General features: G+C 35.7%; 51 protein-coding genes, 1 tRNA gene and 1 pseudogene. 13 read left to right on the top strand and 40 right to left on the bottom strand.

Annotated elements, in window-relative coordinates:
• Positions 1-248: 248 nt before the first annotated feature.
• From EKL97_RS16060 to rplM, 5 genes and pseudogenes are all read right to left on the bottom strand, one after another.
• Positions 249-687: pseudogene (locus EKL97_RS16060) on the bottom strand (queuosine precursor transporter); the annotation flags it as partial.
• Positions 688-842: 155 nt separating this feature from the next.
• Positions 843-1667, bottom strand: coding sequence for a translation elongation factor Ts (gene tsf, locus EKL97_RS02235; RefSeq protein WP_126458271.1), 825 nt, complete (start codon positions 1665-1667; stop codon positions 843-845).
• A 107-nt stretch (positions 1668-1774) separates the two neighbouring features.
• Positions 1775-2578, bottom strand: a complete 804-nt coding sequence (gene rpsB, locus EKL97_RS02230) for a 30S ribosomal protein S2 (RefSeq protein ID WP_126567970.1) — start codon at positions 2576-2578, stop codon at positions 1775-1777.
• A gap of 180 nt (positions 2579-2758) precedes the next feature.
• Positions 2759-3145 carry a 30S ribosomal protein S9 gene (gene rpsI / locus EKL97_RS02225; RefSeq protein ID WP_126453913.1) on the bottom strand — a complete coding sequence of 129 codons (387 nt, stop codon included), beginning with the start codon at positions 3143-3145 and terminating at the stop codon, positions 2759-2761.
• Positions 3145-3600: a 50S ribosomal protein L13 gene (gene rplM / locus EKL97_RS02220; RefSeq protein WP_066080505.1), complete on the bottom strand. Its 456-nt coding sequence runs from the start codon at positions 3598-3600 to the stop codon at positions 3145-3147. Before rplM ends, rpsI begins: the two co-directional genes overlap by 1 nt.
• A gap of 340 nt (positions 3601-3940) precedes the next feature.
• On the opposite strand from rplM, the gene EKL97_RS02215 reads away from it, so the two are divergent.
• Entirely contained in the window at positions 3941-4966 is a 1026-nt protein-coding gene (locus EKL97_RS02215) for a LacI family DNA-binding transcriptional regulator (RefSeq protein WP_126563441.1), read from the top strand.
• 245 nt (positions 4967-5211) lie between these two features.
• Here the strand turns inward: EKL97_RS02215 and EKL97_RS02210 are convergent, their stop codons facing one another.
• The 4 genes from EKL97_RS02210 to EKL97_RS02195 all read right to left on the bottom strand — a co-directional run bounded on the left by EKL97_RS02210 (position 5212) and on the right by EKL97_RS02195 (position 8598).
• A complete protein-coding gene (locus tag EKL97_RS02210) occupies positions 5212-6168 on the bottom strand; it encodes a geranylgeranylglycerol-phosphate geranylgeranyltransferase (RefSeq protein WP_126567968.1) in 957 nt (318 codons plus the stop codon).
• Between the two features lie 92 nt (positions 6169-6260).
• Positions 6261-7199, bottom strand: coding sequence for a mevalonate kinase (locus tag EKL97_RS02205; RefSeq protein ID WP_126458259.1), 939 nt, complete (start codon positions 7197-7199; stop codon positions 6261-6263).
• Between the two features lie 59 nt (positions 7200-7258).
• Positions 7259-7453 (bottom strand): hypothetical protein, encoded by a 195-nt coding sequence (locus EKL97_RS02200; RefSeq protein WP_126458256.1) that lies wholly within the window; start codon positions 7451-7453, stop codon positions 7259-7261.
• A gap of 44 nt (positions 7454-7497) precedes the next feature.
• The gene (locus EKL97_RS02195; RefSeq protein ID WP_126561262.1) at positions 7498-8598 is read right to left on the bottom strand and encodes a diphosphomevalonate/mevalonate 3,5-bisphosphate decarboxylase family protein; all 1101 of its coding nucleotides are present in this window, start codon (positions 8596-8598) and stop codon (positions 7498-7500) included.
• Between the two features lie 113 nt (positions 8599-8711).
• On the opposite strand from EKL97_RS02195, the gene EKL97_RS02190 reads away from it, so the two are divergent.
• Positions 8712-9188 carry a TspO/MBR family protein gene (locus tag EKL97_RS02190; protein WP_126561263.1) on the top strand — a complete coding sequence of 159 codons (477 nt, stop codon included), beginning with the start codon at positions 8712-8714 and terminating at the stop codon, positions 9186-9188.
• 43 nt (positions 9189-9231) lie between these two features.
• Here the strand turns inward: EKL97_RS02190 and EKL97_RS02185 are convergent, their stop codons facing one another.
• From EKL97_RS02185 to aspS, 18 genes are all read right to left on the bottom strand, one after another.
• Positions 9232-10440, bottom strand: a complete 1209-nt coding sequence (locus EKL97_RS02185) for an NAD(P)/FAD-dependent oxidoreductase (RefSeq protein WP_126458247.1) — start codon at positions 10438-10440, stop codon at positions 9232-9234.
• Positions 10437-11114 carry a glycerophosphodiester phosphodiesterase gene (locus EKL97_RS02180; protein ID WP_126567967.1) on the bottom strand — a complete coding sequence of 226 codons (678 nt, stop codon included), beginning with the start codon at positions 11112-11114 and terminating at the stop codon, positions 10437-10439. The genes EKL97_RS02185 and EKL97_RS02180 overlap by 4 nt, the downstream gene beginning before the upstream one ends.
• 537 nt (positions 11115-11651) lie before the next feature.
• Positions 11652-13022, bottom strand: a complete 1371-nt coding sequence (locus EKL97_RS02175) for an NADH-quinone oxidoreductase subunit N (protein WP_126567965.1) — start codon at positions 13020-13022, stop codon at positions 11652-11654.
• Between the two features lie 13 nt (positions 13023-13035).
• Positions 13036-14478 carry a NuoM family protein gene (locus EKL97_RS02170; protein ID WP_126458238.1) on the bottom strand — a complete coding sequence of 481 codons (1443 nt, stop codon included), beginning with the start codon at positions 14476-14478 and terminating at the stop codon, positions 13036-13038.
• 107 nt (positions 14479-14585) lie between these two features.
• Entirely contained in the window at positions 14586-16469 is a 1884-nt protein-coding gene (nuoL, locus tag EKL97_RS02165) for an NADH-quinone oxidoreductase subunit L (protein WP_126564497.1), read from the bottom strand.
• Positions 16470-16475: 6 nt separating this feature from the next.
• Entirely contained in the window at positions 16476-16796 is a 321-nt protein-coding gene (gene nuoK / locus EKL97_RS02160) for an NADH-quinone oxidoreductase subunit NuoK (protein ID WP_066079401.1), read from the bottom strand.
• Position 16797: 1 nt separating this feature from the next.
• A complete protein-coding gene (locus EKL97_RS02155; protein ID WP_126453958.1) occupies positions 16798-17310 on the bottom strand; it encodes an NADH-quinone oxidoreductase subunit J in 513 nt (170 codons plus the stop codon).
• Complete coding sequence (locus EKL97_RS02150) at positions 17311-17856, bottom strand: NuoI/complex I 23 kDa subunit family protein (RefSeq protein WP_126458232.1); 546 nt, start codon at positions 17854-17856, stop codon at positions 17311-17313.
• Positions 17857-18061: 205 nt separating this feature from the next.
• The gene (gene nuoH, locus EKL97_RS02145; RefSeq protein WP_126453962.1) at positions 18062-19114 is read right to left on the bottom strand and encodes an NADH-quinone oxidoreductase subunit NuoH; all 1053 of its coding nucleotides are present in this window, start codon (positions 19112-19114) and stop codon (positions 18062-18064) included.
• Positions 19107-20156: a 2Fe-2S iron-sulfur cluster-binding protein gene (locus EKL97_RS02140; RefSeq protein WP_126453964.1), complete on the bottom strand. Its 1050-nt coding sequence runs from the start codon at positions 20154-20156 to the stop codon at positions 19107-19109. Before EKL97_RS02140 ends, nuoH begins: the two co-directional genes overlap by 8 nt.
• Positions 20157-20223: 67 nt before the next feature.
• Positions 20224-21591 (bottom strand): NADH-quinone oxidoreductase subunit NuoF, encoded by a 1368-nt coding sequence (gene nuoF, locus EKL97_RS02135; RefSeq protein ID WP_126553081.1) that lies wholly within the window; start codon positions 21589-21591, stop codon positions 20224-20226.
• A gap of 1 nt (position 21592) precedes the next feature.
• Positions 21593-22123 (bottom strand): complex I 24 kDa subunit family protein, encoded by a 531-nt coding sequence (locus EKL97_RS02130; protein WP_126515160.1) that lies wholly within the window; start codon positions 22121-22123, stop codon positions 21593-21595.
• Between the two features lie 86 nt (positions 22124-22209).
• Positions 22210-23448 (bottom strand): NADH-quinone oxidoreductase subunit D, encoded by a 1239-nt coding sequence (locus tag EKL97_RS02125; RefSeq protein ID WP_126453972.1) that lies wholly within the window; start codon positions 23446-23448, stop codon positions 22210-22212.
• Positions 23449-23482: 34 nt separating this feature from the next.
• On the bottom strand, positions 23483-24004 hold the full coding sequence (locus EKL97_RS02120) for an NADH-quinone oxidoreductase subunit C (protein WP_126458220.1): 522 nt from the start codon (positions 24002-24004) through the stop codon (positions 23483-23485).
• Between the two features lie 4 nt (positions 24005-24008).
• Positions 24009-24557 carry an NADH-quinone oxidoreductase subunit B gene (locus EKL97_RS02115; protein WP_113664545.1) on the bottom strand — a complete coding sequence of 183 codons (549 nt, stop codon included), beginning with the start codon at positions 24555-24557 and terminating at the stop codon, positions 24009-24011.
• A gap of 87 nt (positions 24558-24644) precedes the next feature.
• Positions 24645-25010 carry an NADH-quinone oxidoreductase subunit A gene (locus EKL97_RS02110; RefSeq protein WP_126458217.1) on the bottom strand — a complete coding sequence of 122 codons (366 nt, stop codon included), beginning with the start codon at positions 25008-25010 and terminating at the stop codon, positions 24645-24647.
• Between the two features lie 288 nt (positions 25011-25298).
• Positions 25299-25493 carry a cold-shock protein gene (locus tag EKL97_RS02105; RefSeq protein WP_007137066.1) on the bottom strand — a complete coding sequence of 65 codons (195 nt, stop codon included), beginning with the start codon at positions 25491-25493 and terminating at the stop codon, positions 25299-25301.
• A 132-nt stretch (positions 25494-25625) separates the two neighbouring features.
• Positions 25626-27371: an aspartate--tRNA ligase gene (aspS, locus tag EKL97_RS02100; protein ID WP_126567963.1), complete on the bottom strand. Its 1746-nt coding sequence runs from the start codon at positions 27369-27371 to the stop codon at positions 25626-25628.
• A gap of 225 nt (positions 27372-27596) precedes the next feature.
• On the opposite strand from aspS, the gene EKL97_RS02095 reads away from it, so the two are divergent.
• On the top strand, positions 27597-27941 hold the full coding sequence (locus tag EKL97_RS02095) for a toxin-antitoxin system YwqK family antitoxin (RefSeq protein WP_126515162.1): 345 nt from the start codon (positions 27597-27599) through the stop codon (positions 27939-27941).
• 536 nt (positions 27942-28477) lie between these two features.
• Here the strand turns inward: EKL97_RS02095 and EKL97_RS02090 are convergent.
• The 11 genes from EKL97_RS02090 to EKL97_RS02040 form a co-directional block, all read right to left on the bottom strand.
• Entirely contained in the window at positions 28478-30148 is a 1671-nt protein-coding gene (locus tag EKL97_RS02090) for a sodium/sugar symporter (RefSeq protein WP_126458206.1), read from the bottom strand.
• A gap of 31 nt (positions 30149-30179) precedes the next feature.
• Entirely contained in the window at positions 30180-31229 is a 1050-nt protein-coding gene (gene galT, locus EKL97_RS02085) for a galactose-1-phosphate uridylyltransferase (protein WP_126567962.1), read from the bottom strand.
• Positions 31230-31232: 3 nt separating this feature from the next.
• Positions 31233-32399 (bottom strand): galactokinase, encoded by a 1167-nt coding sequence (gene galK, locus EKL97_RS02080; protein ID WP_126567960.1) that lies wholly within the window; start codon positions 32397-32399, stop codon positions 31233-31235.
• A 74-nt stretch (positions 32400-32473) separates the two neighbouring features.
• On the bottom strand, positions 32474-33667 hold the full coding sequence (locus tag EKL97_RS02075; RefSeq protein WP_126567958.1) for an aldose epimerase family protein: 1194 nt from the start codon (positions 33665-33667) through the stop codon (positions 32474-32476).
• A gap of 31 nt (positions 33668-33698) precedes the next feature.
• Positions 33699-34739 (bottom strand): family 43 glycosylhydrolase, encoded by a 1041-nt coding sequence (locus EKL97_RS02070; protein ID WP_126567957.1) that lies wholly within the window; start codon positions 34737-34739, stop codon positions 33699-33701.
• 11 nt (positions 34740-34750) lie between these two features.
• Positions 34751-36568 (bottom strand): glycoside hydrolase family 2 protein, encoded by a 1818-nt coding sequence (locus EKL97_RS02065; RefSeq protein ID WP_126567955.1) that lies wholly within the window; start codon positions 36566-36568, stop codon positions 34751-34753.
• A gap of 182 nt (positions 36569-36750) precedes the next feature.
• Positions 36751-38499, bottom strand: coding sequence for a sugar-binding protein (locus EKL97_RS02060; protein WP_126567953.1), 1749 nt, complete (start codon positions 38497-38499; stop codon positions 36751-36753).
• Positions 38500-38502: 3 nt separating this feature from the next.
• Positions 38503-39558 carry a glycoside hydrolase family 43 protein gene (locus EKL97_RS02055; protein WP_126567952.1) on the bottom strand — a complete coding sequence of 352 codons (1056 nt, stop codon included), beginning with the start codon at positions 39556-39558 and terminating at the stop codon, positions 38503-38505.
• A gap of 60 nt (positions 39559-39618) precedes the next feature.
• Positions 39619-40791 (bottom strand): cellulase family glycosylhydrolase, encoded by a 1173-nt coding sequence (locus tag EKL97_RS02050; protein WP_126567950.1) that lies wholly within the window; start codon positions 40789-40791, stop codon positions 39619-39621.
• Positions 40792-40868: 77 nt separating this feature from the next.
• The gene (locus EKL97_RS02045) at positions 40869-42395 is read right to left on the bottom strand and encodes a RagB/SusD family nutrient uptake outer membrane protein (protein WP_126567949.1); all 1527 of its coding nucleotides are present in this window, start codon (positions 42393-42395) and stop codon (positions 40869-40871) included.
• Positions 42396-42413: 18 nt separating this feature from the next.
• A complete protein-coding gene (locus tag EKL97_RS02040; RefSeq protein WP_233588538.1) occupies positions 42414-45461 on the bottom strand; it encodes a SusC/RagA family TonB-linked outer membrane protein in 3048 nt (1015 codons plus the stop codon).
• A gap of 789 nt (positions 45462-46250) precedes the next feature.
• Here EKL97_RS02040 and EKL97_RS02035 point away from each other — a divergent pair.
• From EKL97_RS02035 to EKL97_RS02025, 3 genes are all read left to right on the top strand, one after another.
• Positions 46251-47249 (top strand): GntR family transcriptional regulator, encoded by a 999-nt coding sequence (locus EKL97_RS02035; RefSeq protein WP_126567947.1) that lies wholly within the window; start codon positions 46251-46253, stop codon positions 47247-47249.
• Positions 47250-47331: 82 nt separating this feature from the next.
• Positions 47332-47511 (top strand): hypothetical protein, encoded by a 180-nt coding sequence (locus EKL97_RS02030; RefSeq protein WP_126515168.1) that lies wholly within the window; start codon positions 47332-47334, stop codon positions 47509-47511.
• Between the two features lie 261 nt (positions 47512-47772).
• Entirely contained in the window at positions 47773-48231 is a 459-nt protein-coding gene (locus EKL97_RS02025; RefSeq protein ID WP_126553069.1) for a PEGA domain-containing protein, read from the top strand.
• A 481-nt stretch (positions 48232-48712) separates the two neighbouring features.
• Here EKL97_RS02025 and EKL97_RS02020 read toward each other — a convergent pair.
• Positions 48713-48792: transfer RNA gene (locus tag EKL97_RS02020), tRNA-Leu, on the bottom strand.
• A 290-nt stretch (positions 48793-49082) separates the two neighbouring features.
• Here EKL97_RS02020 and EKL97_RS02015 point away from each other — a divergent pair.
• From EKL97_RS02015 to bioB, 7 genes are all read left to right on the top strand, one after another.
• Entirely contained in the window at positions 49083-50024 is a 942-nt protein-coding gene (locus EKL97_RS02015) for a ribose-phosphate pyrophosphokinase (RefSeq protein ID WP_126458151.1), read from the top strand.
• 105 nt (positions 50025-50129) lie between these two features.
• Positions 50130-50741 (top strand): 50S ribosomal protein L25/general stress protein Ctc, encoded by a 612-nt coding sequence (locus tag EKL97_RS02010; RefSeq protein ID WP_126452005.1) that lies wholly within the window; start codon positions 50130-50132, stop codon positions 50739-50741.
• A 283-nt stretch (positions 50742-51024) separates the two neighbouring features.
• Positions 51025-51699 (top strand): aminoacyl-tRNA hydrolase, encoded by a 675-nt coding sequence (gene pth / locus EKL97_RS02005; RefSeq protein WP_126458148.1) that lies wholly within the window; start codon positions 51025-51027, stop codon positions 51697-51699.
• 141 nt (positions 51700-51840) lie between these two features.
• Positions 51841-53880, top strand: coding sequence for a M43 family zinc metalloprotease (locus tag EKL97_RS02000; protein ID WP_158614909.1), 2040 nt, complete (start codon positions 51841-51843; stop codon positions 53878-53880).
• 101 nt (positions 53881-53981) lie between these two features.
• Positions 53982-54911 carry a bifunctional riboflavin kinase/FAD synthetase gene (locus EKL97_RS01995; RefSeq protein WP_126553049.1) on the top strand — a complete coding sequence of 310 codons (930 nt, stop codon included), beginning with the start codon at positions 53982-53984 and terminating at the stop codon, positions 54909-54911.
• 94 nt (positions 54912-55005) lie between these two features.
• A complete protein-coding gene (locus EKL97_RS01990) occupies positions 55006-55461 on the top strand; it encodes a hypothetical protein (RefSeq protein ID WP_126458139.1) in 456 nt (151 codons plus the stop codon).
• 268 nt (positions 55462-55729) lie between these two features.
• Positions 55730-56815, top strand: a complete 1086-nt coding sequence (bioB, locus tag EKL97_RS01985) for a biotin synthase BioB (RefSeq protein WP_126458136.1) — start codon at positions 55730-55732, stop codon at positions 56813-56815.
• A 67-nt stretch (positions 56816-56882) separates the two neighbouring features.
• Here the strand turns inward: bioB and EKL97_RS01980 are convergent, their stop codons facing one another.
• Positions 56883-57533 carry a T9SS sorting signal type C domain-containing protein gene (locus EKL97_RS01980; RefSeq protein ID WP_158614908.1) on the bottom strand — a complete coding sequence of 217 codons (651 nt, stop codon included), beginning with the start codon at positions 57531-57533 and terminating at the stop codon, positions 56883-56885.
• Positions 57534-57671 lie beyond the last annotated feature (138 nt).

Raw genomic sequence — 57671 nt, 5'->3', positions numbered from 1 at the left:
GCGTTTTTAGGTAGGAATTTTCGTTTTGTATTTATAAGCTATTTTAATTTAAATTGTTAGTGGTTAATGGACACTGCATGAAGTTCAGCTTTTTATAATCTAATATGTTTAAGAGTTCTTTTTGAATGAATGAATCCGATAAAAAAACCCATTTCAAATCTCTTTGAAATAGGTTGTATATAAATCTGAGTTCAAATATTATAATCTGAAATCAAAAAATCAATTTATCCTAACTCAGCTCTTTTGAAACCTGTTTCTCTGAGCCAGATTTTTTTATTTCCTGTACGGTTTTTGAAAAACCAAAAAACAGTTACGTCTATCAATTGAGAAACTAGGAACGCAATAATACTACCCACAATAACCCACATGCTTTGTTCAAAAACTGTTCGTCATTTACCGGGATTATCCCTTTTGCCACGGGAGTATTTATGGATAAAAACAAGAGGTTGAACGCATAAGTAATTAAAAAAGCGGTAATTAAAGATAATTTTTTACTCCTTTTTCTCCAAAGTATTCATTGATTAAATCAGTAGTCAGGAAAACAATAGGCCAAGGTAAAATGCCGATACTCATTACAAACGGATCTATTTGTATCAGTTTTCCACCGATGAGTTCTGCGGTAACAGCGTTAGTAATGAAGATTCCGGCAAGAATAACAAAGACAAGTTCTTTTTTGGTTTTGAACATAAAAAACAATTAATATTCAAATTTAGTGTTTTAATTTATTTTTTGGAAGTGGTTTTTAGGGAATAAAAAAATCCCATTCGAGTGAACGAATGGGATTTATAATTTTTAAACAGAATATAAATAAATTTAAGATTCTGTCGTAAATTTTGAAAAAATTATCCTAACGCAGCTCTTTTGAAACCGGTAACGATAAGATCTTTATCTAAAGATTTAACATAAGCAGCAACGCTCATTTTGTTGTCTTTGATATAATCTTGGTTTACTAAAGTATTATCTTTAAAGAAACGAGCCAATTTACCTTTAGCAATATTGTCTAGCATTGCTTCTGGTTTACCTTCTTGACGTAGGATATCTTTAGCAATTTCTATTTCTTTAGCGATGGTGTCAGCATCAACACCCGTTTCGTCTAAAGCTATTGGAGCCATTGCAGCTGCTTGCATCGATACGTTTCTTGAAACTTCTTCAGCACCCTCTACATTTGCAGATAGCGCCACTAAAGTAGCAATTTTGTTTCCGGAGTGAATGTAAGATCCGATAAAGGCACCTTCTAATTTCTCGAAAGTTCTGATTTCTAATTTTTCACCGATAACACCAGTTTGTTCGATTAATTTATCAGCAACAGTGATTCCGTTGAAATCAGCTGCTAAAAATTCTTCTTTTGTATTGAAGTTCAATGCTAGATTAGCCATTTCAGTAGCCATTTTCACGAAGCTTTCATTCATTCCTACAAAGTCAGTCTCACAGTTTAAGGTGATTACAACTCCAGCAGTTTTATCAGCATTTACAACAGCAATTGCAGCACCTTCTGTAGATTCTCTATCAGAACGGTTTGCAGCTACTTTTTGTCCTTTTTTACGTAAGTTTTCGATCGCTAAATCAAAATCTCCTTCTGCTTCAACCAAGGCTTTTTTGCAGTCCATCATTCCTGCACCAGTGATTGTTCTTAATTTATTTACGTCTGCAGCAGTAATTGTTGCCATAATTTTTTTATTTTAAAGATTAAAAGATTGAGAAATTTAAAGACTTCATCATTAATTTTACAATCAATAATTTTTATCTTTAAATTCTTCAATCTTTAAATTTATTTTTATTCTTCAGTTGCAGGAGTTGGAGCTACTGTTTCGGTAACAGGAACAACTACTTCAGCAGCAACAGGCGGTACTACTTCAGCAGCAACAGGAAGATCAGTTTCTTTGTCAGATCCTCTATCAGAAAGTCCTTCGATAATTGCACCAGTTACTAAAGTTAAGATTTTGTCAATTGATTTAGAAGCATCATCGTTAGATGGAATTACGAATTCAACCTCTCTTGGGTCAGAATTGGTATCCACCATAGCGAAAACTGGAATGTTTAATTTTTGAGCTTCTTTTATTGCGATATGTTCTGCTTTGATATCAACTACGAACAATGCAGCTGGTAGTCTTGACATGTCAGCGATTGAACCTAAGTTTTTCTCTAATTTGGCACGAAGACGATCTACTTGCAAACGCTCTTTTTTAGAAAGTGTCATGAAAGTACCATCTTTCTTCATTTTATCAATAGTTGCCATTTTTTTAACAGCTTTACGGATAGTTACGAAGTTAGTTAGCATTCCACCAGGCCATCTTTCAGTGATGTAAGGCATGTTTGCAGCTTTAGCTTTTTCAGCTACGATGTCTTTAGCTTGTTTTTTGGTAGCTACGAATAATATTTTTCTACCTGATGCAGCGATTTTTTTCAAAGCTTCATTCGCTTCTTCAATTTTTGCTGCTGTTTTATAAAGATTGATAATGTGTATACCATTACGCTCCATATAAATGTAAGGAGCCATGTTTGGATCCCATTTTCTAGTCATGTGTCCGAAGTGTACACCTGCTTCTAGTAATTCTTTTACTTCTACTTTGTTTGACATTTTTTGTTTAGTTTACGTTCTGTTGATTAGCAATGTTCCTTTTTAATTTAAAGATTCAATCTTTTAATTGGGTTTCATTTAGATGCTAAACTAATTTCCCGTCTCAACGGGACAACAACAACATTGTTTTTAAATTTAATAATCAATACGTCTTGTATAAATAATACAAGACAGGTACTATTAACGTTTAGAGAATTGGAATCTCTTACGAGCTTTCTTCTGACCGAATTTCTTACGTTCAACCATTCTTGGATCTCTTGTCAATAAACCTTCTGGTTTCAGTATCGCTCTGTTTTCAGCATTTACTTCACACATAACACGTGCCAATGCCATTCTTACTGCTTCTGCTTGTCCAGTTGAACCACCTCCGTAAACGTTCACTTTTACATCAAAATTTGTTACATTTTCTGTCATAGACATAGGTTGTAATACTTTGTACTGTAACGTTGCAGTTGGGAAGTATGTTTCGAATGCTTTTTTGTTTACAGTGATTACTCCTGTTCCTTCCGAAACATAAACACGTGCAACAGCGGTTTTTCTTCTACCGATTTTGTGAATAACTCCCATTACTTAAGATCGTTAAGGTTAACTGTTCTAGGTTTTTGAGCGCCTTGTTTGTGCTCTGATCCTACAACAACATTTAAATTTCTAAAAAGCTCAGCACCTAATTTGTTTTTAGGTAGCATTCCTTTTATTGCTTTTTCAACTAGTAATGCAGGGTTTTTTGATTGCAATACTTCAGCAGTTAAAGTTCTTTGTCCTCCAGGATAACCAGTGTGACGGATGTAAGTTTTTTCTTTCATCTTGTTCCCTGTAAGGTTGATTTTTTCTGAGTTGATAACAATTACGTTATCTCCACAGTCAACGTGTGGCGTATAACTTGCTTTGTACTTACCTCTAAGGATCATTGCGATCTTCGAAGCCATACGACCTAAGTTATGCCCATCAGCATCTACAACAATCCACTCTTTTGTAACGGTGGCTTTGCTTGCTGATTGTGTCTTGTAGCTTAATGCGTCCATAATATTATTTTAATTAAACATTCCATCCCCAATAAAGGGGTTGCAAAAGTACAATTAATTATTTTAAATACAAATACCTTAAAAGATTATTTTTTTCTTGTTTTAGTGCTGATTATCAAATGTATATTTGAAATATTTTTCCGGCAATGAATTTAGAATTAATCGAAACCGTCGATAGATTGTTTTGTTGTGAATTTTTATGTAAATTTATTGAATATTCCTCATTTTTCAGAGCCAATTTTTATATTATAATCGCTATTTTTGTCGATCTAATTGTTAATATTCTATTTATTTACATCTTGTCCCTTTTTTCTTTATTAATTACAATAAACATTTTTTTATGAAAGCCAGAGCTACACTAAAACAAATCGCAAAAGAACTGAATGTTTCTGTTTCTACAGTTTCAAAAGCACTTAATGATAGTCCGGAAATTAGTGAGTTAACTAAAATAAAAATAAAAGAATACGCAAAGCTAAAAAATTACAAACCTAACGTAATTGGTTTGAACCTAAAAAACAGGAAAACAAGAACCATTGGGGTGATTATTCCTAATATTTTGAATTCTTTCTTTGCCAAAGTATTTAGTGGTATCGAGAAAGTGGCTGATGAAAAAGGATACAATGTGATTATGTGTATTTCAAATGAATCTTTGGATAAAGAAGCGCATACTTTGGAGATGCTCAGCAATGGTACTATCGACGGATTTATTGTTTCGGTTTCTGAAGAGGCTCAAAAAAATCAGGAATACAGTCATTTTTCGGCAATCATTAATGATGGAACTCCTATTGTGATGTTTGATCGAATTGCGGATGGCGTTGATTGTGACAAAGTTATTGTAGATGATTTTGATTCGGCCCTAGATTCTACCCAACATTTAATTGATTTAGGGTGCAAAAACATAGCGCTGTTTTCTTCAGTTGATAATTTGAGTGTCGGGAAATTGCGCGCTGACGGCTATATGAAAGCCCTAGAAATCAACAATATACCCATTAATAAGGCTATAATTTTGAGAACTGATTGTGATGAAAATCTAAATAATCTCATAGAAAATATTTTTGATACCAATACAATTGACGGGATTTTTGCTTTGGACGAAAATGACTCCGTAGCTGCTTTGAGAATTGGACTCAAAAAAGGATATAAAATTCCCGAAGCACTTTCTATCATAGGTTTTGCAGATGGTATACTCGCCTCCCGTAGGTTGTCTCCCAGTTTGACCACGGTCAGTCAGCATGGCATAGAAATAGGCGAAGTTGCTGCTAAACTGCTTATTGATCGACTGGAATCTAAAGAAGAACACATTCCCTATGAAACGGTTGTCATTAAGACAAAATTGAAAGAAAGGGAGTCAACAAGAAAACTGTAGAACGTATTATAGCAATCCTGCGGAATCACGTTTAGCAATGAAATGAACCCGAAAAAGGGTTTGTACAATGCCCCATAGCATAAAAACTGCTCTTTTTTTGTTTTTATTGAATACATAAAATTAAAAATCAAATTAATAAATGGTTGTGATTTTCTAATTTTATAGTAGGAACCCTTTTTCTATTTCAAGAGAATGCCTAGCCTGATGATAGAGGTTTTTTTTAGTAATTCTTAAAAAGGGATTGTCTAAAGCATCATCAGCAATCTTTTGCCGTGCCATAAAACACTCGGATCAATCAGTACAATACAAAATACTCCAGAGACAATTAAAAATTTCAGGACATTATGAAGCAATAGGAATTGTGGTTTAGCATTTGATTTCCACAAGTAAAGCAAGGATAAAATAAGGATTATGAGCGAGGAATAAAAATAAATATCCATATATCCCACATCGTAAATTTCGATTAAAACATAAACGGGGAAAACGGTAAGGAGTGTCAAAAAGGTTATGATTTTTTTTGAAATTTCTTCTCCATAAACAATGGGAATCGTTTTATAATCAGTAATTAAATCGCCTTTCAGATTTTCTAGGTCTTTAATCATTTCCCGAATCAGCAGCAATAAGAACAAAAAAGAGGCATGCACAAATATTACTCCAAGCTGTCTTTTGTAATTTTCAATTTCTTCAAACGGGATCTGATTGTAGTAATACAATAGTATGGCAAAAAAAGGGGTCACGGCAAGTAAAGCCGCTGTCAAATTTCCTATTATAGGGTGTTTTTTTATTTTATGGGAATAAAACCAAATAACGAAAATGTATAGGGAAAAGAATAAAAAAGCACGCCAAGAAACAAACAGAGCCATTAAGGCAACTATGAAATTCAATGTAAAATAGACGTTTAGTTTTGTTTTTTGACTCACTAATCGATCTAACATGGACTTGTTAGGGCGATTGATTAAATCTTTTTGGCTGTCATAAAAATTATTGATAATATATCCCGAAGCAATTGTTAGTGATGAAGCAAAAACCAAGATAAATAAATTGAAATCGAGTAAAATAGCCAAAGCTCTTGTGTCAGGAGCCAAAATAAATATGGCTGAGAGGTATTGTGCCAGGATAATGACCGGAATGTTATAGCCTCTAACCACAGAGAACAAACTTGCAATTTTCATTAGGAGAAGTTTGTGGTGCCTGCTTAACATTTAGATTTATTTAAGAATGTGCTCCCAATAATAAGGGTGCTATTTTAGGTTTTCTTCTCCCTCTCCTTTGAAGAGGGTTGGGGAGAGGATGTTTAAAACTGGTACACGACTTCTAGTTTATACTCTTTCAGGGAAATTTTGGCTTTTTCTAAATCTTCTGTGAATCCTAAGATGTAACCACCGCCACCAGAACCACATAATTTCAAATAATAATCATTACTGTCAATTCCTTGTTGCCAGATGCTGTGAAATTGTTCCGGAATCATTGGTTTAAAGTTATTCAAGACCACTTTAGATAGTTTCTTGGTATTCATGAACAATGATTTCATGTCTCCGCCCAGGAAATTTTCAACGCAGGCATCTGTATATTTTACAAATTGATTTTTCAACATGGCGCGGAATCCTTTGTCTTTCAGGTTTTCCATGAAAATATTCACCATGGGAGCGGTTTCGCCCACAATTCCAGAATCTAACAAAAATACGGCTCCTTTGCCGTCAAAGCTTTGATTTGGAATTCCGGTTGCTTGAATGTTATCTTTAGAATTGATTAAAATAGGGATACTCAAATAACTGTTCAAAGGATCTAATCCAGAACTTTTTCCGTGGAAAAAACTCTCCATTTGAGAAAATATATTTTTTAGCTGCAATAATTTTTCACGAGTCAAATTTTCCAGAACCGTAATTTTATTTTGAGCATATTTATCATAAATAGCGGCTACAAGTGCACCACTGCTACCTACGCCATAACCCTGAGGAATACTGGAATCAAAATACATTCCGGCTTCCACATCATTTTTCAAGAGGTCTAAATCAAAAGTAACCAGATTGGGGTGTTCGTCTTGTAAAGTGTCTAGATAGATAACAAAACGCCTTAAATTCCCATTTGATTTTACCGCTTCTTCAGACGAATTTCCGTCTCTTTTGAGCGCACCATTATAAAAATTATATGGAATTGAAAGCCCTTTTGAGTCACGAATTATTCCGTATTCTCCAAAGAGTAGTATTTTTGAGTAAAATAAAGGTCCTTTCATATGGTGTTGTAAATTAACAATTTGGGGGTTGGCAATTAGGCATTTTTTAATGTGCTGTTTTATAAATCAACTTGATCGCCACGATTCGCTTCCTGAATTTCAAGGTCAATTTCTTCTTGTTGTTCAGGTGATAAATTTTTCCAAACCTCTTTTTTTTGTGATTTGAAAATGTTTTTCACAGCTTCAATTATGGCTGTGTCGTCAGTTTCTAACAACATTTTTATCAATTCTAATTTCTCGGATTGAATGTCCATGTTTTCAGGTCTTTAAAAATTAAAGATAGTGAAAAATAAATAAATTAAAGCAATACCGCTCCATTTCCAATTTCGTCACAAATGTACTGACCATTTTGACAATAGCCAACTAATTCGTGCTGAATAAATTGTAAAACTTTTTCGGCAACATTCTCAGGATATAAAACATGCACATTTGCTCCGGCATCCAGCGTAAAACAAACCGGAATTGTAGTCTCATTTCTAAATTTCCAAATCGCATTTATAATCTCCAACGTATTTGGTTTCATCAATATAAAATAAGGCATCGAAGTCATCATCATGGCATGTAACGTCAAGGCTTCGCGCTCTACAATTTTGATGAATTCGTCCAGATTTCCACTTTCGAAAATTGAAATTAATTGGTCTAAATTTTCGTGCGCCTGTGCAAACCGCCTTTCGGCAAAAGGATGGTTGTGCATTAAATCATGTCCAATGGTACTTGAAACTTGCTTTTCTCCTTTGTCAACCAGCAAAATAGTGTCTTGAAAATTCTTGAAATTAGCATGAATTGCATTTGGAAATTCCACGCCAAATAAATCCGAACTTCCGGAGATATTTGCATGATTTCCCCACACTACAACTTGTCCTTTTACACTTCTGCAAGCGCTTCCAGAACCCAAACGTGCCAGCAAAGACGCTTTTTGATAGAAATACTCCTTAGTCATTCCTGGATTTAGCGCTTTTTCTAAACTCATTAAGTTCATCGCCAAAGCTGCCATTCCAGATGCTGATGAAGCAATTCCGGAACTATGTGGGAAGGTATTTTCCGTGTCAATCGTAAAATGGTAGTCTTTCAAAAAAGGTAAATAAATTTCTATTCGCTCCAGAAATTTTTGGATTTTTGGTTTGAAATCTTCTTTTGGTTGTCCTTCAAAAAGTAAGTCAAAAGAAAAATCATCTTTTATGTTTAGCGCAGTTGAAGTATTTTTTTTGGTGAAAGCCAATTTCGTAATTGTTTTACAATTGTTCAACGTAAAACTCACCGAAGGATTTGCAGGAATTTGATTGTCTTTTTTTCCCCAATATTTTACAAGGGCAATATTGCTTGGTGCGCTCCATTGAAAATTGCCTTCTTCAATCGAATGTGTATATTGTGATGGGATAAAATCGTTTGCTGAAATCATGAATGTATAAATTTATGCAAAGATACTTTTTTTGGGTTATTTGTTTATTCGTTTAGTTGGTTAATCGTTACAAAGATTTGAGTAAATTTGGCTCACATTAGAAAAATATAAAAATGAATAAAATCACCCGAATATTAGCTGTTGTTGTTACGTGTCTTGCGATTGGTTATTTCTCTGGTACGGTTACTCGTTCTGCCATTACCACTTGGTATCCAACCTTAATAAAACCAAGTTTTAATCCGCCCAATTGGATCTTTGCACCAGTCTGGAGTATGCTATATGTGATGATGGGTGTTGCGGCTGGATTAGTTTGGGATAGAATAGAAGTAGAAAAAGAAGCCGTAAAAAAAGCGTTGATTTTCTTTGCGATTCAATTAGCACTGAATGCTTTGTGGTCGTATTTATTCTTTGGATTACACAACCCGATGTTAGCCGGATTAGAAATTATTGTATTGTGGTTGATGATCTTTGAAACGTACCTTCAGTTTTCAAAAATCAATAAAATTGCGGGCTATTTATTCATTCCGTATTTGGCTTGGGTAAGTTTTGCAGCGGTTTTGAATGGAAGTATCTGGTGGTTGAATAGATAGTTTTTTACCCTTTTAGGCTTCCACACTGTTAAAGCGTTGATTATTATATAGCACTCGCCACAATAAACCCACTAGTCCACGCATTCTGAAAGTTGAATCCTCCAGTAATGGCATCAATATTAACAATTTCACCAGCAAAATATAGGTTTTCGTGTAGTTTGCTTTCCATAGTTTTGAAGTTGATTTCCTTTAAATCAATTCCGCCTGCCGTCACAAATTCTTCTTTAAAGGTGCTTTTTCCATTCACTTGAAAAGTGCCATTCGTTAATTGATTCGCAAGATTCGTCAATTGAATTTTAGACAAATCGGCCCATTTCGTCTCCGCTTCAATTCCGGAAGCGAACACCAAACTTTCCCATAATCTATTGGTTAATTCGAAAGGAGATTTCTTGGAAACTGATTTTTTCGCGTGTTCCTGTTTTAAGTCTTTTAGCTTTTTCTCGACATCTTCTTTGTCAGCATCGTTCAACCAATTCACGAAAATATTGAACTGATAATTTTTATCATGCAAGATGCGGGCTCCCCAAGCGGAGAGTTTCAATATCGCCGGTCCGCTCATTCCCCAATGGGTAATTAACAACGGTCCTGTTGAGCTGAGTTTGGTGTCTTTTACTTTTACGGTTACTTGCGCCGCAACTCCGGGTAATTCTTTTATTCTGGAATCTTTGATATTAAAAGTGAATAAGGAAGGAACCGGGCTGACAACTGCATGACCAAAATTCTGTAACATTTCCCATACTTTAGGATTACTCCCAGTAGCTAGAATCAGTTTTTCGGCAAGATAATTTTCAGTTTGGGTTTCGATTTTCCATTCATTCTCTTTCTTGAAAATTGATTGTACACTTTGTCCTGTAAGTACTGCAATACCCAGTTTTTGTGTGGCAGTTAGAAAACAATCAATAATAGTTTGTGAAGAATTCGAAACCGGGAACATGCGTCCGTCTCCTTCTATTTTTAATTCTACACCATGTTTCTCAAACCATTCAATCGTATCGCCAGAACAGAACTGATGAAAAGGGCCTCGTAATTCTTTTTCGCCACGCGGATAAAACTTCACTAATTCATTTGGCTCAAAACAAGCGTGCGTCACGTTGCATCTTCCGCCGCCGGAAATGCGAACTTTTTGCAATACCTCTGCACCGCGCTCCAGAATGGCAACTTTCAGTTTTGGATTTTTTTCTACAATATTTATCGCTGTAAAAAAACCTGCTGCGCCACCGCCTACTATTATTATATCAAAATTCTGATTCATATTCTATTTGGGAAATCGGTGATGATTCCGTTTACGTTGAATGTTTTTATTTTTTGAATATCTTCTAATTCATTGATAGTCCATGGGAAAACCTGCAATCCTTTTTCTTGCATTTGCGCCGTGTTTTCTTTTGTCAATAAATGAAAATGCGGATGAATGGATTTTGCCTGAATGAATTTGGCGAAAGCCAAAGCCAAGTCTAAATCAGTTTCCGTTAAAACGCCAATTGAAATTTTATCATTTAAAAACGCCACTTGCTGCAACGCATTCCAATCAAAACTGGAAATTAAAAAACGATCGTATTTCCAACCTTTTTTAGCAACATATTTTTCAATGAGTGAGACTACTTTGTCTGTTGCTTCGTAGCTTTTGAGTTCAATATTGATCAGGCAGCCTTGGTTTACCAAATCAAAAACCTCTTGTAGCGTAGGGATTTGGTACTTTCCATTTATTCGAAATGCCTTTAATTCTTGCAAAGATAAAACTTTTACAAAACCTTTTCCATTGGTCGTACGGTCAATGGTTTCATCGTGAATAACAATTAATTCTTCATCAGCACTCAAATGCACGTCGAGTTCAATACCGTCCACATGTAGGTCTAATGCTTTTTGGAACGAAACAAGAGTGTTTTCCGGTTCGTATCCTTTAGCACCACGATGTCCAATTTTGAGCATTGCCTTTTAATTTCGAGTAAAGATAAACATAAAAAAACGCCTTCATTTCTAAAAGCGTTTGGATTTAAAAAGTAAACTCATAGTCAGTTTAGACTCTTCGGTATCGTCTCCAGCTTTTGGAGAGTCCCAGATTTTATTATTTCAATTCTAATGCGAAACAAGTGTTAAGAATCAGTATTACAAATCGATTAAAAAAAACAGAAACATCTTCTATATATCTTATTAAAGTATAAAAATAAGCGACTTACGGAATTCTCGAAGTACTTTTAAACATACGATTATTCAGACTAAAGCATTAAAATTAGTGCAAATTTATTCGACAATTTGTGAAAAATTAGAAAAAATTTAAAATATACTTGTGAGCGATTCAGTAACAACGATAAGCCAGATTTAACAGATCCAGAAATTATGACCATCTATTTTGAAAAAAGACAATACCGTTCCATTAGATTGAGCACACAATTCATTGCAAAAACACATGACAAAAAAATTCTGATAGCTAAGTCATCAAGATTTTTTTTAATATACAGATTTAATTTATGCCAACAAATCCAACACTAAGGATGGAAACAACCCTAATGCGATATTCAACACAATTGCTACAATGGCAACCGCATAAATAACAACCGGCGTTCCTTTTCGTTCCTCGTTTGGTTCTTTAGTGTACATCGCCAAAATCAATTTGAAGTAGTACCCAACGCTTATAATCGAATTGATCACTGCTACGATCACTAAAGTCAAATAACCCGCTTGAATCGTTTGATTGAACAAAACCAACTTAGCAAAGAAACCCGCAAAAATAGGAATACCTGCCATAGAAAGTAAAGCTGCCGTAAGAATGGCCGCTAATAAAGGGTTGGTTTTTCCTAATCCGTGGAAATTTACAACATCTTCGTTGTCTCTATTTTTACAAACGTATAAAATCACACAAAAAGCAGCGATTCCAGATAAAGAATACGCTGAGGCATAATACAACAAACTTCCAGCTGATGTAGACAAACTCAACAAAGTCATCAACATAAAACCGGCATGAGAAACGCCAGAAAAAGCCAACATACGCTTCACGTTTGTTTGTCTCAATGCCATAATATTACCAACGGTCATCGAAGCCATCGAAATCACAACGACTACCATTTTGAATGACTCAGAAACATCCGCATTCATTACTGATAGTAATTTGTACAAACTAGCCATAGCAACTACTTTTGCCAAAGTACTCATTAATGCAGTGGTCAACGCTGGAGAACCTTCGTAAACATCAGGTGCCCAGAAATGAAATGGAACTGCCGCCACTTTAAACAACATCCCTATGGTAACCAACACAATTCCTATTGGAAACCAAACTGGCAATTCCGCTGATTGCGACAATTCACTGATTTCAGTAACGTCAAAACTTCCCATGGCACCATAAATTAAACAGATCCCAAAAAGAATGATTCCAGAGGCAAAAGATCCCATTAAAAAATATTTCATTCCCGCTTCGTTACTTTTCAAACTCAAACGGTCACTTGCAGCAAGAATGTAAAGTGCAATGGACAACACTTCGATTCCTAAAAAGAACATCGCTAAGTTTCCAAAAGAAACCATTGCCACTGCCCCTGCTAATAAAAATGTTTTTATGGCAATATAATCCGAGATTTTAGATTGGTGATTTTCGTAAAAATTATGTCCTAAAGCTACCAAGAAAATGGTTAGCACAATAAACAAAGATGAAAAAGTAGTTGAAAATTTACTCACAACAATCATGTTGCTATAGTAACTTTCTGTTGAATTATATTCAGATATAGTTAAACCCAGCACTCCCAATAATCCAATAATCATTATTGGAACAATGGCTCTTCTTAAATTAAAGATTTCAAATAAAAGGCATAAAACACCTAATCCTATTATAGCTATTAATGTATTCATTTTTTTATTTGACTTAGTTAATTCGGTTTATTTGAGTTAAAATTTCTTCCAGACTTGGGGTAATCAAATCAGTAATTGGCTTTGGATACATCCCAAAAAAGAATAAAACACCAATTATTAGTACCAAAGTTATTCCTTCATTGAACGTTACATCCGCAAAAGGTTTTGAATTAGTTTCGCCCAACATGGCATGTTGAAACATTTTCAACATATAATACGCTCCTAATATTATGGTTGTTCCTCCTAAAATAGCAAACCAAATGTTGATTTGTGAAAGACTGTATAAAACGGTGAATTCTCCAATGAAATTAAAAGTAGTTGGCAAAGCAACAGAGGCTAAAACCAAGATTAAAAACATTGATGTAAATTTTGGTGTCTGTGAACGAATGCCTCCCATTTCAGCAATTGCTCTAGTTTCATATCTTCTAAAAATAATTTCAGCTACATAAAACAACCCAACAACTACAAATCCGTGTGCAATCATTTGTAAAACAGCACCACGCAATCCGTCTAATGTCAACGTGTACGTTCCGGCTGCTATTAATCCAACGTGAGCCAAAGAAGAATACGCTAATAATTTCTTCAAATCTTTTTGTTTCAATGCAACGATAGACCCGTAAATCACCCCTGCAAGTCCAAGTCCGATGAAAATATACATGTATTCCTTAGCTGCCAGAGGTGTCAAAGGCAATTGCCAACGAATAACGCTATACAATCCCATTTTTAGCATGATCCCTGACAAAAGCATCGTACCAACGGTTGGTGCTTTCTGATACACATTTGCCTGCCAAGTATGAAAAGGAATTAATGGAATCTTAATGGCATACGCCAAGAAGAAAGCTAAGAATATCCACAATTGTTCAGTTGCTGTTAGGTTCAATTTGTATAAATCTTCTAATAAAAGACTTCCCGCTTTTTGATACATATAAACAAAAGCCACTAACATAAATAAAGAACCTGCTAAGGTGTAGATAAAGAATTTAACTACTGCTTTTTTGCGTTCTTCTACGTCTCCGTTACCCCAAATTAAAGCGATGAAGTAAATTGGAATCAATGATAATTCCCAAAAAACATAATACAACAAACCGTCTGATGCTAAGAATGTTCCTGCCATTGCAAATGACATGAACAAGATTAACGCATAAAAAGATTTTGAATTTTCGTATTGATTTCCAAAAGAAGAGAATATAATTATTGGAATCAAAACCGTAGTCAATAAAAGCATCGCCATTGACAATCCATCTGCTTTTAGAGCGAAAGAAATATTAGGTTGCGTAATCCACTGGTTGATGAAACTGATGTTTTCACCTAAATTATAGTGATTTAATAATACAATTGAAGCGCCTGCAGCAGCTAACCCAAAGAACAAAGCTACTTTTGAAGCTAGCTTATCGCCTGCAAGATACGTTGCAAACGTGCCGACCAAAAGTATAATTAATATTAGAGATACATTCATTTGTAATTATTTATTGTTTTTTAAACATCCTTCGAACCAGATTTTTAAAAGAAAATTTATTTTAAAATTATAATTTTAGTATTATGAAAACTTGTGTATAAATTCGGTTATTCTGCTAAAAACAAATACGAAACAATAGCACAAAGTCCTAAAACAAAGGCAAAGAGATAAAGACCGATACTTCCGTTTTGGACTTTCTTTCCTTGAAAACTTATTTCGTTTGCTACTTTTCCAATACCAAAAACAAAAGCTGTTACACCCGTTTCTATTGTGTCTCTGAAAAAACGAGACAAAAAGTTAATTGGTTTAACAAAAATAGCATCATAAAATTCGTCCACATAATATTTATTGTAAAGAACTTTAGAAAATCCTGTAATGGCTGCATCCTCTGTAGGAACCTCGTTTTGTTTGATGTATTTAGCGTAAGCAATACCAATTCCAACCAATCCACCCACAACAGCAATAACCATCAAGATGTATTCAGTAGTTCCTAAATGGTGTTCTGCCGTGGCTAATTTAGGTACAATAGGAGTCAAATATTCATTCAACCAACTATTTCCAGGCAAACTGATCATACCACCTATAGTAGCCAATATTGCCAAAACAATCAAAGGAATGGTAATCAAAGCTGGACTTTCGTGCAAATGGTGCTTTTGTTCTGCTGTTCCTCTGAATTCTTGGAAGAACGTTAAAAACATTAAACGGAACATATAAAAAGCAGTCATTATAGAGGCAACCGAAGCCACAATCCATAACGGAATGTTATTATGGAAAGCCACTAATAATATTTCGTCTTTAGAGAAAAAACCGGAGAATAATGGAACTCCTGAAATCGCTAATGAAGCAATAAGCATTGTTGCAAAAGTAATTGGCATTGCTTTTTTCAATCCACCCATCTTGCGCATGTCTTGTTCACCGTGCAAAGCATGAATTACAGAACCGGAACCCAAGAACAAACAAGCTTTAAAGAAAGCGTGCGTGATTACATGGAAAACAGCCACTTCATAGGCGCCCAATCCCAAAGCCAAAAACATTAATCCCAGTTGAGAAACAGTAGAATACGCCAAGACTTTCTTAATATCATTTTGCAGCAGTCCAATGGTTGCAGCAACCAGAGCAGTAACCGCTCCAACAATAGCAATAATCGATTGTACATCCGGAGTCAAATCAAATAAGAAATTCAATCTGGTAATCATAAAAATCCCTGCTGTTACCATCGTCGCCGCGTGTATCAGTGCCGAAACCGGTGTTGGTCCCGCCATCGCGTCCGGTAACCACGTATACAATGGAATTTGTGCTGATTTACCACAAGCACCAATGAATAACGCGAAAGCAGCAACAGAAAGCCAATACATATCAAGATCCGTTGCACCGGCAATAGCAGTTTTTAAAGTAGCGTAATCTAAAGTCGAGAATAAATTACCCAGAATGAAAATTCCAACTAACAACCCTAAATCCCCAATACGGTTCATGATGAATGCTTTCTTTGCAGCGTCATTAAATTCTTGGTTTTTATGCCAAAAACCAATTAACAAATACGAACAAAGACCTACGCCTTCCCAACCGATGAACATCACTAATAAGTTACTTCCTATTACTAAAAGAATCATGAAAAATATAAACAGATTCAAATACGCAAAAAAGGTATGCATATTTTCATCCTCATGCATGTAACTGATAGAATACAAATGAATCAAAGATCCAATTCCGGTCACAAAAAGCAACCATAAAATGGACAGTTGGTCCAATTGAAATCCAAAATCGACTTTGAAAGTACTGATTTGGATCCAGTCAAAAAGAGCAATTCGAATGCCTTCTGGTTGCGCTGCAATTCCACCGAAGAAATAAGCAGTCGCAATAAAAGAGACAACAACAGAAAGTGTTCCGATTATTCCAGAAAGTGATTTTCCAAGGCTTTTGCCAAAGAAAACATTAATTAAAAATCCTAAAAAAGGAGCAAGAACTAAAACTAAAGCTATATTGGTATTCATTTCCATTTATCCTTTTAAGTTTTTTAAATTATCGATGGTAATTGAACCTAAATTTCTAAAAATAGAAACCAGAATTGCCAATCCTACCGCAACTTCTGCCGCAGCAACAGCCATCGAGAAGAACACAAAAACTTGTCCTTGCGCATCTTGATGATACGTCGAAAATGCTACAAACAATAAGTTTACTGCATTCAGCATAATTTCAATTGACATAAATACGATTATGGCATTTCGTCTGTACAACACCCCAAAAACGCCAATACAAAAAAGTATCACGCTTAGGAATATATAATTTTCAATACCAATGTGGTTTAAAATATTGTTCATTTTATTTTTGCAATTTTTCTTTTTTAGACAATAAAACAGTACCAATCATAGCGACCAAAAGCAATATAGAGGCAAATTCAAAAGGCACCATATATTCGTTGAGCAACACTTTACCCAGTACTTTTATAGATTGATAATCTTCGCCAGTGGTTACATATTCGCCAACAATAGGTTTTGAGTTGATAAAAATAGCAATCAAAATCAAACATATCAAACAAAAAGAAACAATTGCTCCTAATCTTGTTATTCTTGGTTTGTGGACTTCTTTTTCTTCGTTCAGATTCATCAACATGATCGTGAACAAAAACAAAATCATAATCGCTCCAGAATACACGATGACATGTACTATGGCTAAAAATTGAGAATTCAATAATAGATAATGACCCGCAATCGAAAAGAAACACACCACTAGATAAATAGCACTGTGAATCGGATTTTTGCTGAAAATTGTCAAAAAGGCGGTTGCTAATGTGATAGCAGCCAATACACAAAAAATTATAAGTATTGTAGACATTTAGTTCGCGTTTTTAAGTTGAGCATTTTTCATTGCGATATCTAATGGCATGACCAATCTGTCTTTTCCAAAAATGAAATCTTCTCGTTCATAACTTGAAGGAACCAATACTTTAGAAGTCGTCAGGTAAATGGCGTCTTTAGGACAAGCCTCTTCACACAAGCCACAAAATATACAACGCAACATATTGATTTCATATATCGATGCATATTTTTCTTCTCGATACAAATGTTTTTCATCCTCTCTGCGTTCTTCAGCCTTCATCGTGATGGCCTCTGCAGGACAAGACAACGCACACAAACCACATGCTGTACAGTTTTCACGACCTTCTTCATCTCGCTTCAACATGTGCTGCCCCCGATACACAGGACTCATTTCACGCACTTGCTCCGGATACTGAATCGTTACTTTTCTGGTGAACAAATGCTGAATCGTAATTATCAAGCCTTTGACAATCGCAACCAGGTACATTCTTTCCCAAAAAGTCATCTCTTTATTAGAGACTACTTTTTTCCTTCCCGATAAGGATATGTTTTCTATACTCATTTTTTAGTCATTTCGAGGAACGAAGCAATCGAACACTCAATTTTAATCCTTTCTACTTATTTTATTTGAAGCTTAATCCTGCTATTCGCTGTATCTTTTATTTTTTAAAGAAAAAAATAAAAGGATGCCGCTACTATCAGGGCTAGTGATTTTGAGATCTATGTATTAAATTTAATGCTAATTAATTTTATTTTAAGAGTAGACATTAAAATCCTAAATAAGCCGCAATATCGCTTCTCAAAATTACAATACCCGTAATCACTATATTGATGATAGACAGTGGAATTAATATTCTCCAACCCAAATGCATCAATTGATCGTATCTAAATCTTGGAATAGTCCATCGTACCCACATATAAAAGAAAATGAATCCACATATTTTTATAAAAAGAACTCCAATACCTATAACATTGGCAATATTGATTCCCCAATTTTCAACCACCCAACTCATCCCAGGATAATTATAGCCGCCAAAGAATAAAACCGCCAAAATAGTAGATGAAATAAACATATTTGCATATTCAGAGAACAAATAGAAACCCATTTTCATCGACGAATATTCCGTATGATACCCCCCAATTAATTCGGTTTCACATTCTGGCAAATCAAATGGCGTTCTGTTGGTCTCCGCAAAAGCACACACCAAGAAAATCAAAAAAGATAAAGGTTGGTAAAAAACATTCCAACTCATTCCAGACTGCTGTGCTGAAATTTCTCTCAAACTCAACGTCCCGGTCATCATCAATAGAGCGATAATTGAAAGCCCCATTGCCACTTCATAAGAAACCATTTGAGAGGCAGCACGAACCGCACCAATCAATGAAAATTTATTGTTTGAGGCCCAACCTCCAATCATAATTCCATAAACACCTACAGAAACAACTCCAAAAAAGTATAATAATGCTATGTCAATATCAGCTGCTTGCAGCAAAATATCCCTGCCAAACAAATGAAAACGATCGCCCCAAGGAATAACAGCACTAGTCATTAAGGCCGTACTCATTGCAATGGCCGGACCTGCAAAAAACAACACCCGGTTTGGCGTATTGGGTTCAAATTCTTCTTTCGAAAACAATTTCAAACCATCAGCGAGTGGTTGAAACAATCCCATAGGTCCCGCTCGGTTTGGGCCAACTCGATCTTGAAGCCATGCGGCAACTTTACGTTCTGCCCAAGTAGAATACATCGCCATAAGCATTGTTATAGCAAAAACTACTACAATAATGACGCTTTTATCAATGATAAGTGTACTATCCATTATTACCTAAGCTTTTTTGATTCGTAATATCTTCTTCAGTCAATGGAAACTCTACCATGCTTATTTTCTTGCGGTCTTTCTCTCTTCCTAAAAGAATATTCTCTTCGGTAGCGATTTCCACTTTTTGTAATTTTCTATTGTATTTATTTTGATTGATCACAGAATCTTTTTCGAAGGCTCTCGGTCCTTCAATAATCCAATCCGCAACATCTTTGTGATCAAAACGACACCCATTACAAATAAATTCATCTACTTCATGGTACTCATCTTTTCTTCCTGTAACGCGTTGAATTTCGTCACCAAACATCCAAACGGTAGTTTTTCCAGAACAAGTTGGGCAATCTCTGTGTGCATTATAAGGTTTGCTGAACCAGACTCTCGATTTAAATCTAAATGTTTTATCTGTTAAAGCGCCTACCGGACAAACATCAATCATATTTCCAGAGAATTCATTGTCAACCGCTTTTGAGATACACGTTGATATATTAGAATGATCTCCTCTATCCATTACTCCGTGCACACGATCGTCTGTCAATTGATCAGCCACCATCACACAGCGGTAACAAAGAATACAACGGTTCATGTGTAATTGAATATTTGGTCCTATATTTTCGGGCTCAAATGTTCTTTTTTCTTCGATAAAACGCGTTTCTGACTTTCCGTGCTCAAAGCTTAAATTTTGCAAATCACATTCTCCTGCCTGGTCACAAACCGGACAATCTAATGGGTGATTGATCAATAAAAACTCCGTTACTGATTTTCTGGCTTCGGTTACTCTTGGCGAAGATTTACTGTTCACTTCCATTCCGTCCATACAGCCCGTTACACAAGATGCCATTAATTTTGGCATTGGTCTTGGATCAGCTTCACTTCCTTTTGCCACTTCCACTAAACAACAACGGCATTTTCCGCCGCTTCCTTTTAGTTTAGAATAATAGCACATCGCTGGCGGAACTACCTCTCCACCTATCATACGTGCTGCCTGCAGGATTGTTGTTCCTGGTTCTACTTCTATGCTTTGACCGTCTATGGTTACTTTCATTATCTACCAATATTTAACTCCTACGGAGTATCTTAATTCTGAAATCAAAAAACGTTAATCCTTACTCTTAAATCATTTCTTTAGAAACTAAATGCTTTACTTTTTCAAAAGGTTCCGCAACAAAATGATCTCTATGTTTTATTTTTTCCGGGAAACGAATGTGGTATTCAAACTCGTCTCTAAAGTGCCGAATCGCCGCTGCCACTGGCCAAGCTGCCGCATCACCCAATGGGCAAATCGTGTTGCCTTCAATTTTACTTTGAATGCTCAACAACAAATCGATATCTTCTTCACGACCGTGACCATTTTCTATTCGGTGCAATACTTTTTCCATCCAGCCAGTTCCTTCACGACAAGGGGAACATTGTCCACAGCTTTCATGATGGTAAAAACGAGAGAAATTCCAAGTATTACGTACAATACATGAAGTATCATTATACACAATAAATCCACCTGATCCTAACATAGAACCGGTTGCAAATCCACCGTCACTTAACGATTCGTAGGACATTAAACGATCTTCACCGGCGGCAGTTTTATAAATCAAATGAGCAGGTAAAACGGGAACAGAACTTCCTCCCGGTACAAATGCTTTTAAAGGTCTGTCAGAACTCATTCCTCCTAAATATTCATCAGAATTCATGAATTCATAAACACTTAAACCCAATTCAATTTCATAAACACCCGGATTTTTAATATGCCCTGAAGCCGAAATTAATTTGGTCCCTGTAGAACGCCCAATACCAATTTTGGCATATTCTGCACCTGAATTATTAACAATCCACGGCACCGCGGCGATCGTCTCTACGTTATTCACCACCGTTGGATTAGCCCAAAGTCCTGAAATAGCAGGAAATGGTGGCTTGATGCGAGGATTTCCTCTTTTTCCTTCCAACGATTCTATCAATGCAGTTTCTTCGCCACAGATGTAAGCTCCGGCACCACAATGAACATATAGTTCTAAATCATAGCCTGAACCTAATATATTTTTACCCAAAAATCCAGCGGCTTTTGCTTCGTTAATGGCTCTTTCTAATATTTTATAAACCCACATATATTCTCCACGAATGTAGATGTAGGATAGGTTTGCACCCAAAGCATAACTGGAAGTGATCATTCCTTCAATCAACAAATGAGGAATAAATTCCATCAAATAACGATCCTTAAAAGTTCCTGGTTCTGATTCATCTGCATTACAAACTAAATGCCTTGGTTTTCCTGATTTTTTATCAATGAAACTCCACTTCATTCCTGCGGGAAAACCTGCCCCACCGCGACCTCGCAATCCGGAAGTTTTCACTTCTTCGACAACCTCGTCTGGCGTTAATGTTTTGATGGCTTTTTCTACTGAAGCATATCCACCATTCTGACGGTACACTTCGTAAGTTTTAATCCCCGGAATATTTATTTTATCTAATAATATTTTTTGTGACATATTATGTATCGTGTAAAACTATTGTATCATTTTTGCAATCTTCAATTAACTGGTCGATTTTTGCCACCGTCAAATGTTCTTTATAAAAGTCTCCTAATTGCATCATTGGAGCGTAACCACAAGCTCCTAAACATTCCACGCCTCTTACTTCAAAAAGACCATCTTGAGTAGTTTCACCTACTTTTACACCTAATTTTTCACAAGTGTAATCCATTAAATCCTCGACTCCGTTCAAACAACAAGGAGAGGTTTGGCAAAATTCGAACATGTATTTTCCAATTGGTCTTTGGTTGTACATCGTATAAAACGACACTACTTCGTACACTTCAATTGGTTTAATCAAAAGGATTTCGGCCACTTTATTCATTAATTCAATACTCAACCAATTCTCATGAGCGTCTTGAACTTCATGCAAAATAGGCAATAACGCCGATTTTCTTTTGTTTTCAGGATAATGACTAATCAATTCATTGATGCGAGACATCAAGACTTCAGTCATATTTATTTCTTGTTTGTGATACGTACGTTCCATTTTTTATTATTTCAAATTTTGAATGCTAAATTTTTAATGTTTTTTAACTTTTATTCAAAATTTATAATTCATCTTTTATAATTTCATTAAGCGTCTAATTCTCCGGCAATAACATTTAAACTTGATAAAATAACAATTGCATCTGAAAGCAAGGCTCCTTTTATCATTTCTGGATAGGCTTGGTAATAGATAAAACAAGGTCTGCGAAAATGCAATCTGTACGGCGTCCGACTTCCATCAGTAACCAAGTAAAAACCAAGTTCTCCATTACCTCCTTCTACCGGGTGATACACCTCAGCAACCGGAACCGGAACTTCACCCATTACAATTTTGAAATGGTAAATCAAGGATTCCATATTGTTGTACACATCCTCTTTAGGCGGAAGGTAATAATCCGGGACATCCGCATGGAACTCGTTGCCTTCTGGCATTTTTTCCAATGCCTGACGAATAATACTCAAACTTTCCCAAACTTCAGCGTTACGAACACAGAAACGATCATATGTATCGCCTGATTTTCCCACCGGAACAATAAAATCAAAATCTTCGTAAGAAGAATAGGGTTGCGCAACACGAATATCGTAATCAACACCGGTAGCCCGTAAGTTAGGACCGGTAAATCCGTATGCCATAGCTTGCTCAGCCGATATAGCGCCAACATTTACAGTTCTGTCAATAAAAATTCTATTTCTTTCGAATAAGTTTTCAAATTCTTTCCAAGCGGCTGGAAAATCAGCTAAAAAAACATCTAATTTTCTAAAGGCTTCTGGCGACCAATCTCTTTCGAAACCACCAATTCTTCCCATATTGGTAGTCAAACGAGCCCCGCAAATTTCTTCGTATATTTCGTATACTTTTTCTCTAAATTGGAAAACATACAAAAAACCGGTATAGGCGCCGGTATCGACACCAAGGATTGAATTACAAATAATGTGATCCGTAATTCTCGCCAACTCCATTACTATAACTCTTAAATATTGTGCTCTTTTAGGAACTTCAATATCTAATAATTTTTCTAATGTCATCCACCAACCCATGTTATTGATAGGCGACGAACAATAATTCATTCTGTCCGTGAGGGGAGTGATTTGGTAAAAAGGTCTGTTTTCAGCGATTTTTTCAAAAGCTCTGTGGATGTAACCAATGGTTGGTTCCGCCTCCAGAATTCGCTCTCCATCCATCAACAGGATATTTTGAAAAATACCGTGAGTCGCAGGATGCGTAGGCCCTAAATTCAATATAGAAAGCTCGCTTCCATCTTCATTTAACTGGGCTGCAATTCTTTTAGCATAGCGATGCTCTGGGGATAATAATAGTTCTGACATTTATTTAATGTGAAAAATTATAATTGTTTTTTTTTTAATAATTGTCGGTTGTTCTACCAAAGAAACGGTCATCTTTATCCGTTCTTCCGCTGTCTTCCATTGGGAATTCCTTTCGCATTGGAAAAGAAATCATTTCGTCCATATTCAAGATACGTTTCAATTGCGGATGACCAATAAAATTTATCCCATAAAAATCATACGTTTCTCTTTCCATCCAGTTTGAACTTAGGAAAATACTTGATATCGATTTTATTTCAGGGGTTTCACCATTGATAAACACTTTGATTTTAATTCTTTTGTTTTCGTACCAATTGTGTAAATGATATACTACCGCAAATTGATGTTCTACATCATTATCTGGGTAATGAATTCCACACAGATCAGTTAAAAAATGAAAACGCAATATGGGATCATTTTTTAAAAAAAGAATCACCGCAGTAATTTTGTCCGCAGTAACTTCAAATGAAAATATATCTCTCTCTTGATTGAATTCAAAAACAGCTGAATCAAATGTCTCAACTAATTTCTCTTGGATTTGTATCGTTTCTAGCGCCATTCTTTTATTTGATATTATACGAAGCTAATAATTCTTGGTATTCCGGGGAACTTCTTCTTCTTACGGATTCAGTTCGAACCAACTCTTGTAATTTCATAACTCCGTCAACAATTTGCTCCGGTCTTGGCGGACAACCCGGAACATAGACATCGACCGGTATCACTTTATCAATTCCCTGCAAAACAGAATAGGTGTCAAAAATCCCTCCAGAGGAAGCGCAAGCACCAACGGCTATTACCCAACGAGGCTCTGCCATTTGCTCATATACCTGACGCAAAATAGGGGCCATTTTTTTTGAAATCGTTCCCATTACCATTAACATATCGGCCTGGCGCGGAGAGAAACTCACTCGCTCTGAGCCAAATCGAGCCAAATCATAATGCGAAGCCATTGTTGCCATAAACTCTATACCGCAACAAGAGGTTGCAAAAGGTAATGGCCATAATGAATTAGCACGAGCCATACCCACAACATCATTCAGTTTTGTAGCGAAGAAACCTTCTCCTACAACTCCTTCGGGTGGCGCTACCATATTTATTTTAGAATCACTCATCTTTTATTATTTTGAATTACAAATTTTGAATTGTAAATTATAATGAAACCATTTAAAATTTAAAATTCAGCATTTAAAAATAAATTTTTATTCCCACTCTAACGCTTTCTTTTTGATGATATAGAAAAACCCTATCAAAAGCAAAGACATAAAAATCACCATCTTTACCATTCCTTCCATTCCTAATTCTTTGAAATTGACTGCCCAGGGATACAGAAAAATTACCTCCACATCAAACAAAACAAACAATATGGCTACTAGAAAATATTTAACAGAAAATGGAATTCTGGCATTTCCTACCGATTCAACACCGCATTCAAAGTTTTTATCTTTCGCTTCTGAAGATCTTTTAGGCCCTAATTTACCAGAAATTATTATGGTGCCTACAACAAATCCCACCGCTAAAACTAACTGCATTAAAATTGGGATATAACTTAATTGATCGGATTGCATGGTTGTGGTTTTTTTAAATAAATATAAATGACAAAGATACCCTTCAAATTATTAAATAGCAATGAAAACTTAAAAATACATGGCTACTATATCGATGTAAATTTACAATTTTTATTAATTATAAATAACAAAAAATATTTATCTTGTGATGTGTTTAACATCCCAAGGGTTTAACAAAGTCAAATATCAGTAGTCTTTTTGAATACTACGCTTTGGTGCAAAAAAAAACGTTCCGATAAATATCGGAACGTTTTAAACATTCGTAGGCAAAAAAATTAATTTTTATGCTTAGATCACTGCTACTTTCGCAGCAACTTTTCCTTTTCTTCCTTCTTCTTCTTCATAGCTAACTCTATCCCCTTCGCGTAATTCTTCCGCGTTGATTCCTGATGCATGAACAAAAATGTCTTTTCCTGTTTCTTCGTCTGTAATGAACCCGTAACCTTTAGATTCATTGAAAAATTTAACTGTACCTGTACGCATTGTAATAGTAATAATAATTTATAATGGAGCAAATGTAATATTTAATATAATACGAAATACGATGTTGTGTTTTTATTTTGCAAAAATATTGACATTCAACGTTTTCTAACGAATTTTATCGACAAACTACAATTACGCTAACTTTATATGCAGCTCTTTTAACTGTGATTCGTCAATTTTAGACGGAGCATCAATCATAACATCCCTGCCCGAATTATTTTTTGGAAAGGCAATAAAGTCTCTAATGGTTTCCTGTCCGCCAAGAATGGCTACTAAACGGTCCAATCCAAAAGCCAATCCTCCGTGTGGCGGTGCGCCAAACTGAAATGCATCCATCAGGAATCCAAATTGCACTTTTGCATCTTCCGCTGTGAAGCCTAAATATTTGAACATTAATTCCTGTGTTGCTTTATCATGGATACGTATTGAACCACCACCAATTTCATTTCCATTCAAAACCATATCATACGCATTGGCACGAACTTTCCCTGGATCGGTTTCCAGTAAGTGCATATCTTCCGGCTTAGGAGATGTAAAAGGATGATGCATGGCATGGTAACGGCCACTTTCCTCGTCAAACTCTAATAAAGGAAAATCAACCACCCACAACGGAGCAAATTCAGCTGGATTTCGCAATCCTAAACGAGTGGCGAGTTCCATACGCAACGCACTTAACTGCGTTCGCGTTTTATCAGTAGGACCAGAAAGCACAAAAATCATATCTCCGGGTTTTGCTCCGGTGATTTTTGCCCACTGTGCTAAATCGTCTTGATCGTAAAATTTGTCAACGGATGATTTATAGGTTCCATCTTCATTGCATTTTACATACACCATTCCGGATGCACCCACTTGAGGACGCTTCACCCAGTCAATTAATCCATCAATTTCTTTGCGGGTATAGCTCCCAACTCCCGGAACTGCAATTCCAACCACAAATTCCGCCGCATTAAAAACTGGGAATTCTTTGTGTTGTGCTACTTCATTTAATTCCCCAAACTCCATTCCGAAACGAATGTCCGGCTTGTCATTTCCGTAGGTCTTCATAGCATATTCATAGGTAATTCTTGGAAATTTTTCTACTTCAATACCTTTTATTTCTTTTAATAAATGTCTGGTCAGTCCTTCGAAAACATTCAAAATATCTTCTTGTTCCACAAAAGCCATTTCACAATCAATTTGTGTAAACTCCGGCTGTCTGTCTGCTCGCAAATCTTCATCTCGGAAACATTTTACGATTTGGAAATATTTATCCATTCCGCCCACCATCAATAATTGTTTGAACGTTTGCGGGGATTGTGGCAATGCGTAAAATTGCCCTTCATTCATTCTGGAAGGCACCACAAAATCTCTGGCTCCCTCTGGAGTAGACTTGATCAAATAAGGAGTTTCTACTTCACAGAAATCCAAATCCGAAAGATATTTACGCACTTCCATCGCTACTTTATGACGAAACATCAAACTGTTTTTCACTGGATTTCTTCGGATATCAAGGTAACGGTATTTCATTCGGATATCTTCGCCACCATCCGTTTCGTCTTCAATAGTAAAAGGAGGCGTGAGAGAAGCATTCAAAATAGTAAGTTCCGTTACTAAAATTTCTATCGCTCCCGTTGGGATATTATTATTTTTGGCTTCGCGCTCAATAACAGTACCTTTTACTTGAATCACAAATTCACGACCAAGGGTTTTAGCTCTTTCAAAAACTGTTTTATCCGAACGACCTTCGTCAAAAATTAATTGCGTAATTCCATAACGGTCGCGCAAATCAACCCAGTTCATAAATCCCTTATCACGTGATTTTTGCACCCAACCGGCAAGTGTAACTTCGGTGTTAATGTGTGAGGCGTTCAACTCGCCACAGTTATGACTTCTATACATGTTCTAAATTTTTGATTATTTTGCCCTTTGGACATGGCTGCAAATTTAGGACTAATTATGAATAATGAATTGAGAAATACGAAATTTTAGTAATGAGTAACGCAAGGCACTTCGTAAAAATGTTAAATTTTATTCTAATGTTACTAAATTGTTAAGTAAAAGTTTTTTTATTGTAAAATAATTTATATATTTGTTAAGCTAATATGAATTTTAAAACCCAAAACCATGAAAAAATATATAATATTAACCGCACTGCTTTTTTCAGGAATAGCATTCGCTCAAGAAAATAATCCAAAATTAGAAGCTCTAGGTGATTTAGTAAAAACAACTTACTACTTTGAAAATGGAAAAGTACAACAAGAAGGCTTCTTTAAAAATGGAAAATTGGAAGGAATCTGGACTGCGTACGACACAAATGGTAATAAACTATCTGTTGCTATTTATGAAAATGGAGAAAAAACTGGAAAATGGCTTTTTTGGAATGGCAATAATTTAAACGAAGTAGACTATTCTGACAGCAGAATTGCTTCCGTAAAAACTTGGAAACAAGAAGCATTAGTAACCAACTAAAAAAACCTCAACAACTATAAAAGCTTTCGTTACTCCGAAGGCTTTTTTTTGTGCCTTATATATTTTTGGGTTAATACATCTTTAAAGTTTTGTCTCATCTAATAAAAAAATGGACACGAAAAATTAAACTAAAAATATAACGTTTCTTCGGGAAATAATCAGTCCTAAATTAAAAAAGTCCTTATAGCCATTAGGTCTAATTTTTAAACCTCACTCCGACTTCGCTCTGTGCTGGCTAGAAATATCGATTTTATAATTCCGGTAGGCCTGTCACTTTTTTTAGAGAAAACCAAATCTATGTGACCCAATACCACAGAAGGACTGGCGAAGCAACCTAATAATTGTGCTATCTGGCTCTTTTTTCTATGTTTTTATTAGATGTCTTTTTTATTTAAGATTAATTGAAGTTTTTATGGATTCATAACTAATGGATTTGAATCGTTTTTATGATCCTCAATACACTTTTTTAAACAACAAAAAAGCGATGAATTCAATAGAAATTGAACGCATCGCTTTTTTTGAATCTAAAACATTATCTACCAAAAAATAGTGTAAAACGCTGCAATAATCGAAAGAACAATCAACATGCCTACGGTAAAACCTGGTGACATTTTAAACATGGTACGATCAATTTCCAGACCATTAGTTTTAACGCCTCGCGCTGTTTCATACATACTGATGCTGTACATCCCGATGACACAAATTAAGAAAACAAATCCCATGCGATCAATAAAAGGAATTTCATAGACACCATTCCCATTTGGAACTGAAAAACCGGAAGAATGAAGGAACGATAAATCTACAAAAGCCGGCATGAATTTAAACAGAATAGAAAACATAAATCCACCAATTGTTGCAAACAAAGCCGCGTTAGAAGTTGTTTTTTTCCAAAAGAATCCTAAAATAAACATAGCGAAAACGCCCGGACTTACAAAACCTGTATATTCCTGAATGTATTGAAATCCTCCTTTTTTATCAATTCCAAGAAAAGGCGCTACTACAACTGCAATTAACATCGCCGCTACAATTGCTTTCTTCCCCACATTAACTAATGTCTTTTCATCGGCATGCACATTCAATTTGGTTTTGTAAATATCCAACGTAAAAATAGTAGCGATACTATTCGCTTTTCCGGCCAATGACGCTACAATCGCCGCAGTCAAAGCAGCAAATGAAAGTCCTTTTAGGCCCACAGGAAGCAAATTTAACAAAACCGGATACGCACGATCAGGATTTACTGTACCATCTTGCAACATTTCAGCGCCAAAATGCCCGTTCTGATACAATACAAAAGCAGCTATTCCGGGCAAAACAACAATTATAGGCATTAGCAATTTCAAGAAAGCAGCAAACAAAATTCCATTTCTCGCCGTTTTTAAATCCGCCCCCAACGCACGTTGTGTAATGTATTGGTTACATCCCCAATAATTTAAATTGATGATTAACATTCCTCCTATCAAAACTGACAATCCTGGTAAATCCATATAATTAGGATTCGTTTTTTCAAAAATCATGTGAAAATGGTCGTTTGCATGAGTCGTCATCAAATTGAACCCATTTATAACTCCCGTAGAACCAAATTCTTCGGCAACTAAATTCAATGCTAAATAAGTAGTAACCAATCCACCCAAGATCAAAAAGAAAACTTGAATCACATCCGTATACCCAATCACTTTCATTCCGCCCAGCGTAATCATCACCGCAAAAAACGCTAAGAAAATCATACACAAAGTAATATCCAGACCAGAAATGCTGCTTATCGCCAAAGCGCCCAAATACAATATAGAAGTAAGATTGACCAAGACATACAACAACAACCAAAAAACAGCCATAATCATAGCAACATTACTGTTATACCTTTGATTCAGGTATTGCGGCATGGTGAAAATTTTATTTTTCAAGTATACCGGAATAAAGAAAATAGCAACGATAATCAAGGTAAAAGCTGCCATCCATTCATACGTAGCAATCGCCAGTCCCATTTTAAAACCACTTCCACTCATTCCTATAAATTGCTCCGCACTAATATTACTGGCAATTAATGATGCGCCTATGGCCCACCAAGTAAGCGATCCTTCTGCTAAGAAATAATCTTTACTGCTCGTTTCTTCTTTCTTTTTCTTTCTGTAAATCCATATTCCATAACTGACAATCAGGATGAAATAGAAGAAAAAGACAATATAATCTTGGATTGCTAAAGTTTGCATTGGTTAAATGTATTTAGTTATTGGTTAATGGTTATCTATTTTTATAATGTACATTTGATTGCGCTCTTAAAACGGCTGCACTTTTCTCCGCCGTGATGTCCCTTTGCGATTCACCCATCATTTCATACCCTACCATAAATTTCTTTACGGTTGCAGACCGCAATAACGGTGGATAAAAATGCATGTGAAAATGCCATTCCGGATGCAATTCTCCGTCTGTTGGCGACTGATGAATTCCGGATGAATATGGAAAAGATGTTTCAAAAAGGTTATCGTATTTGGTTGTCAAATGTTTTAAAATAATTGCAAAATCCGTCACTTCGGTTTCCGTGAAATCAGTTATTTTACTCACATTTCGTTTGCTGACAATCATAGTTTCGTAGGGCCAAATCGCCCAAAAAGGGACTAATGCCACGAAATGATCATTCTCAACAACAATGCGCTCGTCCAGTTTCATTTCTTCTTGTAAGTAATCCTGAAAAAGTGTTGTGTTGTGTTTATCAAAATACGTTTTTAGATTTTTTTGCGTTTTTTCCACTTCGGTGGGCAAAGAAGATTGGGCCCAAATTTGTCCGTGCGGATGCGGATTGCTGCACCCCATCACACTTCCTTTATTTTCAAAAATCTGAACGTGGTTGATGTACGCCACATTACCCAAATCCATATATTCTTTTTGCCAGGTACGAATGATGTTTTCAATCGCTTCGGCCGGCATTTCTGGCAATGTCAAATTATGTTTTGGCGAAAAGCACACCACACGAGAAATTCCTCTTTCGGGTGTAGCTTTAAAAAAAGTCTCTTTCTTGTTCTCTTCAAAAGCAATTTCGTCTTGCTTTAAAGCGGCAAAATCATTTTCAAAAACAAAAGAACTTTCATAATCCGCATTGACCATTCCATTCGCTCTAACATTTCCTGGACACAAATAACAAGTCGGGTCATATTCCGGCAAGGCATCCGGAGATATTGTTTCATTTTGTCCTTGCCAAGGACGTTTCGAACGGTGTGGAGAAACCAGCACCCATTCGTTGATTAACGGATTATAACGTCTGTGCGGATCTTCGTTGATATCAAAATTTTTCATTTATTAAGCAGTGTAAAGTGATGTTCCATTTCCGATTTTAACATCATAAATTTTTAATTCTATTCCAAATTTATCTAAATAAAGAGTAGAAAGCTGCTGTTTAATTCGCTCTTCTTGTCCTTTTTTAATCAAATTAATGGTACAACCACCAAAACCGCCGCCCATTAATCGAGAGCCTATCACTGATCTGTCCTCTTTCACCGTGTGTACTAAAAAATCCAATTCGGCGCAACTCACTTCATAATCCAATGATAATCCTTCGTGCGTACTGAACATTAGCTGTCCTAAAACTTCAATGTTTCCATCATCCAAAGCGTCACAAGCCAGTTTCACGCGATTCATTTCTTTCACTACAAAAAGGCTCCTTTTGAAAACATTCGCAGACATTTTATCTTTTAGACTCCAAACGTCCTCTTCTTTACAATCTCTAAAACTACTAATTTCCGGGAAATAAGCACTAATTATCGATATTCCTTCTTCACATTCTTTCCGTCTGGTATTGTAAGCCGAGCTAAACAAGGAATGTTTGACATTACTATCGAATAAAACTAAGGAGTAATCACTAAAATTAGCATTATGGTATTCATATTCTAATGTCCTGCAATCAATTTTTATGACTTTGTTTTCAAGACCCATTACACTGGAAAACTGGTCCATAATTCCGCAATTGATTCCCACCCAATGTTCTGCTTTTTGTCCCATAAGCGCAATATCAATGGGTTTAATTTTAAAATTGAACAGTTCATTTAAACCATACAAAAAGCCACATTCTAAAGCCGCCGAAGATGACAAACCGGAACCAACCGGAATATTACTGCTGAAAACACAATTGAAACCCTCCACGGAATAACCGTTCCTTTTCAATTGATTCAAAACACCACGCAGGTAATTTGTCCATACACTATCCGTCTGATTTTGTTCTTCGTTTGTATAAACTTCGAACTCATCATTCAAATCTATAGCCACAATTTTAGCGGTATCCGAATTGTTTTTTTCAAAAGCAAAACAAATAATTTTATCGATGGCTGCCGGCAAAACAAAACCATCGTTGTAATCAATGTGCTCTCCTATAATATTGATTCTGCCCGGGGAAAGAACAATTTTTTGTGGTTCAGTTCCAAAACTTTTTTCAAAGAAAGCAATGGTATTTTTTATTAATAAATCGTTCATTTTCTTAAAATTATTGTTATTTTGAAATTGTTAACGAAAATAGAATTATAAATGTTTTTTTCATTTGAGCTGTTTTAGAATTCGTCTTGTTTACGAATGGAAAATTGATAATACGAAACAGTTTGGTATTTTTTTCCTGGTTTCAACGTAATCGATGGGAAACTAGGTTGATTAGGTGCATCCGGAAAATGTTGTGTTTCTAGTGCGAAAGCCGTTCTGAAATCATCTTTTGCTCCCGACTTAAACGTGTTTTTACCTTGCATAAAGTTTCCGCTGTAAAACTGAATCCCAGGCTCTGCAGTATAAATATCCATAGAAATCCCTGATTGGTCTCCGGTAATGGTTGCGGCATGATTCATCCCTTTTTTGATGGTTCCGTTAAGAACAAAATTATGGTCGTATCCTTTCCCGAATTTTAATTGATCGTTGGTCATTTCAATGCGTTCTCCAATAGTATGCTTTTCAAGAAAATCGAAAGGAGTTTGGGCAACGTCTTCTAACTTTCCTGTTGGAATTAAACCAGTATTTACAGGCGTGTATTTATTGGCAAATAATTGTAATTCATGATTCAAAACGCTTCCACTGCCTTCTCCGTTTAAATTAAAAAAAGCATGATTGGTCAAATTGACAACCGTAGTTTTATCAGTGGTGGCCTCGTATTCCATTTTTAAAGTTTTGTCAGCCGTAATGGAGTAGGTCACTTTTATTTCTAGTTTTCCTGGAAACCCTTGTTCCATATCGGGAGAAGTATAGGTTAAGACTAAAGTATGGTTATCTATTTTTTCCGCATTCCAAACCACATCTTGGAACCCTTTTTTTCCGCCATGCAGTGCATTTTCTCCGTTATTTAAAGGAACATTGTATTCTTTTCCTTCCAAAGTAAATTTTCCTTTAGCAATTCGGTTTCCAACTCTGCCGATTGTAGCTCCAAAATAAGGTTCTGTTGATTTTTGAAATCCGGTAATGCTGTTCATTCCAACCACAACATCAGTGAGCTTTCCGTTTTTATCCGCTACCCATAATCCTACTAATCGTCCCCCGTAATTAGTGAAAGCTGCTTTCAAACCTTTGTTTTCAATCCAATATAAAGTTGTTTTTTTGTGGTCTATCTCCGCTTCAAAATTTTTAGTTTCTAAAAAAGTTTGAGCTGAATCAGCAGTCGTTTCTTGATTCATTTCTTTTTGAGTTGAATTATTGTTTTTATTTTCTTTGCAGGAAACCTGAAATACAGCAAGAATAAGGACTGTGTAAATCTGAATTTTTTTCATTGTTTTAAATTTATATCGTTTTAATAAAAAACTATTCGGCGGGAATTTCTAATTTCGTTCCTTCACTAACAGGTTCTCCAAACACAGGAAATCCATTCGAATCCCAATTTATTTTTTGCATTCTTGGAGCTCTTTTATTTCCGCAGCCTTCTCCGGGATTAGAATTTGCATGGTACAAAATCCAGTCTTCTTTTCCGTTTGGAGATTTGAAAAACGAATTGTGTCCAGGAGCAAAAACCTGATTTTTTACAGATTGTTGGAATAATGGTTTCTCTGTTTTTACCCAAGAAGAAGCTTCCCGTAAATCTCCATTTCCTTGAAAATGCAACAAGCCCAAAGCATAAAAATCAGTCCAACAGCCGCTGGCGGAATACACAATAAATACCTTGTCGTCGTGCATTAAAAACTGCGGACCTTCATTGACATTCACTTGAGGCGGATTATTCGGGTCGTTTAAAGCACCGTGTGTTTCCCAATCAAATGTTGGTAACGAAATTAAAACCCGATCGCCTTCTATTTCACAAGGATTTTTCATTTTTGCGATATAGATATTCTGCTGTCCGTTAGTGTCGCCTTCCCATCCGGCCCAAATCATGTAAAGACTGTTTTTATAGTTGAATACATTTCCGTCAATGGCCCATTTATCAGTTTTTGCGGCTATTTTTCCTTTGAATTCCCATGTGCCTTTAAAAGGATCATCCGATTTATTTTCTAAAACGTACATTCTATGAGTCGCATTATCTCCATTGTCTGCAGCAAAATAGACGTACCATTTGCCATTGATAATATGAAATTCCGGTGCCCAAATATCTGCGGAATAGTCCGTGTTTTTTGGTGCTGTCCAAATGGTTTTGCTCTCCGCATTTTTTAAATCAGCTAGACTTTTTGTTTTCCATAAAACCAACTTATTTTGCAACGTATGGGTGTAATAATAATAGCCATTATAATACGTGCTGTAAGGATCTGCACCAGATGGCAAAATAGGGTTTGTAAAGGTTTCTTGTTGCGAATAGGCTTCTGAATTACAGCCCGAGGCAATAATGTATACAATCAGTATTAAATATTTTTTCATTTCAATAGCTTTTAGTTCGATTGATGATTTAGAGCATCGATAACTTCTTTGTTGATAGCGCTTACTTTTTCGAAATCCATTTTATCCACTTTTCTGTCGTAGGTCATAAATCCATTTACTTCTCCTTCTACGTCAGTTGTTTGCGTATAGACTGCAGCAGAAAATCCAGTTTTGACTAATTTTTTCAACTCCTTGGCATACTTGATATATTCATTGGTTACTTCTGTAGCGTTTTTGAACTTGATATAACCCCAATTGTCGTTTGCTCTCCACAAATGGTCTTCCAGAGGCAATCCTATTCCGCCATATTCACCCAGAACGGTAATTCTTCGGGCATCATAAAGATACAATTCAGGGCCGGGATAATTGTGTAAATCCAATATGTCTCCCGTCTGAAAATGATTTCCTCCGCTGGATGAATTAACTAATCGACTTGGATCGTGATTCTTGGTCCACTCGGTAATTTCGACCGTTTTAAATTGTCCCCAAGCCTCATTAAAAGGCACCCAAACGACAATACTTGGATACGAATACAAATGGTCCATGATCTCTTTCCATTCTTTTTTATAAATTACTTCCGATTTAGGAGTTCTTTGCAATTCAGTACCTTCAAAATATTTTTTATTTTGCCATAAAGGCTGCTCGTCACCACTTGGCATATCTTGCCATACCAAAATCCCAAGCTCATCACAATGCGTATACCAACGTTCCGGTTCTACTTTGACATGCTTGCGAATCATATTAAAACCTAATTCTTTGGTCTTAACAATATCATATTTTAAAGCTTCATCGGTAGGAGCAGTGTACAATCCGTCTGGCCACCAACCTTGATCTAAAGGCCCGAATTGAAAATAATCTTTGTTGTTTAATTGCATTCTAAGCACACCATTTGCATCTCTTTTAGAGCCAATTTTTCGCATTGCAAAATAACTTTTTACCTGATCGACAACTTTTCCATTGCTGATTAATTTTACATTGGTTTTGTATAAAAAAGGAGATTCTGGAGACCATAATTTTGGATTATTTAAAACAATTTCTAAGTTTTCTCCAACGGAAGCTTTCCCGCTTGCAATTGTTTTTGAATCATCATAAACAATCACTTCGATTACATCGCCATAACTTGCTCCGGGAACTTCGGGTTTTATATTAATTACATTCTGATCAATATCTGGTGTGGTTTTGATAGTTGTAATATTCTTTTTATATACAGGTTCGATCCAAACTGTCTGCCAAATTCCCGTAACTGGCGTGTACCAGATTCCTTCCGGGTTTTTAACTTGTTTTCCTCTTGGTTGTGGTCCTTCATTGGAAGGATCCCAAACTTTTACTGTTAACTGTTGTGTTTTTCCGGTTATAAAAGGTGTTATATCAAAAGAAAATGGAGTATATCCACCAGTATGTGAACCAATTTTAACGCCATTCAACCACACTTCGGTTTTCCAATCGACTGCGCCAAAATGCAACAAAATATTCTGGCCCTTCCAATTGGATTCTAAATTGAAAGTGGTGTTGTACCAAAGTTCATTTTTAGCACCCACTTCTTTCATCACACCAGATAAACTGGATTCTACTGCAAATGGCACTAAAATTTGGCCGTCATATTTTGCAGGAGCTGATTTCCCAACTTCTTGAATAGCGTAGTTCCATAATCCGTTTAGGTTTTTCCATTCCTTGCGTTCCATTATCGGACGGGGATATTCAGGAAGTACCTGTTTTGGATTTACTTTATTCGCCCATTCTGTTTTTATTTTTTCTCCAGCCGGTTTCCATTGCGCAGATAATGATAATCCTAAGCATAAAAAGAGAAGTACTGTTGCATTTTTTTTCATTGGTATCTAATTTATTTTGGCGCACCTCATTAAAATTGACGTGCTATTTTTCTATTTCTGTTACTAAGAAATTACCAGACTATTTAAAAACAGCCCGGTAATTAAACAAACCTAACTCAACTAACCTGCCTTTCGTGACGTTTTAAACTTTTAAAACCGTCCCTATTTTTTACCTATTTTTATTAATTTCCCAATTTTAAAGTGGACCAAGAATACGGTTTGTCACTATTATTGGTCGCAATATTTTCAGTATAATTACTTGTTCCTTTTTCTCTAAGTTCTATGTTGTAGCCTATTCTGGTTTTTTTTGCAGATATTCCGCCTAATACGGCCCACGGCATTTTGACTTCTATTCGATAACCGTTTGAAGTTTTAACCGTCGTTGCTTCAATTCCTTGCGGACTCTCTAATTTTTTCCATTTGCTGTTTTCTCCCTCATATATCGAAAACAGATTGGATTGCCCTAATTCCAGTTTAAAAATGGAATTTCCCGGGCCAATTAAACTTTTATTTTTAGGGTCTAAATACAAATTCAAACCATCACTTCCGGTTAAGGCATCTGTACTTACAATTTGGCTGTCTTTCACTTGTGCAAAAGCATATAAAAATTCGGTGTCGTACGTAAAATTGGCTTCTAATTGAGTGCTGCTTTTTTGACCAATGAAAACTGGACTTTCTTTTTGCCAAACCACTTCATTGTTTAGCCCGTCAATTACGGCTGTTTCTTTTGTGGCATTAATTTCGGGTAAAACACGTCCTTTTATCATCCAAATTTGGGATGAATTTGAAAATTGATTCGTAGTGGTTAAAGCTATAACGGTATCGTCATCTAAAACAGCAATACTGTTCCATAAAGCCGATTTTCTGATGGAAAGTATAAAAGGAGTAGATTTTCTGTTGAAATTTTTAGCGTCATTAGTTCCAATAACCACTTTCATATCGGCATTATTAATATCGTTTGTTGTTCTGTTTTCAGTTCCTTGGTAGGACATCAAAACTTCTCCAGTGCTAATTTGGGACAGATACGGAGCGCCTGCATAAACGGGGTTACTCAAGACTTCTTCCAAAGCATAATTTCTATTATTGCTATTTGCATCGACTGGTTGCTTCCAGTTTTCTGTAATTGAATTCCGAATGATATACGGTTTAAATTGATTCTCAATGCCATTATCTTCAATAGAAAAAACAATTTCAGTTTGATTTTTTAGTAGAATTGGAGAGGGCATTCCATCTCTTTTTCCGGCTCTGAAACTCACAATTTCTGGTATTGTTGACCATGCTAATCCATTATCTGATGAACGGATCAGGGAAATATTTTGCTCATTAGAATTGCGGTACACATTTTCATTGGAAAAAAACAATTGAATTTCTCCACTCGGAATTTGTAACGCTGAAGGTTCCCAACAGCCATTTTCAAAATCAGAACTGGCTTCATATACGAGTCGATTTTCCTTCCAAGTCAAACCTCCGTCATAACTTTTAATCGTATTGATAGAAAATTTCACAGTACCGTTCCCTGCAATTGGTCTTGGATTGTAACAAATCAAAATAGAATTATCCTTTAATTGTAAAATATCCGGCGTGGTCATATTCACCGAAGCATTTCCGGAAACTACTGTAATGGGTGCGCTCCAAGTACCGCCAAAATCAGAACTTGTTTTCACTAAAATCGCTCCGCCGGATTCATAAGTACACATTAATTTCTTGTCATTTAGCTGTACTAATCTGGCGTATCCATTGTAATCTGTGCTGTTTTTATCCGAAACCAGAATTAAAGAGTTGTAATCCCAAGCAATTCTGATGCCTTCCACAGCTGGTTTGGAAGTAATGTTTTCTACAACGGGTTTTTCGTCATTTCCATCCGGAGAGTCACTACAAGAAAGTAACGGGATGAAAATAAGCCCTAGAAATGCATAATTTATTTTTTTCATTTTTTACTTTTTGGGATTCGATTCTGTTTTGGTTAAACCAAATTTCTGTACCAAACCATCATACTCTTTTGTAGAAATTGAAATCATGCAACCATGTCTTGCTTTTTCGGGTAAACTGTATTTGTCCCAATCACTATAAAAAGTATATCCTGATGCTTGAAACCAAGGGCCGTTTAAATTATCTGAAATGGATAATCCATAAGAAACTCCGGGATACTGCTCGTAATACATATACCAAATTTTATCGTCCGGAGATGGAATCAACATAGGTGCTTCCCTAAAATTCGGACTGATTGATTCCTGTGGCAATGAATATGGCCCTAATAGCGATTTTGATTTAGCAATTCGGATGGTTTTTCCCGTTGTCCAATATAAAGTTGGGTAGGTTTCATCTTTTAAAATTGCGTAATAGGAATCTCCCACTTTTCTGATGAAGACATCAATCGTTCCCATGTCCCAATCAAACAATCGATTTGGAGTGCCTTCAAACATTTTTAAATCTTTTGACATGACATAAAGTGTTCTTTGGCTTGCCCAATAGGCTTCGGGATCTTCTTTAGAGCCTTGCTTGTGAGGCGTGTGCCAAGTTAGCATAAACTTTGCGGAGTCTTTGTCGTAATACAATTTTGGAGCGCCTATTCTTTGCAATGCACTGGAATAATCGGGAGTGCTTTTTAGATTTGGCGTGTAAACAGCATGCTTTTTCCAAGTTATTAAATCATCAGAAATCCATATATTAATTTCTGGTGAATCATCGCTGGTGTTGCCTGCTATATAATACTTGCCGTCCGGACCTTTGCAAATGTCCGGGTGTCCTTGGTATTCCGGAAAGACTCTTTTTTCGTTGTTTAAATTAGTCCAATGTAAGCCATCAAGACTAACTGAATAATACAATCTTCCGTAATCGTTATGCGTCATGTGTGCAAATAAATAAGCTTCGTTCTTTGCTTTTGAACCATTTTGTACTTGCCCCGGCGGATTAGGTTGCTGTGCAAATAATATGGTTTCTAACAATAAAACGGTAAGTATTAAAACCGTATTTAGAATCCTTTTTTTCATTCTTTTTGGTATTATAACCCTATTTTGAGGAATCAAGATAGGGTTAGTTTTTAACATGTTTTATTTGGCATTAGCCTCAGAAGTTAGTTTTTTAATTAAATCGGTTTCTGATTTTTTATAAGGCGTACCATCCGTATGAAATACTTCGTGAAACCATAATTGGGGTTCCGCATCGTATTTTTTAGTCCAACTGTCCCAAGAGTATTTAGTCTGTGATTTACCATCAACTAAACCCCAATTGATCATAGCAATTTTATTTTCTTTTGCAATGGGCAAAAATCCTTCGAATGTGCTTCCATTCGGACGCGCCATGTATTCAGTACACAACATTGGTTTTCCGTAGCGTTTTAGCTCATTGATACGTTTTAAAAAATCTTTGGGTTTATCATAACAATGAAAAGAAATCACATCCGATTGGTCTAACTGTAATTTAAAAATGGGTTTTAAATTCGCCTCTATCCAATCACCAGCCCAAACACCAGAGGTTAGTGGTTGTGAAGGATTACTTTCTCTAGCCCATTTAAATACTTTCCCCAAAAGAGTGTACACTAAATCAACCTTGTTGGCGATCTCAACTTTTTCATAAGAAGGACCTGTCATGTTATCAGGCTCATTCCAAACATCCCAACCTAATATTCTTTGATCCTCTTTAAAATGAGTAACCGTTTCTTTTACGTATTTTTCTAAACGAGGATATTGTGTTTCATCCTCCAATGCTTTTTGTCCTGGACTTTGTACCCAGCCTGAATTGTGAACATGTGGTTTTGGAGCTCTTTGCTTTCCTGATTCTGGAAATGGATCCCAACAAGAATCAAAAAGCACAAATAAAATTTTTATATGATGTTTATCAGCAATTGCTAGAAAGAGATTCATTCGTTTGTAAAGACCTTCAGCATCATCTTTGTGTAATAAATCATGTAAATAAACACGCATGGTATTCATTCCTATTTGTTCTGCCCAACCTAGTTCTTCATCAATTCTTTTAGGATCAAAAGTATCCTCTTGCCACATTTCCAGTTGATTTATGGCGGTACTTGGATTGTAATTTGCTCCTACAAGCCACGGCTGTTTTGCATACCATGAATTAGCCTGTTCTTTTGTCCAAATTTCTCTTTTTTCAACAGCAGTTGTTACGGTATTTTTCTTTTCTTCTGAGCTTGATTTAGTTTTGTTGCAACTAACTAATAAGATTCCAACTAGCATGAGTGCCAGATATAGTTTTGTATTTTTCATTATAATTTTTTTCAATGGGACAAGTTTTTGCTAATTTTAAGGGAATGATTCTGGACCATTCCCTTAAATATTATAGTCTAATATTCCGGGTGTTGACTCAAATTTGGGTTGTTGTCAACTTCTACTTGAGGAATTGGCAATCTTTGATTTTTTCCAACAACAAAGTTCTTGAAATCAGGATCACGAAGTGCAATTTTAGCCACAGCTGTTTGAGTGTCTAAATCACCCCAACGTTTCAAATCTTCCCAACGAACACTTTCGCCAGCCAATTCTAAAACGCGTTCCATTTTTAATTGCTCTAAGAATTTAGCTTTATCATTCCCGATTTCAGGATGCGCAACCGCTAAAGTTCCTATGTTTGCACGAGCTCTTACCATATCTACATATTGGTAAGCACCGGCAGTATTTCCTGTTTCGTTCAAGACTTCGGCGTAACGCAATAAGATATCTGCATAACGAATTAATCGGTAGTTTACTTGACTGTAATAATCTTCATTATCCCTGTAATAATCTCTACTACCTTTTCTGAACCAAGCTTCATTTGCTTCCCATTGCCAAGTTTTATTGTATGTTTTGTCTCCAAAATCGGCCAATAAATCAGGGTAAAATAAGGTGTATCTTAATCGAATATCTAAACCACCGTCTTTATTTTTTTCTTTTTTGAAAGCGTCGACTAGCCAAAATCTCGCTTGTCCGTCTGACCATCCGATACTTCTTGGGGCAAAAAACTGTGCACGTTGGCTGGAAACAGCCGCGCTTTGACTTTCGTCTGCTGGCCCATTTCTCTGATTTCCAAACTGAATTTCGAAAACCGATTCTCTATTATTCTCATTCAAATCAGTAAAATTATCTCTATAATTAGGCACTAAACTGTATTTTGCACCAGCACCAGAAATCAAATATTCTAAAGCAACTTTAGCCGACTGCCATTTATGTTGTTGCATATATACTTTGGCAAGCATTGCTTTAGCAGCCCCTTTATCAGGTCTTCCCGTTTCTGCTGATGGCCATTCTGTTGGTAAATCAATGTAGGCTTCATTCAAATCAGTTTCGATTTGAGCCCAAACTTCGGTCACATTTTTTTGTTCAGGTAAATCCGTTGGTATAGATGGAGTTAAAACAATCGGTACATTTTCCCAAAGAATTGCTGCATAATAATAATGTAAAGCTCTTAGAAATTTAGCTTGTGCTAAAACTTCTTTTTTGCTTTTTTCATCTTGAAACGAAATATTTGGGACATTTGCCAAAACCTGATTACATCTAAAGATGGCTTTATAAGTATCTCTCCAAGTATCTGCATTTCCTGGTCCAAAATTATAATTGATATAATTGAATCGGGTCCAATCTGCCAATTCTGTCCATGGACTTTTACTGAAACCTTCGTCAGAGGTTATATCTAAACGTAAGTATATCCATCTTGCCCATAATCCTTCTTTATAGAACATGGCATAAATCGAATTAACGCCTACTTGTGCATCACTTTCGGTCTTCCAGTACTGATCTACTGTTACGGCATTTGGATTGGATAGGTCTAGTTCATTTTCACATGAAGATGTAAAAAAAAGACTTAAAAAAATTACGGTTGTTACTATTATTTTTTTCATTATAATGCTTTTTTAAAATTAAAAACTAAACTCAACACCAATGGAGTAAGTCGGAAGATTTGGGAAAGAACCATTGTCAACACCTCTTTGAAAAACATTACTGTTACTAAACTCCGGGTCTAATCCTTGATATTTTGTAATCGTAATAATATTTTGTGCAGACAATGTTAATCTTGCTCTTGAAATTCCACTGCTTTTTAAGCTTTTTTCTGATAAATTATATCCAAATCCAATATATTTTAGTCGGATATAATCACCACTTTCTAAGAAACGGTCACTATCTCCTCTTGAGTTTAAAGTCGTTCCTTTTGTGATTCTAGGAAAATCAGTATTTGGATTTTCTGCTGTCCATGGCTGAATTCCTGTTCTGTAATTGCTGTTATCATCAAAACGATCCACTGTACTTCTGAATCCGTTGTAAATAACAGCTCCGCTAGAAGCAACCCAGTTCATAGAAAAATCAAAACCTTTATACTCCGCTCCGGCATTCAAACCCATTTCGAATTCCGGCCAAGGGCTACCAACTACATCTTTGTCTTCGCTTGTAATTTCACCATCTCCATTAACATCCTTAAAACGAATATCTCCAGGTTGTGCATTTGGCATAATTACCGTTCCTGCAGAATTTACATAGCTATCAATTTCATTCTGATTTTGGAATAATCCGTCCGTTTGTAAAACAAACCACATTCCCACAGGGTTTCCGGCGCGGGTAATTGTATTTTCCTGAATACTTTGATTTTGTCCGTTTCCTAATGAAACGAGTTTGTTGTTTACTTTCGTAAAGTTTACAGAAGCATTAAAAGAGAAGTCATTGATTTTTTTGTTGTAAGCCAGCTCCAATTCAAAACCTTTGTTTTCTACAGTTGCCGCATTTGAAATCGGATTTCCTCCATCATTACCTGTGGTCAATAAAATTGGAAAACCAAACAATACATCTTCTGTACGCGCAACAAAATAATCTGCAGTTAATCGTAAATCAGTATTTAAAACTCCAAGATCTAAACCAAAATTAGTTTGTTTTAATTTTTCCCAACGCAATTCTGAATTTGCTAATCTAACTTGAGTTGCCGAAGGATGTACCGTTTGTCCGTCTCCTAAAACAATCGCTCCAAAAGTATTAATGAAAGATTGATATTCGTAATTTCCAATATTTCCACTTCCTAATTCTCCGTAACTGGCTCTTAATTTTAAATCGTTAATGAATTCTGATTTAAAGAAAGACTCGTTGCTAATTCTCCATCCAGCAGAAACAGAAGGAAAATTACCCCATTTATTCTCATCGCTAAATTTTGAAGATCCATCACGTCTGATAACGAAATTAAATAAGTAACGATTATCATAATTGTATTCTAGTCTTCCTAAATAGGACGTCAAAGCCGCTTCATTTATAAATCCTCCAACTTCTGGCGAATCTCCTAAATCTAAAACGTCATAATATTCTCCTGTACCTGAGTTTTGTACCAGATTTCTCTTAGTTCCGTAAATCCGATTATAATTGTCTTCTTGGTAAGTTTGTCCTGCCAAAATTGTTAAATCATGTTTCCCAAATTCTTTTTTGAAAGTCAACGTATTTTCAAAAAGTGTAGTTTCTGATCTACCTTTATTTTGATTGGCAAAAGATCTTTCAAAAGGCTGATTTAACTTCCAATTTCCAGTTTTTCTGAGAAGATTGTAGCTGTCAAAACTAGTTTCATATCCAAAATTGAAACGATATTGTAACCACGGAGTAAATTTTAACTCTGACCATAGATTCCCTCTAATTCTAAAATTTTCATTTTTTACATTTGCTAAATCAGCAAGTGCCAAAGGGTTTGCTCCAAAAACTTCAGCTACACCTTGTTTTCCATAACCATACCCCCCAGGATTAGCTGCATCATAAACTGGAACTGTCGGAATTAATCTGTAAATATCAATAAGTGGATTTCCGTTCCACGGTTCGGTTGGATCGAATGACATTTCATCTGTTTTAGAATTACTAATTGCTAAATTTTCCCCTATACTAAAAATTCCTTTTGTTCCGCTTGAGTTTACTCTAAATGAAATTCTGTTGAAACCTGTTGAAACTACAGTTCCTTTATTTCCAAAATAATTTCCCGACATGAAGAAAGTTGAGTTGTCGCCTCCTCCTGAAAAACTGGCATTATAATCCTGCATCATTCCTGTCTGAAAAACTTCTTCCTGCCAGTCCGTGTTTACTGCCATATTAAGATTTTGTCTCGGAATTCCTGCATTATCATACGCCTGATTATTAAATTTTGCGAACTCCTCAGTTCCCATTAAATCATATCTTGGCATTGTTGTAATACTTGTTTTCGCAGAAACGTCGATCTTAAGTGGTCCTTTTTTCCCTTTTTTTGTGGTAATGATAATTACACCATTTGCGGCTCTGGAACCGTAAATTGCAGCAGAAGACGCATCTTTTAACACCTGAATACTTTCAATATCATTCGGGTTAAAGTCTCTATTTCCAGAGGTAATCAATCCATCGATCACGTATAATGGATTTGTATTTTGAAGGTTTTTTAAACCCCGAATCTCGACGTTTGCTTCTTGACCAGGTCTACCGCCGCCACGAACCTTAACCCCTGTAACAGTGCCTTGTAATCCTTCTGCAACTGTTGTGATTTGTCTTTTCTGAATTTCACTGGCTTTTACCAAAGAAACAGCTCCTGTTAAATCTTTCTTGTTCTGAGAACCGTATCCTACAACTACAATTTCATTCAAAGCAAGAATGTCTTCGGTTAAAGAAATAGTAACTACGGTCTCTTTGGTTGCTGTAATCTCTTTTGATACATATCCTTGGTAGGAAACAACAAGTACTTGACCCGGTTTGGCCATAATGGAGAAATTCCCATCAAAATCTGTTACGGTTACGATTGAAGTATTCTTCACAAGAATATTGGCAAGTGGAATCCCATCTCCATTGACAGCGGATGTTATTTTTCCCGTAATTTTAATTTGCTCTTGAGCATAACTTTGTTGTAGTAAAAAACTAAAAAAAAGTAAGAGGTAATATCTCTGCTTTAAAATTTGGTTGATTTTTGTTTTCATTGATTTTTTCATTTTAAATAGTTTTAATTTGTCTTGGTCTTTCTAATGAGTAAACATTTTAACCATCCCTAATTCGAGCAAAAACACAATTGTGACTATCTTTTAACAGAATTTGACTCATTATTTATTGTTGTTTTTTAAATTAGCGTTACTATCATAATTCTTTTTAATGGATGTAATAAATCTTAGAGAGAATTTAAAAAACTTCAGTTTTAAAGTTTGCTTCGGGTTAATCTTATCTTCTACTTCTCTTACTTTTGCAATAACTTGTTGTACATTGACATTAAAAAAAATAAATGTCAATAATTAGATGTTCCTTACTATACCACTAAACTTAAATTGTTTTATTTTTCTACTCCTTGAGTTTATTTCCTAATACGAACTCAAATAAATTTGGAAAATTTCTACAACCATGATTTGTAGGCGTATTTCCCTGATAAAGTTTCCTTTCACTTTTCCATTAATTCCTAGTCTTTTTTGTGTTTAGATTAGATAATTATACTCTTATTTCTCTCCCATCTGTTTCGCCTTATTGATAGCGCTCTAACAGAATTATAGTTTCTGCATATATTAGACTGTTAATACACAGCAGTCAAGTTACTTGAATCTAAAAAACAACTAACATCCTTTGCAGCTACAAAAAGCAAACAATTTCGTTGTATTATTAGTAAAAAAGTATACTATCTGTTTTGTTTTTATTATTTTTTTATGAAATATTAAAAATCAAAAGTATAGTAATTGTTTGCTTTTGCATACCAGTACCTACCAGTTTTTGTATATTGCCAAAAAATTGACTGCTGCATGAAAATAATTTCGATTCAGAACAACCTTGGAGTTCCTAAATACAAACAAATCATTTTCTCCTTAGAGAAGGCAATAGAACACGAAAAACTACGAAAAGGCGATAAACTTCCCTCAGTAAACAAAGTCTGTCTGGAATTCTCCTTGTCCCGTGATACGGTTTTGCAAGCCTATGAAGAATTAAAAAAAAGAGGAATTATTTATGCCATTCCGGGCAAAGGCTATTATTTAAAAAGTGTTGAAATCACTATAAAACAAAGGATATTTTTACTTTTTGATGAATTAAATATTTTCAAAGAAGACATCTACAATTCATTCTTAGAGACCATCGGAGACAACGTTCAGGTTGACATTTTCTTCCATCATTTTAATATTCAAGTCTTTAAAAAACTAATAAATGACGGTAATGGAAACTACACTAAATATATTATCATGCCTACCAATTTAGTCGGGGCGGCATCAATTATAAAAACCCTACCAGTTAACGATGTTTACATATTAGATCAAACCAATCCAGAACTAAAATCCTTTCCTGCCGTGTATCAAAATTTCGTAAAAGACATTTATGACGGCTTACTGAAAGGGAAATCCAGATTGAACAAATACAAAAAACTGATTATGATTTTCCCGGGATTTCGCGAACCGCTGGGCATGAAAATAGGTTTTGAAAATTTCTGCAGCGACTTTGCTTTCGATTATGAAATCATCACTGAATTTAAGAATCGGGAAATTAATAAAGGCGAAGTGTACATCATCCCGAGTGACCGGGATTTAGTCAGCGTTATAGAAAAAGCAAAAATGCAAAACCTACAATTGGGTAGTGATTACGGCATTATATCATACAACGAAACCCCGCTTAAAAAGGTAGTTGAAAACGGCATCACAACGATTTCAACCAATTTTGAAGTTATGGGAAAGTTACTGGCACAAATGATTTTGAAAGGCAAAAAAGAGCAAATTGAGAACAAAAGTGCTTTGATTATCAGGAATTCATTGTGATGAGATAAACTCTATAAACTCCTTTGAGATGATATGTTAAAAAAACAAAAAAGTAACCACAAAAGTAAATTACATTTGTTGGATGATAAAAGTCCGCCAAACACAAATAATAAAAATAGGTAATTCTCACGGGATTAGAATTCCTGAAGACTTCCTAAATGCATTGGGCACCAAAGAAGTTGTCATACAACACTTTGATTATTATTTCCATAAAAACAACCATACCACCACGAAGCGAATGGAAGCATTCTCGCTAAAATGAAGATTAAACATCAAACAACAAACAAAACAGGATTCTCCAACCTCTACAGGTGAATTTGATGTCTAGATTTAATATTTGAAAAATCACTAAAAGTGGGTATTGTGGCTCTCTTTTTTTAAACATAGTTTTGCAGGTATAATTTTATTAAAAAAAACAAATGTCGCTTAATTACTACTCAAAAAGGGACTGAGAATATAAAAAGTCGGAACAAGCCGAAAAAAGACTTTAAACTGAAGTAAGCCAATTATAAGTTACATTATTATGAAAATTAAATTTATTTTATCACTGGTTATCGCTTCATTACTTTTTACAAGTTGTGCATCTATTTTTACAGGCTCAAAAAGAAACGTATTATTTGAAACAGACCCTTCAGGTGCAAAAGTATTTATCAACGGATTTGAAAAAGGAACTACGCCAGTTCAAATCAAAGTAAAGGCAGACGACAGGGTTGACTTTAAGTTAGATAATTACAAAGAGAAGGTTGTTGTAATGGATTCAAAATTTAATTTAGTTGCAATCTTGAATGGCTTTAGCATAATTGGCTGGGGTGTGGATGCACTTACAGGTTCGTTAAAAAGAGTTGACACTAAATATGTAAAGGTAACACTTGAAAACACTGATAAAACAGCCTTTATCAAATATATGGAAAATGGAAAAATCAACAAAGTAAATATAAATGAAGGTAGTAAGGTTATTGAAACAGTAATCGTACTGAATTAATAAAAACATCAACGATGTCAATTCAATCGTCTGTAAATTTTCATCAAACGATAATTGGTACAACATAATTAGTTTAAACAGGAAGAGCAGCTATAACAGTTGCTCTTTTTTTGTTGAAAGATTAAATCAAAGGTTACTATTCAAATATAATTTCAGCTAAAATCAAAACAACAAACGGTAATAATTGTGAAAAGTAAATAATATTTTGTTCTTTCAGTAATCATAGTATGTATATTTAAAATGAGCAATGAATTATTATTTAGCACTTCTGTAGTTATTAATTATTTTATTTTTCATTCGCTGAATAATAAGACTTTAGACTAATAATAAATATATTATTTCCCCGATAGCGCGGATACATCTCTCTTTGATCGCGCGGAATTGAATTCCGTGCCCGCAATCAATAGCAAACAAAGCAAAACTACACAGGAATTCATTGTGACATAAAACAAAAAAACCGCTTCTTTCGAAGCGGTTTTTGTACCCGGAGCCGGAGTCGAACCGGCACGGTTTCCCACAGGTGTTTGAGACCAGCGCGTCTACCAATTCCGCCATCCGGGCTTAGCTAGACATGAAATAACAACAGTTATTTCAACGCAATAAAAGAGGTGGTTGTGTTTAAATCAACCATCAATTCCTTTAACACGATGCAAATGTAAAAAATAATATTAAATGTTCAACTAAAAATACTTAATTTTTTCCTTTCAGAGTTGAATAAATTTTATAAATTTGCACCTCGTTAAAAACACAACACACAACTAACTACACCCGAGGCAAATACAAACATACGGCTTTATACAAATGACAAAGCCAACAGTATGGAGCGCAGCGGAATAAAAACAACAAATTAAATGTCACACCTAGAACCAGAAGCTAAAATTTTTGCGTGTTCACAAAGTGTCTATCTGGCTGAAAAAATAGCAGAGCAATACGGAATCCCTTTAGGGAAAATCACCATGTCAAAATACAGCGACGGTGAATTTCAGCCTTCTTATGAAGAGTCTATCAGAGGATTACGGGTTTTTATCGTTTGTTCTACTTTTCCAACGGCAGATAATTTGATGGAAATGTTACTGATGATTGATGCTGCAAAACGGGCTTCGGCACGACACATAACGGCAGTAATTCCTTACTTTGGTTGGGCAAGACAAGATAGAAAAGATAAGCCAAGAGTTCCGATAGGAGCTAAATTAGTGGCTAATTTACTTGATGCTGCAGGCGCAACAAGAGTAATGACCATGGATTTGCACGCAGATCAAATTCAAGGATTCTTTGAAAAACCGGTAGATCACCTTTTTGCATCGACAATATTCTTGCCGTACGTAAAAAGTTTAGGTTTAGACAATCTGACTATCGCTTCTCCAGACATGGGAGGTTCAAAAAGAGCCTATGCGTATTCTAAATTCTTAGAATCGGATGTGGTGATTTGTTACAAACAAAGAAAAGAAGCCAATATTATTGACACCATGGAATTGATTGGTGAAGTTAAAGGTAAAAATGTAATCTTAGTAGATGACATGATTGATACCGGAGGCACTTTGGCGAAAGCCGCAGATTTAATGATCGAAAAAGGAGCACTGAGCGTACGAGCAATTTGTACACACGCGATTTTATCCGGGGATGCTTACGAAAAAATAGAGAATTCTAAATTATTAGAATTAATCGTCACCGATTCTATTCCGTTAAAGAAAGAATCAAAAAAAATAAGAGTGTTGAGTTGTGCGCCTCTTTTTGCTGAAGTTATGCACATGGTGCACCACAACAATTCCATAAGTGGAAAATTTATAATGTAATACATTAGTCGTAAAGTCCAATGTCTTAAAGTTATAAAGTCATGCTGATAGCCAAAAGCTAAAAGCCAAACAAGTAATATTATTTAATAACTATATTTTTTTACAATGAAATCGATTACAATTAAAGGATCAGAAAGAGAAAGCGTGGGTAAAGTTGCGACTAAAGCCCTACGTAATGCTGGATTGGTTCCTTGCGTATTATACGGAGGAAATCAGGCAGTTCATTTCTCAGCAGAAGTTATGGCTTTCAAAAACTTGGTTTACACCCCAAACGCTCACACAGTTGAGATCAATCTAGGTGAAGGAAAATCATTTAACGCTATTTTACAAGACATTCAGGTTCACCCGGTGTCTGACAAGATCTTACACATTGACTTCTTTCAATTATTTGATGACAAAGAAATCACTATGGAAGTTCCTGTAAAAATCATTGGTAACTCTAAAGGAGTTATGGCCGGTGGAGATTTACGTTTGAACACTCGTAAACTAAAAGTAAAAGCTTTACCAAAAAATCTTCCTGATTTTATTGAAGCTGACATTACTGCCTTAGACATGGGTAACAAATTGTACGTTACTAAAGTAGCTTCTCCGGACTACAAAATCATGCACCCGGACAACACTGTAATTTGTCAAGTGAAAATCTCTCGTGCCGCTATGAAAGCAGCTCAAGAGGCAGCAAAAGCAGCAAAAGCTCCCGTAAAAGGAAAGAAAAAATAATATTTTTTCAATCATTCAAGAAAGCATCAGCTCTACAACTGGTGCTTTTTTTTGCTTTTTATTTTTTCATTTAGAGCAACGAGAAACCTCATTATCCTATTTTAAATTACAAGGAGCACAACTACCCATTTTCACAACAACGCCCCTCCTGCTGTCCGTTGTATCCACGCCAAAAAGCGCGGGATGCCACTCCCATCAGGGCTATCCAGAACTATTTTGTTCCCAATACCGATTTTCTAAAAATCTAATAGTACACTATTCTAATTAAGTCTATTTTTGCAGTATGATAAAATGGATTTCAAATTTATTCTCACCTACAAAAACTGAGAATAATACAGATTGTAGGAAATCAGAGGCTCTCGAACACCAAAAAAATAATATAGAAAACGTGAGTAATAAATTTTTAATAATAGGACTCGGCAACATTGGCGCCGAGTATGTAAACACTCGCCACAACATTGGTTTTAAAATCGTGGATTTCCTCGCCCGGAAAGAAAGCGTTACTTTCGAAACCGTAAAACTAGGTACACTGGCCCAATACAAATTCAAAGGAAGAACTTTTTTGCTACTCAAACCCAACACATATATGAATTTGAGCGGAAAAGCCGTGCAATACTGGATGGGAAAAGAGAATATTCCACTTGAAAATATTCTGGTGATCACCGATGATTTGAATCTATCTTTTGGAGCCATTCGCATCCGACAAAAAGGAAGCGATGGCGGACACAACGGACTCAAAAACATCAATCTGGTATTGAATACGCAAAATTACGCCCGATTCCGTTTTGGGATCAGTGACGAATTCAAAAAAGGAAAACAAGTTGACTATGTCCTTGGCGACTGGGATGATACTGAAAAAACAGCGCTTACGGAACGACTGGAATTAGCCTCCGAAATCATAAAATCCTTTGGAACTTCCGGACTGGAAATTACCATGACCACATTTAACGGGAAATAAAAAAAGGAATATGCTTCCTTTGTACGCCTCTGTTTTTTTTAATTTGTATTAGATAAAAATAATAATTAATTTTAATGCATGTTTTTAATACACACTAAAAATCAACACATTGAATTACCCTTTTCTAAACACATCCATAATATGAAAAAAATTATTTTTTTTATTACACTGTGCTTTTTTTTTTCAATCAATCCTACGTTTGCACAAGTAAATAACACCCCTTCAAAAACGCTCCTTTTTGGCAAAAATAAAATCATTCCGGAAGGTTCTGTAATTCGATGTGCCACGACAGAATATGAAGAATACCTGAAATCCAAAAATCCAAACAGAATATCTACTGCTGAATTTGAACAATGGATAGCACCAAAGATTGAACTCGAAAAAAATAAAAAAAAGAATGCTGCACAAGGATTCAAAACAAATGCAGTCATCACCATACCGGTTGTCGTTCATGTAATTCATAATGGCGACCTTTTAGGCAGTGATGAAAATATTTTTGATGAACAAGTAATTTCTCAAATTCAAGTACTCAACGAAGATTTCAGAAAAAAAGCTAACACTCCAGGATTCAACACCAATTCTGTAGGAGCTGATGTAGAAATAGAATTCGCACTGGCTAAACGAGATCCATCGGGCATTTCATCAAACGGGATAAACCATGTAAACTTAGGGCGAGAAAGCTGGTCTACTGTCGATATTGATGGCTCTCTAAAACCCCAAACACAATGGAATCCTGAAAAATACCTTAATATTTGGGTAGTCAAATTTACCAAAACCGATCTTTTGGGATACGCACAATTTCCTAGTGCTTCCGGACTGCCGGGAATAAATCAAGATGAAGGCTTCGCTAACACTGACGGTGTCGTGATTGGTTATACTTTTTTTGGTTCATCCAGTTATTTTACCGGAGGAAACTACACTACTCCTTATGACAAAGGGAGAACAACCTCCCATGAGGTAGGACACTGGCTTGGGCTGCGCCACATTTGGGGAGACGGAGGCTGTGATGTAGACGATTTTTGTCAAGATACGCCTAATGCAGGACAAGAAAACACGGGCTGCCCATCAAATATTGATTCCTGTCCCGCATCCCCAGGCTTAGATATGGTTGAAAATTATATGGACTATACGGATGACACTTGTATGAACATCTTTACAGCAGATCAAAAAGCACGAATGATTACTGTAATGAATAATTCCGTAAGACGGGCTTCTTTGAAAACTTCGGATGCACTTACCCCGGGGATCATCTTTGCCAATGATGCTTCAACAATGGTTATAAACTTAAACATTCCTCCTTGCGGCACTAGCTTTATTCCTGTTATTAGAATCGTGAATAAAGGCAGCGCAACATTGACTCAAGCCTCAATCAGTTATGGAATTGATAATAACAACCTGCAAACCTATAATTGGACTGGAAGCCTGGCAAATAACGAATCCCAAAATATTACTTTAAATAGTTTGACTACTACTGGAGGCAATCATGATTTCAGCAGTACAATAACTAGTACCAATAGGAAAACGGATCAAAACAGCGCCAACAACAGCGATACTATAAATTTTGACATTACAAAAAATTACGCCAGCAATACAGTAGTTTTCTCCTTACAACAAGACTATTATGGTTCAGAAACCACCTGGAATCTTACAAATTCAGCCGGAACCGTGTTATACAAAGGAGGCCCTTATACAGATCTTCCAGAAACCGGGCCGCTTCCTGATCCAATCAATGCAACCTTCGATCTCGCAGTCAATGATTGTTACACTTTTACTATATTTGATACTCAAGATGACGGCATCTGTTGTGATTTCGGAAATGGCTCTTACACTGTATCAACCCCTACGAATGAAATTATTGCTACCGGAGGAGCCTTTGGGGGAACCCAATCTAAAAGTTTTAGAATTGGATCATTATCTACCGTCGATATAGAAAAATTAAATTCGGTTTACCTCTACCCAAATCCCACCTCTAACATACTGAACGTAGTTAGTGAGAACAAACTCAATACTCCGGAGGTTTACACTATTATCAATACTTTAGGTCAGATCCTAAAATCAAAAAAAATAGAATCAGCGGAGGATCTTCAGATAAACGTCTCCCATTTATCGCAAGGTATTTATTTTTTAAAATTATCGAAAAATCAATCTGAAACGACTACTATTCCGTTTATTAAAAAATAAATTAAAGGCTATAATACATTAAAAAAGCATTGAACTTTTCAATCCTTTTTTAATTATATCAATTGTATACCTTAAATTTGCACCATTATAAAACACTTGCTTTGAAGATTTTTCATTCTATAAACGATTTCGTTTCCCCAAAAAAAACAATTCTAACGTTGGGTACCTTTGATGGTGTCCATATTGGGCACAAAAAAATCCTGAATAAACTGACCCAAAATACGGAAAACGAGAATTACGAAAGTCTGGTACTTACTTTTTTTCCGCATCCCCGAATGGTTTTACAGGAACATTCTGATCTAAAATTACTCAACACTATCACTGAGAAAATTGATTTGTTGGAAAAAATTGGTATCGAAAACCTTGTCATCCATCCTTTTGACGAAACTTTTTCAAGATTGACTGCCGAAGAATTTGTAAGTACTATTCTCGTAGATCGTTTTCACATCCACAAGATAATAATAGGCCACGACCATCGATTTGGACGAAATCGAACAGCTGATATTGATGATCTTATCGCCTTTGGAAAAGAGTATAATTTTGAAGTAGAACAAATATCCGTTCAGGAAATCAATGCCATTTCCGTGAGTTCCACTAAAATCAGAAAGGCCTTATTAGAAGGTGATATGGCGCTGGCTAATGAATATTTAGGCTATGATTATTCACTCACTGGGAAAATTATTCAAGGAAAACAGCTGGGAAGGACTATCGGTTTTCCAACGGCTAACTTAAAAATTGAAGAAAACTACAAACTGATTCCACAAAATGGAGTGTACATTGTACAAAGTAGTATCAATCAAAAAACGGTTTTCGGGATGATGAACATTGGGTTCAATCCTACTGTTGATGGACAAAATCAGTCGATAGAAATTCATTACTTTGATTTCGATGCTGATTTATACAATCAAGATATTAGTGTCTCGATACTTCAAAGAATTCGTTCCGAACAAAAATTCGAATCAGTTGACGTACTAAAAGAACAACTTGAAAAAGACAAAAAAACAGCACTTGCCTATTGGAATAAATATTGATTTTTTCATAAAACATTACTATTTTTTCTGTAAATTTGAAAATAGGATGCTTTTTATAAGAAATGTATCATTTTTAAATTTTAAAACTAACTGTATGAAACTACCTAAAGAATTAGTAAACGGATTCATTATTTTCATAGGAATTGGTCTTTATTTCTTAATAATGGAACTTTTAGGCCTGGCAGATATTTATTTGTTGCGTTTATTTAACGTGTTGTTTGTCTTTTACGGCGCCCATAGAACACTAAAGGCTAATTTTTCCGAAAACAAAACAATATTAGTTTCTAATGCGGTTTCAGCATTATTAACGGCGCTTACAGGAATATTTTTGAGCATTATTGGCTTAATTATTTACAGTTATTCCAAAGGTGGTGATGCTTATGTGGGATCACTATCCAAAACCTTTTTATTTGGCGGGGATCCGTCGGTGATGACGTATTCCATTTCTTTGTTTTTTGAAGGGATAGTATCCGCTGTAGTTGTCACCTTTATGCTTATGTTGTATTGGGACCCCCGCTATGCATCAGACAAACACGGAGCTGAATCATAACCTATATTTTAAATTAATCCTTCCTCTAATACCGTCGCAAAGCACAATTAGTATTGGTCTTTGCGACGGTATTATTAAATTTTAAAATCCGCTATATCAATAAACCGCTGTATCTACAATACTACGCCCAGAATTTATGGAATATAAAAACACCGGTATACATCTGCTTAATTTGGCTATTAAAATTTTCAGAACCGGCTTTTCAATGGTATTACATTGGTTCTTTAGAACAATTTAACTACTTTTGAGCCATCAAAAAATAGTATCAATGAGCATTACAAAACACAATTGGACCAAAGACGAAATTATCGCAATATATAACAAACCTATGATGGACTTGCTGTATGAAGCAGCTTCTATTCATAGAGAACACCATGATCCTAACGTGGTTCAAGTTTCTACCCTTTTATCCATAAAAACTGGCGGATGCCCTGAAGACTGCGGTTATTGTCCGCAAGCAGCGCGTTACCATACTGAAATTGAAGGCAATGATTTAATGTCAGTAAGTCAGGTAAAAGCACAAGCTTTGCGTGCAAAATCAAGCGGATCATCCCGTGTATGCATGGGCGCCGCTTGGAGAAATGTAAAAGATGGTCCTGAATTTGACCAGGTACTGGAAATGGTCCGTACCATAAACAAACTGGATATGGAAGTGTGTTGTACCCTTGGAATGATCACTGAAAACCAAGCACATCGACTGGCAGAAGCTGGTTTATATGCTTACAACCATAATTTAGACACCTCTGAAGAATATTATAAAGAAGTAATTTCGACCCGCGGATTTGAAGACCGTTTGCAAACTATAGAAAATGTTCGTAAAACAAATGTCACTGTTTGTAGCGGCGGAATAATTGGAATGGGAGAAAGTATTGAAGACCGAGCTGGAATGCTTGTCGCACTTTCTACCTTAAACCCACAACCGGAGTCAGTGCCTATAAACGCCTTGGTTGCTGTGGAAGGAACGCCAATGGAAGAAGAAAAACCAGTTGAAATATGGGAAATGATCCGAATGGTAGCCACAACCCGAATCATCATGCCAGAAACCCAAGTCCGCCTTTCTGCGGGAAGAATGAACATGAGTCGTGAAGGTCAAGCCATGTGCTTTTTTGCTGGTGCCAATTCCATTTTTGCTGGAGATAAGTTATTGACCACTCCAAATCCTGACGTAAATGAAGACATGAAAATGTTTGAAATGTTAGGTTTAAATCCACAAAAACCCTTTACAAAAGTTTCTCAGCCTCAAACCGTTGAAGCTGTAGATTCTCAATTTGCTCCCTTGGGTGAAAAACCAAAATGGTCACGACCAGGACATACCATCGAGAAGAACCTTGAAGCATCTGGCAAAGGGAAATAATCTTCGTTTTTGAATAAAGACTCAAAACCATCTTGCAGGAGCAAGATGGTTTTTTTAGACTTCTATTTTAGTACACTATTTTCTTGGCAACAACCCTTCCATGCTGCAAAACTATTTTTACCAACACAACTTGATGACCAACAAGTAAATTCAGAACTGAGAAATCATTGTTGTCGATTTCGTTTTTTTGATAAATTGTACTTCCTGCTAAATTGTATACAACAACCTGCTCTATGAATTCTTTGGTTGATTTTATTTGCAACTCTTTGTTTTTAGTCGATACAAAAACAGATTCATCTTCTTTTATAAATTCATCCGAAATTAGGTTTTTGTTTGTATATCGCAAAACGAAACGATCGTCAAATATTCCCACAGCAGTAGTGAAAGCATAGCTTTTGTTTGTTATATCAACAAGATTATTATTTAATTTATCCTCAATAAAAACATTTTTATTGACTAACACTCCATCTGTCTGATCTATTTTAATGATAAAAGCTCCTGCTACTTTACTGCTAAAACCTAATTTTATTTCATCTGTCTCTTCAAACGGTAATGCACGCCCCTGAATTACTAAATTCTTATCTTGACTCCTACTATAAAAGTCTAAATATTGATTTCCTTCAAAACTCTCACCGTCAAAAGAACGGTCAAAATCATTTGTCGCTCCCGTTGCATATCCTATTAAGATTTGTTTGAAAGCACCTTCATTATTACTCAAATTTAACCAAATTCGGTCTTTTTCTATAGCCTCAGATTTTGATTTATTAATGGCACTTGATCACTAGTGTCCACTTAAAATAAGTTGAAAACCAGCTGGTTAGTATTATGTTCATTGACATTATTGTAATCTGATTTC

This window comes from Flavobacterium sp. LS1P28 (genome assembly GCF_003970335.1).
Classification (GTDB): Bacteria; Bacteroidota; Bacteroidia; order Flavobacteriales; family Flavobacteriaceae; genus Flavobacterium.
This window is presented reverse-complemented; position numbering and strand designations above follow the sequence as displayed.

What these genes read in the sequence shown, in the direction of transcription:
- tsf (WP_126458271.1), bottom strand. Translation starts at nt 1,667, where the DNA reads ATGGCAACAATTACTGCTGCAGACGTAAATAAATTAAGAACAATCACT.
- rpsB (WP_126567970.1), bottom strand. Translation starts at nt 2,578, where the DNA reads ATGTCAAACAAAGTAGAAGTAAAAGAATTACTAGAAGCAGGTGTACAC.
- rpsI (WP_126453913.1), bottom strand. Translation starts at nt 3,145, where the DNA reads ATGGGAGTTATTCACAAAATCGGTAGAAGAAAAACCGCTGTTGCACGT.
- rplM (WP_066080505.1), bottom strand. Translation starts at nt 3,600, where the DNA reads ATGGACGCATTAAGCTACAAGACACAATCAGCAAGCAAAGCCACCGTT.
- EKL97_RS02215 (WP_126563441.1), top strand. Translation starts at nt 3,941, where the DNA reads ATGAAAGCCAGAGCTACACTAAAACAAATCGCAAAAGAACTGAATGTT.
- EKL97_RS02210 (WP_126567968.1), bottom strand. Translation starts at nt 6,168, where the DNA reads ATGTTAAGCAGGCACCACAAACTTCTCCTAATGAAAATTGCAAGTTTG.
- EKL97_RS02205 (WP_126458259.1), bottom strand. Translation starts at nt 7,199, where the DNA reads ATGAAAGGACCTTTATTTTACTCAAAAATACTACTCTTTGGAGAATAC.
- EKL97_RS02200 (WP_126458256.1), bottom strand. Translation starts at nt 7,453, where the DNA reads ATGGACATTCAATCCGAGAAATTAGAATTGATAAAAATGTTGTTAGAA.
- EKL97_RS02195 (WP_126561262.1), bottom strand. Translation starts at nt 8,598, where the DNA reads ATGATTTCAGCAAACGATTTTATCCCATCACAATATACACATTCGATT.
- EKL97_RS02190 (WP_126561263.1), top strand. Translation starts at nt 8,712, where the DNA reads ATGAATAAAATCACCCGAATATTAGCTGTTGTTGTTACGTGTCTTGCG.
- EKL97_RS02185 (WP_126458247.1), bottom strand. Translation starts at nt 10,440, where the DNA reads ATGAATCAGAATTTTGATATAATAATAGTAGGCGGTGGCGCAGCAGGT.
- EKL97_RS02180 (WP_126567967.1), bottom strand. Translation starts at nt 11,114, where the DNA reads ATGCTCAAAATTGGACATCGTGGTGCTAAAGGATACGAACCGGAAAAC.
- EKL97_RS02175 (WP_126567965.1), bottom strand. Translation starts at nt 13,022, where the DNA reads ATGAATACATTAATAGCTATAATAGGATTAGGTGTTTTATGCCTTTTA.
- EKL97_RS02170 (WP_126458238.1), bottom strand. Translation starts at nt 14,478, where the DNA reads ATGAATGTATCTCTAATATTAATTATACTTTTGGTCGGCACGTTTGCA.
- nuoL (WP_126564497.1), bottom strand. Translation starts at nt 16,469, where the DNA reads ATGAATACCAATATAGCTTTAGTTTTAGTTCTTGCTCCTTTTTTAGGA.
- nuoK (WP_066079401.1), bottom strand. Translation starts at nt 16,796, where the DNA reads ATGAACAATATTTTAAACCACATTGGTATTGAAAATTATATATTCCTA.
- EKL97_RS02155 (WP_126453958.1), bottom strand. Translation starts at nt 17,310, where the DNA reads ATGTCTACAATACTTATAATTTTTTGTGTATTGGCTGCTATCACATTA.
- EKL97_RS02150 (WP_126458232.1), bottom strand. Translation starts at nt 17,856, where the DNA reads ATGAGTATAGAAAACATATCCTTATCGGGAAGGAAAAAAGTAGTCTCT.
- nuoH (WP_126453962.1), bottom strand. Translation starts at nt 19,114, where the DNA reads ATGGATAGTACACTTATCATTGATAAAAGCGTCATTATTGTAGTAGTT.
- EKL97_RS02140 (WP_126453964.1), bottom strand. Translation starts at nt 20,156, where the DNA reads ATGAAAGTAACCATAGACGGTCAAAGCATAGAAGTAGAACCAGGAACA.
- nuoF (WP_126553081.1), bottom strand. Translation starts at nt 21,591, where the DNA reads ATGTCACAAAAAATATTATTAGATAAAATAAATATTCCGGGGATTAAA.
- EKL97_RS02130 (WP_126515160.1), bottom strand. Translation starts at nt 22,123, where the DNA reads ATGGAACGTACGTATCACAAACAAGAAATAAATATGACTGAAGTCTTG.
- EKL97_RS02125 (WP_126453972.1), bottom strand. Translation starts at nt 23,448, where the DNA reads ATGTCAGAACTATTATTATCCCCAGAGCATCGCTATGCTAAAAGAATT.
- EKL97_RS02120 (WP_126458220.1), bottom strand. Translation starts at nt 24,004, where the DNA reads ATGGCGCTAGAAACGATACAAATCCAAGAGAAATTAGTTGAGACATTT.
- EKL97_RS02115 (WP_113664545.1), bottom strand. Translation starts at nt 24,557, where the DNA reads ATGAGTGATTCTAAAATAAATATGGTAGCGCCACCCGAAGGAGTTGTA.
- EKL97_RS02110 (WP_126458217.1), bottom strand. Translation starts at nt 25,010, where the DNA reads ATGCAATCCGATCAATTAAGTTATATCCCAATTTTAATGCAGTTAGTT.
- EKL97_RS02105 (WP_007137066.1), bottom strand. Translation starts at nt 25,493, where the DNA reads ATGCGTACAGGTACAGTTAAATTTTTCAATGAATCTAAAGGTTACGGG.
- aspS (WP_126567963.1), bottom strand. Translation starts at nt 27,371, where the DNA reads ATGTATAGAAGTCATAACTGTGGCGAGTTGAACGCCTCACACATTAAC.
- EKL97_RS02095 (WP_126515162.1), top strand. Translation starts at nt 27,597, where the DNA reads ATGAAAAAATATATAATATTAACCGCACTGCTTTTTTCAGGAATAGCA.
- EKL97_RS02090 (WP_126458206.1), bottom strand. Translation starts at nt 30,148, where the DNA reads ATGCAAACTTTAGCAATCCAAGATTATATTGTCTTTTTCTTCTATTTC.
- galT (WP_126567962.1), bottom strand. Translation starts at nt 31,229, where the DNA reads ATGAAAAATTTTGATATCAACGAAGATCCGCACAGACGTTATAATCCG.
- galK (WP_126567960.1), bottom strand. Translation starts at nt 32,399, where the DNA reads ATGAACGATTTATTAATAAAAAATACCATTGCTTTCTTTGAAAAAAGT.
- EKL97_RS02075 (WP_126567958.1), bottom strand. Translation starts at nt 33,667, where the DNA reads ATGAAAAAAATTCAGATTTACACAGTCCTTATTCTTGCTGTATTTCAG.
- EKL97_RS02070 (WP_126567957.1), bottom strand. Translation starts at nt 34,739, where the DNA reads ATGAAAAAATATTTAATACTGATTGTATACATTATTGCCTCGGGCTGT.
- EKL97_RS02065 (WP_126567955.1), bottom strand. Translation starts at nt 36,568, where the DNA reads ATGAAAAAAAATGCAACAGTACTTCTCTTTTTATGCTTAGGATTATCA.
- EKL97_RS02060 (WP_126567953.1), bottom strand. Translation starts at nt 38,499, where the DNA reads ATGAAAAAAATAAATTATGCATTTCTAGGGCTTATTTTCATCCCGTTA.
- EKL97_RS02055 (WP_126567952.1), bottom strand. Translation starts at nt 39,558, where the DNA reads ATGAAAAAAAGGATTCTAAATACGGTTTTAATACTTACCGTTTTATTG.
- EKL97_RS02050 (WP_126567950.1), bottom strand. Translation starts at nt 40,791, where the DNA reads ATGAAAAATACAAAACTATATCTGGCACTCATGCTAGTTGGAATCTTA.
- EKL97_RS02045 (WP_126567949.1), bottom strand. Translation starts at nt 42,395, where the DNA reads ATGAAAAAAATAATAGTAACAACCGTAATTTTTTTAAGTCTTTTTTTT.
- EKL97_RS02040 (WP_233588538.1), bottom strand. Translation starts at nt 45,461, where the DNA reads ATGAAAAAATCAATGAAAACAAAAATCAACCAAATTTTAAAGCAGAGA.
- EKL97_RS02035 (WP_126567947.1), top strand. Translation starts at nt 46,251, where the DNA reads ATGAAAATAATTTCGATTCAGAACAACCTTGGAGTTCCTAAATACAAA.
- EKL97_RS02030 (WP_126515168.1), top strand. Translation starts at nt 47,332, where the DNA reads ATGATAAAAGTCCGCCAAACACAAATAATAAAAATAGGTAATTCTCAC.
- EKL97_RS02025 (WP_126553069.1), top strand. Translation starts at nt 47,773, where the DNA reads ATGAAAATTAAATTTATTTTATCACTGGTTATCGCTTCATTACTTTTT.
- EKL97_RS02015 (WP_126458151.1), top strand. Translation starts at nt 49,083, where the DNA reads ATGTCACACCTAGAACCAGAAGCTAAAATTTTTGCGTGTTCACAAAGT.
- EKL97_RS02010 (WP_126452005.1), top strand. Translation starts at nt 50,130, where the DNA reads ATGAAATCGATTACAATTAAAGGATCAGAAAGAGAAAGCGTGGGTAAA.
- pth (WP_126458148.1), top strand. Translation starts at nt 51,025, where the DNA reads ATGATAAAATGGATTTCAAATTTATTCTCACCTACAAAAACTGAGAAT.
- EKL97_RS02000 (WP_158614909.1), top strand. Translation starts at nt 51,841, where the DNA reads ATGAAAAAAATTATTTTTTTTATTACACTGTGCTTTTTTTTTTCAATC.
- EKL97_RS01990 (WP_126458139.1), top strand. Translation starts at nt 55,006, where the DNA reads ATGAAACTACCTAAAGAATTAGTAAACGGATTCATTATTTTCATAGGA.
- bioB (WP_126458136.1), top strand. Translation starts at nt 55,730, where the DNA reads ATGAGCATTACAAAACACAATTGGACCAAAGACGAAATTATCGCAATA.